The organism is Streptomyces sp. NPDC059373, assembly GCF_042751495.1.
Lineage (GTDB): Bacteria > Actinomycetota > Actinomycetes > Streptomycetales > Streptomycetaceae > Actinacidiphila.
This window is the reverse complement of record NZ_JBHYXC010000014.1, coordinates 128,222-176,927: the sequence shown is the minus strand read 5'-3', so window position 1 is coordinate 176,927 and position 48,706 is coordinate 128,222. Positions and strand designations below refer to the sequence as shown.

Sequence of the window (48,706 nt, the reverse complement as noted above, 5' to 3'; positions counted from 1 at the left end):
CACTCCGGGCGGGCCCCGCGGCGTCTACCGCACAGTGCCTACTGGCCCAGCCTCGCCAGGGCGACCTCCGCCGCCTCCCGCAGCCGCGCGTCGCCGCACGCCGCCCGGAGCACGGGCTCGCCGCGCCGGTCGCCGAGGTCGCCGAGGCCCTCCACGCAGGCCAGGGCGATCCGCCAGTACGGCGACTCGGGCTCGGCCAGCAGCCGGCGCAGCGTCTCCATCAACGTGGGCACGGCCTCCGCCGCCCGCAGGGAGACGAGCAGCCGGATCGGCGGAGCCGCGTACGCCACCCGCAGCGGATTGGTGGCCAGGGCGGCGGCGGCGCGGGCGGTGCGGGGGTCACCGAGTCGGGCGAGGGCGCGGGCGGCGATCTCGGCGAGGCCGGGGTCGCGGTAGTTGAGGAGCATGACCAGGGTCTCGAAGGCGCGGGGGTCGCCGGCCTCGGCCAGGGCCACGGCCGCGTCGAGCCGGGCGGCGAGGGACTGCCCGGGCTCGGTGAGGGTGGCCGCGAGTTCTTCGCGTAAGGCGATGTCCACCGGCACACCCTACGCCGCACCAGTCCCATATGGCGCTCATCTGTCAGCGAGCCAAATCACATGGGCGGAGGACTGGCGCCGAAGTTACTCGTCAGTTAGCCTCGAATCAACGCACGTGGTGGCCTGGTGACGCAGCCGCCGTGTGCAGCACTACAGCACGAAGTCGGTTCGGCACCATCGCGGCGCGGCCCCGGGACAGGGCCCGCCATCCCCTTCACGTGTGGGCACGCATACCCGCGTACACGCCCCGCGGCTCCACCCAACTCCACCTCGCACGCCCGCGCGTGTGACCCTCAGCATCTGGAGTCTCGCGATGGACCGTCCCCTTCCTCTTCCCCTTTCCTCCTCCGCCACCGTCGCCGTGGTCGGTCTCGGCACCATGGGCGCCGGAATCGCCGAGGTCATGGTCCGTGCCGGCCATGAGGTCATCGGCATCGACATCAGCGACGCCGCCGCCCGCCAGGCCGTCGAAACCCTGGAGGCGTCCACCGCCCGGGCCGCGCAGCGCGAGCGGATCACCGAGCAAGAGCGCACCGCCGCCCTCGCCCGCTTCCGTACGTTCCACGATCTGCAGGCCGCGGCCGAGGCCGACCTGGTCATCGAGGTCGTCACCGAGCACTTCGACGTCAAGCGTGAGGTCTTCACCGCGCTCGACGGGATCGTGAAGCCCGGGGCCATCATCGCCACCGGCACCAACGCCCTGTCCGTCACCCAGCTCGCCTCGCACACCTCACGCCCCGACCGGGTGCTGGGCCTGCACTTCTTCGCCCCGGCGCCCGCCATGAAGCTGGTCGAGGTCGTCTCGACCGTCCTGACCTGCCCCGACGCCACCAACGCCGTCATCGAGCTGGTCCGCGCACTCGGCAAGGAGCCGGTGCCGGTCGGCGACCGCCCCGGCTTCATCGCCGACGGGCTGCTCTTCGGCTACCTCAACCAGGCCGCGGCGATGTACGAGGCCCGCTACGCGACCCGCGAGGACATCGACGCCGCCATGCGGCTCGGCTGCGGCCTGCCGATGGGCCCGCTCGCCCTGCTCGACCTGATCGGCGTCGACACCGCCCAGACCGTCCTGGAGGCGATGTACGAGGCCTCCCGCGACCGCCTGCACGCCCCCGCCCCAGTGCTCAAGCAGCTCGCCGCGGCCGGACTGCTCGGCCGCAAGTCGGGCCGCGGCTTCTACACGTACGACGCCCCCGGCAGCGCCACCGTCGTCCCCGACGCCGAGACCCCGCAGGCCACCGGCACCGACACCCCCGGGCGCCCCGTCACCCGCGTCGGCGTCGCCGGCTCCGGCACGATGGCCACCGGCATCGCCGAGGTCTTCGCCAAGGCGGGCTACGAGGTCGTGCTCGCCGCCCGCACCCAGGACAAGGCCGACAAGGCCGCGGCCCAGCTCGCCAAGTCCCTCGACCGGTCCGTGGCCAAGGGCCGGCTCACCCAGGAGCAGCGCGACGCCGCCGTCTCCCGGGTCACGGCGGCCGGCTCGCTCGACGGCCTCGCGGACGTCGACCTCGCCGTCGAGGCGGTCGCCGAGGACCTGGCGGTCAAGCAGCAGCTCTTCACGACCCTCGACAAGGTCTGCAAGCCGGGCGCGGTGCTGGCCACCACCACCTCCTCGCTGCCCGTCATCGCCATCGCGAAGTCCACGTCCCGCCCGCAGGACGTGATCGGCATGCACTTCTTCAACCCGGCGCCGGCCATGAAGCTCGTCGAGGTGGTCCGTACGGTCCTCACCGCCGACGACGTCCACGCGACCGTCCGCGAGGTGTGCGGCAAGGTCCGCAAGCACGCGGTGGACTGCGGCGACCGGGCCGGCTTCATCGTCAACGCGCTGCTCTTCCCGTACCTGAACAACGCCGTGAAGATGGTCCAGGAGCATTACGCCACCGTCGAGGACATCGACGCCGCGATGAAGCTCGGCGGCGGCTACCCGATGGGCCCCTTCGAGCTGCTGGACGTCGTCGGCCTCGACGTCTCGCTGGCCATCGAGCAGGTGCTGCACAAGGAGTTCCGCGACCCGGGGCTGGCCCCCGCGCCGCTGCTGGAGCACCTGGTGTCGGCCGGCTGCCTCGGCCGCAAGACCGGGCGCGGCTTCCGCGAATACGCTCGGCGCTGACCCGTACGCGGGCGGGGCGGCCTCACGGCCGCCCCGGAATTCCCACTCGAACGGGGAAACACGAATGCAGTACGGTCCCCATGTGACTCCTCCCCAGGCACAGCCCGGGGCTTCTCACTCGGCCACTGACGTAGCCTCGTGGCGGACAAGCCCTGCCCGGTGCCTTGCGGCACGCCGCACAGCCTAGCAAGGAACAAAGGATGGCCCAGCCCATCAAGCCCGCCCGCACGTCCTCCGCCACCGCCCAGCGGCATCGCGTCCGCCAGGACCTGGCGGCCGCCGCGATGCACCTGTTCGCGAGCCAGGGCTACGAGGCCACGACGGTCGACGAGATCGCGGCGGCGGCCGGGGTCGCCCGGCGTACCTTCTTCCGGCACTTCCGGTCCAAGGAAGAGGCGATCTTCCCCGACCACGACGACACGCTCGTACGGGTCGGCGAGGTGCTGGAGTCGGCGGAGCCGCACGAGCACCCCCTGGACACGGTGTGCCGTGGCATCACGGAGGTCCTGCGGATGTACGCGGAGTCCCCCGAGGTCTCCGTGGAGCGGTACCGGCTGACCCGGGAGATCCCCATCCTCCGCGAGCGCGAGATCGCCTCCGTCGCCCGTTACGAGCGGCTCTTCACCCGCTATCTGCTGGGGCATTTCGACGAGTCCGCCCACCGCGACGGCGACGACGACCCCCTCCTGGCCGAGGTCGCCGCCTCCGCCGTCGTCGCCGCCCACAACCACGTCCTCCGCCGCTGGCTCCGCGCCGGCGGCAAAGGCGACGTCGAAGCCCAGCTCGACCACGCCTTCGTCGTCATCAAGGACACCTTCGGCACCGGCATAGGCGGCGGCCGCGCCCTGCCTGCGGCGCCGCCCGCCACGGTCTCCACGACCGGCGAGGTCGTCATCGCGGTCGCCCGCACGGACGCGTCTCCCGCGGAGGTCATGCGCACCATCGAAAAGGCCCTGAAGGGCGCGTAGCGGCCCCACCGGGGGTTGGGGGTAGGCCGTCCGCCTGAGGCGGGGCAGGCTGGCCCAACGCGCCCCCGGCCGGCAACGGCGCTCACCCCGACGGCGCCGGCCCGTGGAACCGGGGGGTCGTCGCCGGGTGCGGCTCCGTGGCCGGATTGTGCCAGCCCTCCCCCAGCCTTCGGCCGGGAGGTGCCCCCACCTCGCTTCGCTCGCCTTGCGGAACGTACTCCCACAACCCGAGGTCGACCGCAGCGCACGGCGGGTCCGGGGCGCAGCCCAGGGGCACCCAGGGGCACCGCGTTGCTCAGGTGTGACGTACGCGTGCCATCTGCGCAAAATATTTGGCACGCAGTGTCTTGCCGGGTGGCACCGCGTGCCATACCGTGAGTTCTGTCCGGGCGGACGGCGAGTAGAGACACAACGCTCGCCGTCTGTCCCCAAAGGCCCGGACGCCTGCGTCACAGGCATTCACCCGCGCCACCGCGCGCTCTGGCTCGTCCCGTGCGACCGTCACGGAAAGCAGCACCGCCGAACCGACGGCACCACCAGCACCGAGAACACCCCGACGTTCCCTCAAGCGTCCAAACGTCACTACGTCGCGCTTCGCCGGAGGCCCCACCGTGAAGGACATCCTTGACGCGATTCTCGCGTCCGACAGCACCGCCGCAGATTTCGCGGCCCTGCCGCTCCCCGAGTCGTACCGCGCCATCACCGTCCACAAGGACGAGGCGACGATGTTCGAAGGCCTGACCACCCGCGAGAAGGACCCGCGCAAGTCACTGCACCTCGACGACGTCCCCGTCCCCGAGCTCGGTCCGGGCGAGGCACTCGTCGCGGTGATGGCCAGCTCGGTCAACTACAACAGCGTCTGGACGTCGATCTTCGAGCCGCTGCCGACCTTCGGTTTCCTGGAGCGGTACGGCAAGCTCAGCGAGCTCACGAAGCGGCACGACCTGCCGTACCACATCATCGGTTCCGACCTCTCGGGCGTCGTGCTGCGCACCGGCCCCGGCGTGAACGCCTGGCACCCCGGGGACGAGGTCGTGGCGCACTGCCTGTCCGTCGAGCTGGAGTCCTCCGACGGGCACAACGACACGATGCTCGACCCGGAGCAGCGGATCTGGGGCTTCGAGACCAACTTCGGCGGCCTGGCCGAGGTCGCGCTGGTCAAGTCGAACCAGCTGATGCCCAAGCCGAAGCACCTCAGCTGGGAGGAGGCGGCGGCCCCCGGCCTGGTCAACTCGACCGCGTACCGCCAGCTGGTCTCGCGCAACGGCGCCGGAATGAAGCAGGGCGACAACGTCCTGATCTGGGGCGCCAGCGGCGGCCTGGGCTCGTACGCGACGCAGTTCGCGCTGGCCGGCGGGGCGAACCCGATCTGCGTCGTCTCGTCTCCCCAGAAGGCGGACATCTGCCGGGCGATGGGCGCCGAGGCAATCATCGACCGCAATGCCGAGGACTACAAGTTCTGGAAGGACGAGCACACCCAGGACCCGAAGGAGTGGAAGCGCCTGGGCAAGCGGATCCGCGACCTGACCGGCGGCGAGGACGTGGACATCGTCTTCGAGCACCCCGGCCGCGAGACCTTCGGCGCCAGCGTCTACGTCACCCGCAAGGGCGGCACCATCGTCACCTGTGCCTCGACCTCCGGCTACAACCACGAGTACGACAACCGCTACCTGTGGATGAGCCTGAAGAGGATCGTCGGCTCGCACTTCGCGAACTACCGCGAGGCGTGGGAGGCCAACCGTCTGGTCGCCAAGGGCAAGATCCACCCGACCCTCTCCAGGACGTACACGCTGGAGGAGACCGGCCAGGCCGCGTACGACGTGCACCGCAACCTGCACCAGGGCAAGGTCGGCGTGCTGACGCTCGCCCCGCAGGAGGGCCTCGGCGTGCGCGACGAGGAGATGCGCGCGAAGCACATCGACGCCATCAACCGCTTCCGGAACATCTGAGGTCGGACACCAGACATGACTGAGCGTCAGAAGGATCGTCCGTGGCTGATGCGGACGTACGCGGGGCACTCCTCCGCGGATGAGTCCAACGCCCTGTACCGGCGCAACCTCGCCAAGGGGCAGACCGGCCTGTCGGTCGCGTTCGACCTCCCGACGCAGACCGGATACGACCCCGACCACATCCTCGCCCGTGGCGAGGTCGGCCGGGTCGGGGTCCCGGTCTCCCATCTGGGCGACATGCGGCGGCTCTTCCAGGACATCCCCCTGGAGGAGATGAACACCTCGATGACCATCAACGCGACGGCCATGTGGCTGCTGGCGATGTACCAGGTGGTGGCCGAGGAGCAGGGTGCCGACATCGCCAGGCTGCAGGGCACTACCCAGAACGACATCGTCAAGGAGTACCTGTCGCGCGGGACGCACGTCTTCCCGCCCGTGCCCTCGCTCCGCCTGACGACCGACATGATCGCGTACACGGTCAGCCACATCCCCAAGTGGAACCCGATCAACATCTGCAGCTACCACCTGCAGGAGGCCGGGGCCACACCGGTCCAGGAGATCGCCTACGCGATGTCCACCGCGATCGCCGTCCTGGACGCGGTCCGTGACTCCGGTCAGGTGCCCCAGGAGCGGATGGGGGACGTGGTCGCCCGGATCTCCTTCTTCGTCAACGCGGGTGTCCGGTTCGTCGAGGAGATGTGCAAGATGCGGGCCTTCACCCGCATCTGGGAGACCGTCACCCGCGACCGCTACGGGATCGAGAACCCGAAGCAGCGCCGCTTCCGCTACGGCGTCCAGGTCAACTCCCTCGGCCTGACCGAGGCCCAGCCGGAGAACAACGTCCAGCGCATCGTCCTCGAGATGCTGGCCGTCACCCTCTCCAAGGACGCCCGCGCCCGGGCCGTACAGCTCCCCGCCTGGAACGAGGCGCTGGGTCTGCCGCGCCCCTGGGACCAGCAGTGGAGCCTGCGGATCCAGCAGGTGCTGGCCCATGAGAGCGACCTGCTGGAGTACGCGGACATCTTCGACGGCTCGCACGTCATCGAGGCGAAGGTGAACGAGCTGGTCGAGCAGTCGCTCGCCGAGATCCGGCACATCGAGGAGATGGGCGGCGCGATGGCGGCCGTCGAGTCCGGGTACCTCAAGTCGCAGCTGGTCTCCTCGCACGCCGAACGCCGGGCCCGGATCGAGTCCGGCGAGGAGAAGATCGTCGGCGTCAACTGCTACGAGGGCACCGAGCCGAGTCCGCTCACCGCGGATCTGGACGGGGCCATCATGACCGTCGACCCGGCCAACGAGGCGCGGGTGGTGGCCGCGCTGCACGAGTGGCGGGCGAACCGCGACGAGTCCCGGGCCCGGAAGGCCGTCGAGGCCCTGAAGTCGGCGGCGGCCGGCACCGAGAACCTCATGGCGGCCACGGTGGAGTGCGCCCGCGCGGGCGTGACCACCGGCGAGTGGTCCTTCGCCCTGCGCGACGTCTTCGGCGAGTTCCGTGCCCCCACCGGCGTGAGCAGCGCCCCCGTCGCGGTCACCGCCGAGGCCGGCACCCCGCTGGCCGAGGTCCGCCGCAAGGTCGCCGCCACCGCCGCCGACCTGGGCGTCGGCAAGCTGCGGCTGCTGGTCGGCAAGCCCGGCCTGGACGGGCATTCCAACGGCGCCGAGCAGATCGCCGTACGGGCCCGCGACGCGGGCTTCGAGGTGGTCTACCAGGGCATCCGGCTGACCCCCGAGCAGATCGTCTCGGCCGCCGTCGCCGAGGATGTCCACTGCGTCGGGTTGTCCATCCTGTCCGGCTCGCACGCCGAACTGGTCCCGGACGTCCTCCACCGGCTGCGCCGGGCCGGCGTCGACGACGTACCGGTCATCGCAGGTGGCATCATCCCACCGGCTGACGCTGCCAAGCTGATCGAGTCCGGGGTCGCCGCGGTCTTCACGCCGAAGGACTTCGGCATCACGGAGATCATCGGCCGGATCGTCGACGAGATCCGCCGGGCCAACAAGCTGGACAGTACAAGCACGTTTGAATCAGCGGAGGCATAGAAGAGATGCAGTTCGGACGCACATACGAAGAGTTCGAGGTCGGCGCGGTCTACAAGCACTGGCCCGGAAAGACGGTCACCGAGTACGACGACCATCTCTTCTGCCTTCTGACCATGAACCACCACCCGCTCCACATGGACGCGAACTACGCCGAGCAGACCACCGACTTCGGCAGGAACGTGGTCGTGGGCAACTACGTCTACTCCCTCCTGCTGGGCATGTCCGTCCCGGACGTGTCGGGCAAGGCGATCGCCAACCTGGAGGTCGAGTCGCTGAAGCACGTCGCACCGACCTTCCACGGCGACACCATCTACGGCGAGACCAGCGTGCTCGACAAATGGCCGTCAAAGTCCAAGGACGACCGCGGCATCGTCTACGTCGAGACCAAGGGCTACAAGCAGGACGGCACCCTCGTGTGCGTGTTCCGCCGCAAGGTCATGGTCCCCACCGCCACGTACATCAAGGAGCGCGGCGGCGAGCAGCCCGGCCGCCCCGAACTCAACGCCTGAGGAGACTTCAGACCAATGAGCCGTCTTGCGCAGACCGACGGGCTGACGGATATCCAGCAGGAGATCATCTCCACCGTCCGTACCTTTGTCGACAAGGAGATCCTGCCGGTCGCGACCGAGCTGGAGCACAAGGACGAGTATCCGACCGAAATCGTTGAAGGTTTGAAGGAACTCGGCATCTTCGGCCTGATGATTCCGGAGGAGTACGGCGGCCTCGGTGAGTCCCTTCTCACATACGCCCTCACGGTCGAGGAGATCGCCCGTGGCTGGATGAGCGTGTCGGGCATCATCAACACCCACTTCATCGTCGCCTACATGCTCAAGCAGCACGGCACGCAGGAGCAGAAGGACTACTTCCTGCCCCGTATGGCGGCCGGCGAGGTGCGCGGCGCGTTCTCCATGTCGGAGCCGGGGCTGGGTTCCGACGTGTCGGCGATCCGTACGAAGGGTGTGCGCGACGGCGACGACTACGTCATCAACGGCCAGAAGATGTGGCTGACCAACGGCGGCACGTCCAACCTGGTCGCGGTGCTGTGCCGCACCGACGAGGGGCTGTCCCCCGAGGAGGCGGCCGCCAAGCCGCACAAGTCGATGACGACCTTCCTCATCGAGAAGGAGCCGGGCTTCGGCCCCAATCCGACGGTCCCGGGTCTCACCGTGCCCGGCAAGATCGACAAGATGGGCTACAAGGGCGTCGACACCACGGAGCTGATCCTCGAGGACGTCAGGATTCCGTCAAACCGCGTCCTCGGCGGCCAGAGCGGCCGTGGCTTTTACCAAATGATGGACGGCGTCGAGGTTGGCCGAGTCAATGTGGCCGCCCGCGGCTGCGGCGTGGCGCGGCGCGCCTTCGAACTGGGCATCTCGTACGCCCAGCAGCGGCAGACCTTCGGCAAGCCGATCATCGAGCACCAGGCCATCTCCTTCAAGCTCGCCGAGATGGCCACCAAGGTCGAGGCGGCCCACCAGATGATGGTCAACGCGGCCCGCAAAAAGGACTCCGGCCAGCGCAACGACCTGGAAGCGGGCATGGCGAAGTACCTCGCGTCGGAGTACTGCAAGGAAGTGGTGGAGGACGCGTTCCGCATCCACGGCGGCTACGGCTTCTCGAAGGAGTACGAGATCGAGCGGCTCTACCGGGAGGCTCCGATGCTCCTGATCGGCGAGGGAACAGCCGAGATCCAGAAAATGATCATCGGACGACGACTCCTTGAGGAGTACCGTATCCAGGGCTGAAAGTCCTAAAAATGCCGATTTGCCCGAGATGATGGTCACACCCAGTCATCACTTCTCGGCCATCGACTCGGCGGCTGGCTTGCCCAGTTGCAGGTTTGAACCGATACCATTCCTGTAAAGCCGCCGTCCCCAGAACCATCTTGCGGCACCCTCCGCTACGAAGGTCTTCCATGCCCCACAGCCATTCCTCTGCACAACGCGGCCGGGTCCGCCTCGCGCGCGGAGCGTCGCCGTGGCTCCTCCCGACCGTGGCCACCGCAGCGGTCAGCCTCTCCCGCGCCCGCCGTTCCGGGCGCTGGGCGGCCGTGGCCGTACCCACCACCGCACTCGCTGCGGGCATGCTGTGGTTCTTCCGCGACCCCGAGCGAGAGATCGCCCAGGGCCGCGTCATCTCTCCGGCCGACGGCGTGGTGCAGAGCATCATGCCGTGGAAGGACGGGCGTACCCGCGTCGCGATCTTCATGAGCCCGCTGAACGTCCATGTGAACCGTGCCCCGCTCGCGGGCGAGGTCACCTCCGTGGAGCACATCCCCGGTGGGTTCGTTCCGGCGTTCAACAAGGAGAGCGAGAACAACGAGCGCGTTGTCTGGCACTTCGACACCGAGCTCGGCGACATCGAGATGGTGCAGATCGCGGGCGCGGTCGCGCGGCGCATCGTCCCGTACGTGCCTGCCGGCACCAAGGTCGAGCAGGGCGAGCGGATCGGCCTGATCCGCTTCGGCTCCCGGGTCGACATCTACCTCCCGGAGGGCGTCGAGCCCGCCGTCGAGGTCGGCCAGACCACTGTGGCTGGGGTGACTCGCATTGACCGTGATTGATCCTGACGCCGTTCAGGCACCGTGGGCCGCCGAGATCGATGACGACGGCATCGACGATGTCGATGACATGCCGCTCTCCACGCGGCTGTCGATAGCGGACACCCTTACTCTCGGTAACGCGATCTGTGGCTTCATGGCGGTGTACTTCACCACCACGGGTGTCCTGGTCCCGCACCTCATGGGCAACGCCGACGGCGGCATGGCGCGGCACAGCGCCGCGACGGCTGTTCTGCTGATGCTCATGGCGTCCGTCTTCGACCTCTTCGACGGGCTCGTGGCGCGTAAGCTCCGCAGCTCCGCGATGGGCGCCGAGCTGGACAACCTCTCCGACCTGATCAGCTTCGGCCTGGCCCCCGCGTACTTCGTGGTCGTCTGGGGCCTGATCACCGACGACGCCCACGGGCGCGTGTCGGCGGTCGCCGCGGTCGTGGTGCTGCTGGCGGTCGTCCTCCGGCTCGCACGCTTCTCGTGCACGACGGTCCGGGACGGCTTCTTCCAGGGCATGCCCAGCCCCTTCGGGGCGATGACGGTGATCTCGGTGGTGCTGCTGGGGCTGCCGTTCATCCCCACGCTGCTGGCGATCGTCGGCGTGGCCTGGCTCATGGTCAGCCGCGTCGAGTACCCCAAGCCGCGCGGCCGCCTGGCCATCGTCACGCTGGCCTGGATCGTCCTCAGCATGGGCTGCCTCGTCTGCTGGGCCTTCGCCGTCCCCGGCGGCGACCTGCTCCTGCAGACCGGCGCCACGCTCCAGATCGTCGCCGCGGTCTTCATCCCCCTCTTCGCGACGACCCGCCGCGTCAACACGATGCGGGCGAACCGGCGCGAGGCGCGGGCGGAGCAGCTGCCGTAGTTCTTGCCGGAAATGGGGTGGGCCCGAGCCGACCGGCTCGGGCCCACCCCATTTCCATGCCCAACCCGGCCACGGACCGTCAGCCGCTGACGCACCCCCGGACACCCACCGTCTTAGTGCGCGCCGTCGCCGGGTGCGGACCGGTTGGGCCAGCCCCAGTCCCTCCCCCAAAGCGGACGGCCTACCCCCAACCTGGGGTTTCTACAGGAAGTCGTGGGCGATCTGCGCCGCGAGGCGCTCGAGCAGGGGCCCCGCCTCGGCCATGCAGCGCGCGGGGTCGGGTTCGAGGTCGGTGAGGGCGTAGGCGCGGCGGATGCCGGCGGAGCCGAGGGCACCGGGGGTGAGGGCGAGGCGGCCGCAGACGGCGATGACCTCCAGGCCGCGGGCGCGGGCGGCGGTGGCGACGCCGGCGGGGGCCTTGCCGTGGAGGGTCTGCTCGTCGAGGGAGCCCTCGCCCGTGATGACCAGGTCGGCACGGTCGAGGGCGTCGGCGAAGCCGAGCATGTCGAGCAGCACTTCCACGCCCGGCCGGAAACCGGCCCGGAGCCCGACGAGCGCGCCGAAGCCGACCCCGCCGGCCGCACCCGCGCCCGGGGCCTCGGCGGCCGACTCGGCGCCCAGCACCTCCGCGTACCGCCCGAGGGCGGCGTCCAGGGCTGCGACGTCCTCCGGGGAGGCGCCCTTCTGGGGACCGTAGACCGCGGCGGCGCCCTTGGGGCCGAGCAGCGGATTGTCGACGTCGCTGGCGAGCACCACCTCGGTGTCGGCGAGCCGGGGGTCGAGCGTGGTCAGGTCGGCCGTGGCCAGTGCGGCGAGAGCGCCGCCGCCGGGGCCGACCGGCTCGCCGTCCGCGTCCAGCAGCCGCGCGCCGAGCGCGACGAGCATGCCGGCGCCGCCGTCGTTGGTGGCGCTGCCGCCGACCCCGAGCACGATGGACCGCGCGCCCGCGTCCAGCGCGGCCCGCAGCAGCTCACCGGTGCCGTACGTGGTCGCCGTGAGCGGCGCGAAGGTCCCGGCCGGCAGGTGGCGCAGCCCGGAGGCCTCGGCCATCTCCACCACAGCCGTCCCGTCGCGGAGCGCGTACGAGGCCGTGACAGGTTCGCCGAGCGGCCCGGTCACGGTGACCTCGCGTCGTTCGAAGCCGGCCGCGACCGCCGCGTCGACGGTGCCGTCACCGCCGTCGGCGACCGGCACGGACTCGACCGTCACGCCGGGTACGACAGCGCGCAGGCCCGCGGCGACCCGCTCGGCCACCTGCACAGCCGTGAGCGAGCCCTTGAACTTGTCCGCGGCGATCAGCACCCGCTGCGTCTGGGTCACCATTGAACTCCTTGTATGCAAGGTCGCGCCGTTCGGACCCTATCCCGCGTGCCGCGATCTGCCCATTCCCCTGCCGTCGGGGCCCGGTGATCGGCACAATGGCCACGTGCCGGAGTTCGTGGAGTTAACGCTGGATGACGGGGCCGCGATCCGACTGGAAGTGGCGCCCGTGGGAGAACCGCGAGCGGATCTGCCCGACGGGTTCGGGGAGGTCGAGCCGGTGGCCCGGGGGCGGGCGTCGGAGCTGGCGGTGGAGACACTGCGGGTCGCGCTCCGCCCGCTGGGGACGGTGCTTCAGGAGATCCACGACGCGGTGGCCACGACCGCCGACCCGCCGCACGAACTGAGCGTCTCGTTCGGGGTCCAGATCGGCCAGGACCTCAAGCTCGGCGTCGTGGGCGCCAACGGCAACGCCAGCATGACCGTTTCCGCGACCTGGCAGATCCCGCCGCACAGCGGCTGACCCATGGGATGGTTCCGCAGTGCTCCCGGCGACGGCCCGGCGGACGTACGCGCGGCGTTCGTGTCCGTACTGCGCTCGCACGACCGGCGTGCGGCCGGCGGTGGAGTGCTGCTGTCCCGCAGCCGGCTCCTCACCTGCGCGCATGTGGTCAACGACGCCCTCGGCAGGGAGCTGCTCAGCACCGACCACCCGGCGGGGGCCGAGATAGCCGTCTCCTTCCCCGAGCAGGCCGTCCCGGTGCGCCGGCTCGCCCGACCGGTGCTGTGGATGCCGCCGCGCAGGGCCGACGGGAAGGCGGGTCCCGTGCCGAGGGGCGCGCTGGAGTGGGCCGGTGACCTGGCCGTCCTGGAGCTGAGCGAGCCGTCCCCGCCGGGCGCGGCGGCCCGGCCCTGGACGGACATGTACGAGGGCCAGACCGTGCGGGCCTGGCATGGCGGCGGGCAGCGGGCCACCTTCGTGGACGTGCTGGTCAAAGCCTGTGACAGCCGGATCGCCTACGTCGACGGCGCCCTGACGGGGGCGGCCATCGGGCCGGGGTACAGCGGTGGCCCGCTGTGGTCGGCGGACCAGGAGGCGACGGTGGGCCTGGTGGCCGCGCACATCCGGCCGTCGGCGGGGCCGTTCTCGGCACAGCAGGTGGTGCGGCGCAGCTGGTGCATCCCCTGGCAGGCGGTGCGGGCCGAGCTGGAGCGCGCCGGCGTCAAGGGCCTCCGGGAGGCGGCCGGGGAGCCGGGGAACGGAGAGCACGGACCCGGCGTCGCGGATCCTCGGGCCCACCAGTTCACCGAACCGCTCGCCGCGCTGCTCGGCGACCCGGCGGTACGCACCGATCACGCCCGCCGGCTCGCCGAGCAGTGCGGCCTGGGCTGCCCCACCGACGGAAGCTGGCCCTCGATCGACGAACTCGCCACCGTTCTGGCCGTCCACCCCCGGGGCCTGGCGACCCTGGCCGAGTCGCTCGCCCCGCAGCTGACCTCCCCGTCCGGCAGGGCCGTACTGGACGAGCTGGTGCTGCTCGGCGCGGCGTCGGGCACCGCGCGGCTGCTTTCGTACGGCGAGTACCGGCGGCTGGTCGACCGGCTGGCCCCGCTGGTCCGGGCCGACCCGGGGCTGCTGCCCAGAGCCGCCGCCGACGCGCTGAAGTACCACCATCTGCCGCCGCCCCTGCAGTCCGGCCGGGTCACGGTGGAGACCCTCGACGAAGCGGTGTGCGCGCTGGAGCAGCTCAACGACAGCGCGCCGGTGCCGCTCGGCACGCCCCGGGTGCCCGCGCTGCTGCGGCTGGTCGAGTACGTGGCCGTCTGCGTCCCCGGCACCGACCGGGAGGGGTTGCACGCCTGGAGCGGCCGGGTCGCCAAGCGGCTCGGCATCCACGATTCGGCCCTGTACGAGCGCCGGGCCGACGCGGTCGCCTGGGCCGGGGCGCGCCGGTCCTCGGCGGCCCGGGCGGTGGTCTCGCTGAGCCGGTGGGGCGCCGACGCGGAGGACCGCTACGCGTGCGCCCTGTGGCGCGGCCGCCCGGACGGGAGCGCGGCCCGGGTCGCCGCCGGGGAGGACCGGCCCCGTACGCCCGCGGAGGTCGCCCAGGTCGTGCGGGACACCGTGCACGGGCTCAACCCTGAGCAGGACGACGGCGTCCCTCTGGTCGAGGTCGTCGTGGACCGCGACGGGCTGCAGATACCCGTGGACGAATGGAACGGCATGTTCCCGGACGAGATGATGCCGCGCCGGCTCGGCGAGGACTTCCATGTCGTCCTGCGCTGCCCGGAGTTGCGCCGCCGCTCGCGCAGTGGTGAGCAGGATCTGGCGCGCCGGTGGAACGCGCGGGGCACGGGCGAGGCGCTCGTGGTGGACGAGCGGATCACGAAAGAGAAGCTGAGACAGCTGCTGATGAAGCATCTGCGCTGTTCGCGGGTGGTGCTGCACGGCGGCCGCGAGCAGCGGGCGGAGATGCTGACGTACTCGCTGGCCATGGGAGTGCCGGTGGTGCTGTGGGACCGGGAGGCGATCGGGCACCAGGACGCGGGCAGGCTCGCGGCGGTGGATCCGGAAGGCCCTCTGGACGAACTGCCCGAGCGTGTGCGTTGCTTCCGGTTGGACGCTTATGCCGACCCGGCGGACCTGCCCACCAGGCCTGCCTTGGTGTGGGAGGACGCGGACCGCCGGTTGCCGAGCGAGCTGTGGCTCGCCGATCCATCGGAACGGACGGAGGAGCGATGACGCAGGCGCCCGACACCGACTGGCGGTTGTTCCGCGGCGACGGCAGCACACGCGTGGTGGAGTTCCCGGAGGCCCCGCCCTGGCGGCGTTTCACCCCGGCGGGTGAGGGTGCCGCCCGGCCCAGCCCCTATCTCATCGGGCCGGTCGAGGCGGACGTGGTGACCGCCGCCCTGCGCGTGCGCCGGCCGCTGCTGGTCACCGGGCATCCGGGCACCGGCAAGTCGTCGCTGGCCCGGGCCATCGCGCGGGAACTGTCGCTCGGCCGGGTGCTGAAGTGGCCGGTCAACAGCCGCTCGACGCTCAGGGAGGGGCTGTACCACTACGACGCCATCAACCGGCTGCGCGAGACGAACCTCCGCCGCGACCAGGACGGCCGGGGCGAGGCCGCCGCCGACCCGGGCATCGGATCGTATGTGCGGCTCGGTCCGCTGGGCACGGCACTGGTCCCGGGCGGGCAGCCGCGGGTGCTGCTGGTGGACGAGCTGGACAAGGGCGACGTCGATCTGCCGAACGACCTGCTGACGGTCTTCGAGGACGGCGAGTTCGAGATTCCCGAGCTGGCCCGGCTGCCTGAGGAGCAGTCACAGGTGGAGGTGCTGACCGCGGATCCGGACGGTGCGCGGGTGCCGGTGGTGCGGGGTCGGCTGCGCTGCCGCGAGTTCCCGGTGGTGGTCATCACCAGCAACGGCGAACGGGACTTCCCGCCGGCCTTTCTGCGCAGGTGCGTCCGGCTCGACCTGCCCGACCCGGACGAGGAACGGCTCCGCAGCATCATCGCCGCCCACCTGGGCGAGGAGGCGCTGGCCGGGGTCGACGACCTGGTGGAGGCCTTCCTGGGCCGCCGCGCCCCGGGCGAGCTGGCCACCGACCAGCTGCTCAACGCGGTGTTCCTGCGGATCGGCGGGGTGGACCTGGACGCCGAGGGTCTCCTGGAGGCCGTACTGCACCGGCTCGGCGGGACGGTGTAACGGCAGTGCCGGGGCGGCTGCTTCGGGTCCTGGAGGACAGCGGCGCCGAGCTGTCCGCCGGGGAGTTGCTGGACGCCCTCTGGCTGGCCCGTGACCTGCCGTCCGGCGCCGCCGCGCCGGTCGCCCGCGCGCTCGGCGGCGTCGCGCCCGCCGCCCCCGCGGACACGCCGCCCGAACCACCAGCTCCGCGGGAGCCGCCCGAACCGCCCCGGCCCGCGCCACCCGCCGGGCGCCCGTTGGCCCCGACGCCGCGCCGGTCCCGCACCGTACGCCGTCCCGGTGCGCTGCACGCCAGCGCCGACCCGCCTGCCGCGCGCAGGCGGACCCAGCCGAACGGCGAGGGCCCGCCTGAGAGGTCCGCGCGGCCGGTCCGGGTGCCCGAAGAGAAGGCGCTGGGGACGGACGAACTACGGCTGGGACGCTCGCTGCGTCCGCTGAAACAGCGTTACCAGACCGGCCGCAGCTGGGAACTGGACGATGACGCGACCGCCGAGGCGATGGCAGACACCGGCCTGCCCGAGGTGATCATGCGTCCGACCCGGGAGCGCTGGCTGGATCTGGCGCTGGTGGTGGACGACGGTCTGTCCATGCTGCTGTGGCGACGGCTGGCGACCGAACTGCGGGCGCTGGCCGAACGCCTCGGCGCGTTCCGCAATCTGCGGATGTACGGCCTGGACAGCCGCGCGGGCCGAGGGCCGCTGCTGCGCGTCCGGCCCTACGACCCGGCCTCGCCGGTGCTGTCCACGGCCGCGGTCTGCGACCCGTCCGGCCACACCCTGGTCCTGGTGGTGAGCGACGGGGTCGGCACGGCCTGGCGCGACGGCCGGATGCGCGGGGTGCTGGAACGCTGGGCGCGCCACGGACCCACCGCTGTGGTGCACGCGCTTCCCGCCCGCATGTGGCGCAGCTCCGGGATCCGCGCGGAGACCTGGCAGGTGACCACCCGTCGCCGGGGCGCGGCGAACGAGAGCTGGCACGTCGCCGATCCGGTGCTGCCGCCCGGGGTGGCGGACTTCAGCGGGGTGCCGGTGCCGGTCCTGGAACCCCATCCGGTCACGATCGCGCGGTGGGCGAACCTGGTCGCCTCGCCCGGCGGCAGCGCCGTGTTGCCGCTGGCCGCGTGGGACAGCCCCACGGAGCCACGTCCGGTCGGTGGCCTCGCGGATCCGGTGCTGCGGTTCCGGGACACGGCATCCCCGCAGGCCTATCGGCTGGCGGCGCATCTGGCGGCTGTGGCGCCGGTCTCGGTCCCGGTGATGCGGCTGGTGCAGGCGGCGGTGCCGTGGCATGCCGACACGGCCCATCTGGCGGAGGTCTTCCTGGGCGGGCTGCTGCGGCGGTCGGACGCCGACTCCCGTTCGCTGCCGCCGGAGCACCAGCGGTTCGACTTCGCCGAACGGGACCGGGAGATCCTCCTCGACGTGGCGCCGCCGAGCGAACTGGCCCGTACCAGCCACGCGGTGACCCAGAAGCTGTCGGTGCTCGCCGGCCGCTCCCCCGACTTCCCGGCCTGGCTGGCCCATCAGCGCGGCACGGATGTCCTGCCCGACCGCTCGCGGCCTTTCGGCTGGCTCGGCACCCGGCTGATGGCCCATCTGGGCGCGCCGCCCGCCGAGCCCCCCGCCGGGCGGTCCCCGGCGCCCGATCCGGCCGCCTGGGAGGAGCCGGATCTGACGGCACCGCCGTCCACCTGGCGTTCGCTGCGCGCGGACGACCCGCGCTACATCGGCCCGTACAAGCTGATCGAGCGCAGCGACGTACGAGGGACGGCCACCGCCTATCTGTCCCTCGACGGTGAGGGCAACGAGGCGGTGGTGGAGGTGGCCGGGCCGCGCGGCCGGGACCGGGCCAGGGAGTTCGTGGAGAACGAGGTCACCGCGCTGAGCCGGATGGCCGGGCGCTATGCCCCGAGCCTGATCGCCTCGGGTCCGGGCGACCGGCTGCCGTGGCTGGCGATGGAGCTGGTGACCACCGACGCCCAGATCCCGGCGCCGACGCTGCGGGCGCTCGGGCAGAAGCACGGCTCGCTGGCGGCGTCGGACTGGTTTCTGCGGATCGCCTGGCATCTGTCCCGGGGCCTGACCATCCTCGGGGCGAACGGCATCGTGCACGGCGCGCTGACCCCGGAGACGGTGCTGGTCACCGAGCACACCGTACGGATCACCCACTGGATGACGGCGCGGATCGACGGAAGCTCCCCCCGGGGCTCGGAGTCCACACCCTTCGCCTCGGACGCGGCCTACCGGGCTCCGGAAATCCGCTACCCCGACGATCTGGGCCCCGAGACGGACGTCTACTCGCTGGGCGCGATCCTCATCGCGGCGAGCACCGGGCAGATCTCGCACCGCCTGTTCCGCCAGTCCCTGCTGCCGTCGCTGGCGGTCAGTGCCTATCCGCCGGTGATACGGGCCATGCTGGCCGGCTGCGTCGACGACGCCCCCGCGGCCCGCCCGGCCGCCGCCGAGGTCACCGCGGCCATCGAGTCCTGCCTGCCCGGACCGCCCCCCGAGGACCCCGAGCAGGACCCGGCCACCGCCCGCACCGACGCCCCGGCCGGCCGTCTGATCACCCTGCGCCGCGACGCGCGCCGCCGGGCGCCGCAGGGCGAGTACGAACGGCTGGTGCGTGCCATCCGTACGCCGGTCAACGGCAACCGCAGGATCAGCGTGGCCAGCCACACCAAGGGGCTGGGTTCCAGCACGATCAGCGCCGTCCTGGGCGCCGTCCTGGCCGAGCAGCGCGGCGACCGGGTGCTCGCCATCGACGTGGACAGCCATCCCGGCAGCCGGGTCGCGCTCAGCCGGCGCTTCTACCAGAACGCCCCCTTTCAGCTGCGGGACACGACGTGGCGGCTGCCGACGGTGACCGACTACGACTCCCTGCGCGGCTTCCTGGTGGAGGACGCCTCAGGGCTGACGGTGGTGACCAACGGCGCGATGGCCCGGTCGGGGAACGCCTGGCGCGACCGTTACGACAGCGTCCGCAGCTACCAGGAGATTCTCGGCTGGGTGGCCCCGCACTTCCCGGTGCTCCTCACCGACGAGGCCGACGAGTCCGGCAGCCTCTCCCGCCCCCAATTCGGCCACACCGACTCCCTGGTGATCGTCACGGCCGAGGACACCATGAGCCTGGGCCGCACGAAAGACCTTCTGGAGGGCCTGGAGGTCACGCATCCACAGCTCGTCCGGGAAGCCGTCCTCGTGGTCAACAAGGGCCGCAGCACCCCCGGCGAGGCCACCGTCCAGAGCGTGAACCGGCTCTCGGAACGCTGCCGCGGGGTGATCGTCATGCCGTACGACGGCCATCTCGCCTCCACCGGCGTTCTGCTCCTTGACTGGCTCGCGGACGAGACGTACGAGATGGGCCTGCGGCTCGCCGCGCTGGTCGCCGAGGGCTTCGCGACCCCGGCCGCCGGTTCCGGTAGACCGGAGGCATGACACAGGGCCTGCACGACAAGATCCTCGGCGGCTGGCTGGGCCGGATCGCCGGCAACATGCTCGGCAAGCCCGTCGAGCGCGGCGACCACTGGACCCGCGACCGTATCGACCGCTATCTGCGGCGCGCGGACGCGCTCCCGCTGACCGACTACATCCCGGCGCTGGATCCGCTGCCCGGCGAATTCGAACTGCGCCCGGAGTGGCCGCAGTGCACGCGGGGCAACATCCACGGCAGCGCCCGTGACGACGACGTGGACTACGCGATCCTCGGCCTCGACCTGCTGGAGACGCACGGCTTCGGTTTCACCACCGAGCAGGTCGGCGAGCTGTGGCTGCTGCGGCTTCCCTACCTGCAGACCTTCACCGCCGAGCGCGCCGCGTACCGCAATCTCGCCAACGGGGTGAAGCCGCCGCTCACCGCCACCCTCGACAACCCCTACCAGGAGTGGATCGGTGCGCTGATCCGCGCCGACATCCACGGCTGGACCTCCCCCGGCGACCCCGCCCGGGCCGCCGCCCTCGCCCGCCGCGACGCGGTCCTGTCCCACTCCGGCAACGGTGTCTACGGCGCCATGTGGGCGGCGGCGCTGGTCGCGGCCGCCTTCACCGCGCCGCACGCCCGGGCCGCCCTCGACACGGCCGTGGAGCACATCCCGCCGGGCAGCCGGCTCGCCCGTACCGTCCGCCACACCGCCGCGCTGCACGAGGCGGGCGTCGGCTGGGCCGACGCCCTCGCCGAGCTCGACAAGGACCACGGACGGCTCCACTGGATCCACACGGTCCCCAACGCCGCGCTGATCACGGCAGGGCTGTTGTACGGGGCAGGGGACTTCTCCGCCACCATCGCCCTGACCGTGCGCGGCGGGCTGGACACCGACTCCTCGGGGGCGACGGCCGGCTCCGTGGCCGGGGTGCTGTGCGGGGCCGCCGCGATCCCGCCGCAGTGGACGGAGCCACTCGAGAATCGGGTCCGCAGCGCGGTGTTCGGTTTCGACGGTGTGAAGATCACCGAACTGGCCTCCCGCACGCTGGGCCTGGTCTCGTAGGCTCGGTGCTTGTGCGATACATCATCATCGGTGCCGGAGCCGTGGGCGGTTCCATCGGCGGACGGCTGTACGAGAGCGGGCACGAGGTCGTCCTCGTCGCGCGCGGCGCGCATCACGACGCCCTGCGCGACCGGGGGCTGACCCTCCGCACGCCGGACGAGGTGCTGAGCCTGCGCGTGCCGGTCGTCGACCGCCCCGAGGCCCTGGAGCTGCGGGAGGACGACGTCCTGGTCCTCGCCGTGAAGACCCAGGACACCACCGCCGCCCTCGACGCCTGGGCGCCGTCGGCGGGCCATCTGCCGCTGGTCTGCGCGCAGAACGGCGTCGAGAACGAGCGCCTCGCCCTGCGCCGCTTCCGCCACGTCTACGGCATGTGCGTGTGGCTGCCCTCCACCTACCTCGAACCCGGCGAGATCACCGCCCCCGCCGGTCCCCTCACCGGCATGCTGCACCTCGGCCGCGCCCCGCACGGCACCGACGACACCGCCCTGCGCATCGCCGCCGACCTGGAGAAGTCCCACTTCCTCGCCCCCGTCGTCCCCGACGTCATGCGCTGGAAGTACGCCAAGCTCCTCGCCAACCTCGGCAACGCCATCCGCGCCCTCACCGGCCCGCCCGCCGGTGACGCGGACCTCGCCCTGCGCCAACGCGCGTTCGCCGAGGGCGTGGCGGTCCTCGACGCCGCCGGCATTCCGTACGCGAGCGAGGCCGAGCAGGCCGAAGAGCGCGGCGACCGCGTCGACATCCGACCGGTCGCAGGCAGCCCCTACCTCGGCGGCTCCACGTGGCAGAGCCTCGCCCGTGGCACCGGCTCCACCGAGGTGGACTACCTCAACGGCGAGATCGTGCTGCTCGGCCGCGAGCACGGCGTACCGACGCCGGTCAACGAGACCCTGCAGCGACTGACGAACGCGGCGGCGCGCGGGCACAGTTCGCCCGGCAGTGTGACGATCACCGAACTGGCGGCGGCCGTCGCGGCGTCGGCCGTAGGTTGAGGCAGGTGACCACCGTGACATTCAGCGAGTACATCGCGAGCCTGCCCAAGATCCTCTCCGGCGCCAACGTGCTCTTCCGCGACGCGGACGGCCGGATCCTCATCGCCGAGACGACCTACCGCGAGGACGGCAAGTGGACCCTGCCGGGCGGCACCGTCGAGTCCGACGCGGGTGAGACTCCCCGTCAGGGGGCGCGCCGCGAGGCCCTGGAGGAGATCGGGCTCGACATCGCGCCCGGGCAACTGCTCGCCGTCGACTGGGTACGGGGGCCGGGCAGGCCTCCCCTGGTGTCGTACCTGTACGACGGCGGGGTGCTCGACGAGGTCCAGCAGGCCGCGATCCAGCTCCAGGCCGAGGAGTTGTCCGCCTGGCTCATGGTCACCCCGCCGGAAGCCGAGTCCTACCTCTCCCCCGGGCTCCACCGCCGCATCATCGCCGCGCTGGCCGCGCTCGAAAACGGCACCGGCACCGCCGAGTTGGAGGACGGCCACCCCGCCGGACGGGCCTAGGCCTGTGCGGCGATCCCCGGTCTCAGCGCCGCGCGGTCAGTTCGCCGGAGGGCCGTTCGTCGCTGTACCCGCAGACCCAGGCCAGGGCGTCGTGGACGCCCATCATGTAGTCGCGCGGGACCATCCTCGGACTCTGGTCCGCGAGCTGCACCAGCGTGGCGTCGACCTCCGCGCTGAGCAGTTGCAGGTCCGGTGTGCCACCGGAGTCGGCGCCGGTGACCGGTGCGGCGGCGGCGCGACCCAGCGCCCACACGTAGCCGCTCAGGGCGCCACGGGAGAACTGGGTCTGCCTCTGCGGTGCCGCCGCCGCGGCCTCCAGCGTCCTGAACTCTCGCTCGACATCGGCGCGCGCTCGGCTGCCGACCAAGTCGGTTGCTTTCTGATACGCAGTAGGATCCGTCATATTCTTACGCCTAGCCGCGAAGCGGCAGAAAACGCCTCAACCGGCCCGCGATTTCCGGCCGGTCACACCGCAGCGGTCAGAACTTCGCCGAACGGCTCCACCCGCGCCCCGCCCGTAGCGCCGCCAGCGCGCTGAAGACCAGGGCGAATGCGCCGAGCAGAGCACAGGCCCGCAGGGTCTCGCCGGTCGAACCGTGCAGGGCGGCCCGGAGTGCCGAGATGCCCCAGTAGCCGGGCGAGGCCGGTGCGATGGCGCGGACCCAGTGCGGCATGGCGGCCAGCGGGACGAGCGCGCCGCCCAGGCCGCTGAGAAGCATGCCGCCGATGTCGTAGCCGGCGGAGAGCTCGCCGAAGCTGCGGGCGAGGACGCCGAGGGCGGCGCCCATGCCGAGGAGGGCGGCGGTCCAGGCCAGCAGGGCAAGGGCGAGGAGCGGCGGGTCGGCGACGGGCATGCCGAGGACGAGGACGCCGAAGGCGAGGATGACGGCCTGTTGGGCGAGCATCGCGGCCATGACGGGCAGGGCCTTGCCCAGGAGGAGTTCGGCGGGCCGGGCGGGGGTGGCGCGGAGGCGTTCCCAGGTGTGCCAGAGGCGTTCGGTGAGCAGGGAGGCGCCCACGGTGCCCATCGCGAGGAGCGAGAAGGTGACGAGGGTGCCCATGACGGCCTGGGCGGTGCCGGCTTGACCGCCCTGCGCGGCGACGTACAGCGGGCGCAGCATCGCGACGAAGGCCAGCGGCAGGATAATCCGGCTGAGCAGCGGGCCGGGTTCGCGCAGCAGGAGCAGGGTGTTGTGGCGGACCAGGGCGGTCGTACGAAGAGCAGCGTCATGCGGCATCGGGGACGGCCTCCTGCGTGGGCTCGGTGGTGAGGGCGAGTGCGCGGTAGAGGTCGTCGAGGTCGGGCCGCCGCAGGTCCACGGCGGCCGGGGCGCAGCCCGCGGCGAGCAGTACGGCGAGGTCGGCGGGGGCGTCGTGGCTGGTGACGCGCAGTTCGCCACCGACCTCGCGGGCGCGGCGGGCGATGCCCGGCGGGACGTACGCGCGCTGCGCCGGGTCCGCGAAGCGCAGCCGCAGCTCACCCGGCAGGCCCTCGGTGAGCGCGTCCTGGGTGCCGCGCGCGACGATCCGGCCGGCCCGGGCGACGGCCAGCGTGGCGCCGAGGTCGGCCAGTTCGGGCAGGTAGTGCGTGGTGTAGAGGACGGCGGTCCCGGCGGCGGCCCTGGTGCGTACGGCGTCGAGCAGGGCCGTACGGGTCTCGGGGTCGGCGCCTGCCGTCGGCTCGTCCAGCAGGAGCAGCGGGGGGTCGGCGACGAGCGCGACGGCCGCCTGTGCGCGCCGCCGCTGGCCGCCGGAGAGCAGGCCGGTGGGCCGGTCGAGCACCTCGCCCAGCATCAGTTCGTCCGCCACCCCGCTGATGGCCCGGCGCAGGGCGGCCCGCCGCAGCCCGGCCAGCGTGCCGAAGAGCCGTAGATTCTCGCGGACGGTGGCGCTGGGGTAGAGGGCCGGCTCCTGCGGGGCGACACCGAAGGCGCCGCCGACGGTCACCCGGCCCGCGTCGGGGCGTACGAGGCCGGTGACGACCTCGACGAAGGTCGTCTTGCCTGCTCCGTTGTGCCCGATGAGCCCGGTGATCTCCCCCGGCTCGACGGTGAGGTCGAAGCCGTGGAGTGCGTGGATCGCGCCGTAGCGCTTGGCGACTCCTTCGGCGATGAGCATGCCCATCCGGATCACCCCCCCGTAAATGATCTACGCTGTATAGATCTACAGTGTAAAGCTATGAGCGGGCGACGGGAAGAGATTCTGGACGCGGCGGTGGCCATCGCCGACGAGAGCGGACTGAACGCGGTGTCGATGCGCGCCGTCGCCGCGCGCGTCGGCGTCACGCCAATGGCGCTCTATCCGCACATCGGCAGCAAGGACGCCCTGCTCGACGGCATGATCGGGTGGCTGCTCACACCCCTCCCGCAGGACGCCGCCTGGGCGAGCGCCCCCGACTGGCGCGAGCGCCTTCGGATCCTCGCCAACGCCGCCCGCTCGATGACCCAGCGCCACCCCTGGGCCGCCGTGCTGCTCTTCTCCCGCCCTGGCATCACCCCGGCCGCCGTCCGGACCATCGACGGGATCTACGCCGCCCTGCTCCAAGCCGGCGTCCCCCCGCGCGAAGTCCCGCGCCTGGAACGGATGGTGAGCACCTTCATCATCGGCTTCGCCGCCTCGGAGGCCGGGGGCCGCTTCAGCCCCGGCACCCTCGCCCCCCGCGCCCGCCGCGGCCAGTTGCCCGACGGCGACCTCCCCGCCCACGCGGAGCTGGCGCCCTGGCTGGACGGCCCGGCCGACTGGGATGCCGAATTCGCTGCGGACCTGGAGGACCTGCAGCGCATGATCGAAGCGGTGGCCGCCCTCGGGTAGGTGTCAGCCGCGCCAACGCCGCCCGCCGGGCGGAGCCCGGCGCAGCGACTCGAAACCCGCGAGGCCCCCAGGGGCCGAGAGGCGCGAGAGGCGCGAGAGGCGCGGACCGCCCGCGGGTAGCCTCGGGGCATGTTCACGACGCGCCCGACCCTGCAGGGGACCTTCGGCATGGTCTCGTCCACGCACTGGCTGGCCTCGCAGTCGGCGATGGCCGTGCTGGAGGGCGGCGGCAATGCGTATGACGCCGCTGTCGCCGCCGGATTCGTCCTCCATGTCGTGGAGCCGCACCTCAACGGCCCGGCGGGCGAGGTGCCGATCATCCTGGCCCCGGCGGGTGGCGAGGTGCGGGTGCTGTGCGGGCAGGGTCCGGCGCCGGGCGGGGCGAGCGTGGAGCACTACCGCTCGCTGGGGCTGGACCTCGTACCGGGCACGGGGCCGCTGGCCGCCGCCGTGCCGGGGGCGTTCGACGCGTGGATGGTGCTGTTGCGCGACCACGGCACGAAGTCCCTCGCGGAGGTGCTCTCGTACGCCATCGGGTACGCCGAGCACGGGCACCCGGCGGTGGAGGGGATCGGCGCGACGGTCGACTCCGTACGGGAGCTGTTCGAGACGGAGTGGACGACCTCGGCCGCCGTGTATCTGCCGTCGCCACGGCCCGGGGAGCTGTTCCGGAACACGGGGCTGGCGGCCACCTGGCGCCGACTGCTGCGGGAGACGGAGGGCGGTGACCGGGAGGCCGGGATCGAGGCGGCCCGGCGGGTCTGGCGCGAGGGCTTCATCGGCGAGGCCATCGCCGCCTTCGCCGCACGTCCGGCGTTTGACACCTCCGGTGAGCGGCACGCCGCCACGCTCACCGGAGATGATCTGACTGCCTACGAAGCACGGTACGAGGCCCCGGTCGCGCACGACTGGAATGGCTGGACCGTCTGCAAGGCAGGTCCCTGGAGCCAGGGCCCGGTGCTGCTGCAGCAGCTCGCCCTGCTGCCGGACGAGCTGGAGTACGGCACCCCGGACTACGTCCACACCCTCGTCGAGGGCGCCAAGCTCGCCATGGCCGACCGCGAGGCCTGGTACGGCGACGCCCACGACGACATCCCGGTCATCGAGCTGCTCTCCCCCGCGTACAACGCCGCCCGGCGCGCCCTCATCGAGCCCGGCAAGGCCTCGTACGAGCTACGCCCCGGCAGTCCCGGGGGCCGGACGCCGCGGCTGCCGCGCTACGCCCTTCACGACCCCGGCGCCGACGACGACTTCGACGCCATGGGCGTCAGCGGCGCCGGCGAGCCGACCGTCGCCTCCAGCGGGCTCACCCGGGGCGACACCTGTCACCTCGACGTGGTCGACCGCTGGGGCAACATGGTCGCCGCGACGCCCAGCGGCGGCTGGCTGCAGTCCAACCCCGTCATCCCCGGCCTCGGCTTCCCGCTCGGCACCCGCCTCCAGATGGCCTGGCTCGAACCCGGCCTCCCCAACTCCCTCACCCCCGGCCGCCGCCCCCGCACCACCCTCACGCCGTCGCTCGCCCTGCGCGACGGCGTCCCCGTCCTCGCCTTCGGCACGCCGGGCGGCGACCAGCAGGACCAGTGGTCGCTGCACTTCTTCCTCGCCGCCGCGCTCCGCGCCCCGGTACGTGGCGGCCTCGACCTCCAGGGCGCCATCGACGCCCCCAACTGGCACACCGACTCCTTCCCCAGCTCCTTTCACCCCCGCACCATGCGCCCCGGCAGTGTCACCGTCGAGTCCCGCATCGGCGGCGCCGTCATCGAAGGCCTCCGCCGGCGCGGCCACGACCTCACCGTCGGCCCTGCCTGGTCCGAGGGCCGGCTCTGCGCGGTCGCCCGCGACCCGGAGACCGGCCTGCTGTCGGGGGCCGCCAACCCGCGCGGTATGCAGGGCTACGCCGTCGGACGCTAGGACGGCCGCAGAGACCTCACGGTCCGTGCTCGCCGCGCCCCCGGGCGCGGTAGCATCGGCCCATCTGGCTGCGGGTTGAGTCTTCAAATATTGTCTTTTCGCGTAGGTAGTGAGGGAGAGGCCATGGATGCGCGACTGGTGGTTCTTCCGGTCATCCGGGAACAGACGGAGCAGGGGGTGCTCCGCCTGTCGGGCGAGTTCGACCTCGGGGGCTGCGACGTGTTCACGTCGGTTGCCGAGGCTCTGTTGACCGCCGGTAAGCGCTGGCTCGTCCTCGACTGCGCAGATCTGACCTTCTGCGACTCCTCCGGGATCAACGCACTCCTGCGCGTATGGCAGCGAACGCGGACAGTGGGCGGTGGGCTGGCGCTGGCGGCGGTGGGCGAACCCGTCCAGCGCGCGTTCGACGTGACGGGCCTCGACCAGGTGTTGCCCATGACCGCAGACGTCGACGAGGCATTCGACCTGATCGCCTCGGCTCCCGCCGACGAGGAACCCGCGTAGCGGCCGTTTGTCGTTCGCCATGGCGCAAGGCGCCAAGGGCCCACAGGCGAGTCATGTCACGCCACTTGGGAGTCAACCGGTAAGCCCTGCCTACACTCGCACGGTGTTCACCGAAACCGAAACCGACGCCGCCGGCTCCGTCCCCGGCATGGCGCACCGCCTCGCCCAAGTCCCAGGCGTCGTAGGCGTGATGCTCGGGGGCAGCCGGGCGCGCGGCACGCACCGCCCCGACTCCGACTGGGACCTCGGCGTCTACTACCGGGGCGAGCCCGACCTCGCGGCGCTCAGGGCGCTCGCCGCCGAGGCGACCGGCGGGCCCGTCGAGGTCGCGGGGCCGGGCGGCTGGGGGCCGTGGGTCAACGGCGGGGCGTGGCTGACGGTCAAGGGCGAGCAGGTCGACTGGATCCTGCGCGATCTGGACCGCGTCGAGCGCGTCTGGGCGGACTGCCGCGCCGGGCGCTACGAGGTGGGCATCCAGCCCGGCCACCCGCTCGGCTTCTGGTCACCGGCGTACGCGGGCGAGGTGGCCCTCGGGCGCGTACTGGCCGACCCCGGCGGGCGAGTTGACCGCCCTGCGGGAGCGGACGCGTGAGTATCCGGAGGCGCTGCGCACGGCCCTGACCGACGCGTCCTGGGAGGCCGACTTCTCGGTGGTCAACGCGCGCAAGTCCGCCGGGGCCGGCGACATCCTGCACGCGGCCCTGCTCCTTGCCCGCGCCATCGGCGTGCTCACGCAGTCCCTGCACGCCCACCACCGCACCTGGTGCCTCAACGAAAAGGGCGCCCTGGCGGCCGCTGCCGCCCTCCCCGACACCCCGGCGGACTTCCGTGCCCGCGCCGAGGCGGCCCTCTCCGGCCTCGGCGAGCCCGCGCAGGCCGTCGAGACGGCGGCCGGTCTGGTGGCGGACGTACGGGCCGTGCTCACGCCCGAGTAGCGGACGGCGCCCAATCCGGGGACCGGCCGAGCACCGCGACGACGCGGTCGAGCAGCCCCGCCGCGTCCCCCGCCGGCACCTCCGGCCGGAATGCCGCGCCGTCGGCCGACCGTGCCGCTCCCCCGGGCACCGCCTCGGCTATCGGCAGCGCCGCCTCCAGCACGTCGACGTCGAACTCGGCCTCGAGCCCGATCGACCGGGCCACATCCCACCCGTGCACCACGCTGTCCACGAAGTGGAAACCGATCGCCGGCGCCGCGGGGAAGGTCGCCCCGTCGCGGATCTCCGGCAGCCAGAAACGCCGCTCCAGGACGCCCTCCTGCGCGAACGCGGCCACCACGTCGTCCGCCGACGCGTCGAAGACGCCGGCCGGATCCTCCCCCACCGGGCGGTCGGCCCATATCCCCGGATCGGTCGACTCACCCCGCGCGGACGCCGCGAAGCCGTGGTTCTGGCCGGTCATGTGGGCCAGCAGCCTGTCGAGGTCCCACCCGGCGCAGGGCGTTGGCAGGCCGAGCCCGCCGGCGTCGACTTTCCTGACGATGCCCTGAGCAGTGCGTAACGCACGCCGATGCAATTCCCGGATATCCGTCATGGTCCCGACGTTAAGCGAAGGCACTGACAACCCCGCCGGGATTACCCTCGCCGCATGGGCAACAACAGGCCGCTCGTGGCGATCCTCAGTGGTGCCGGGATTTCGACCGACTCCGGGATCCCCGACTACCGGGGACCGAACGGGCTGTGGCGGCGCGACCCGGAGGCCGAGAAGCTGGTCACGTACGACCACTACATGACGGACCCGGAGATCCGCCGCCGGGCCTGGGTGATGCGGCGCGACAGCGAGACGCTGCGGGCCGAGCCGAACGCCGCGCACCATGCCGTGGTGCGGCTGGAGCGCGCCGGTGTGCCGGTGCGGGTGATCACGCAGAATGTGGACGGCCTGCACCAGCTGGCGGGGCTGCCCAAGCGCAAGGTGCTGGAACTGCACGGCACGGCCCGGGAGGCGGTGTGCACGCGGTGCCACCGCCGCTCCGGGATGCAGGAGGCACTGGACCGGGTGCGGGCGGGCGAGGAGGATCCGCCCTGCCGGGACTGCGGGGGCATCCTGAAGTCGGCCACGGTGATGTTCGGGCAGCGGCTCGACCCGGTGGTGCTGGGGGACGCGATGGCCATCGCCAAGGGCTGCCAGCTCTTCGTAGCCGTCGGTACCAGCCTGCGGGTGCAGCCCGCGGCCTCCCTCGCCGGGATCGCCGCCGAGCACGGCGCGCGGCTCATGATCGTCAACGCCGAACCGACGCCGTACGACGACCTGGCCGACGATGTCGTACGCGAGCCGATCGGCAGCGCCCTGCCCGCCCTCCTGGACGGAATCGCCCAGGAGGCCGCAGCAGGCAGGTAAGCACCGGAAGCGCGGCGGCGGGCACCCGGCCATACCCGGCACCGCACCGGCTACCAGCGGTCGTGCACCTGCGCACGGATACGCCGGTCGTACAAATCCCGCACGGCGTCCAGCGTGGCCGGCGGCAGGGCCGGGAGCGCGGCGGCGGCGGCGTTGGCGCGGGCCTGGGCGACGGAGCGGGCGCCGGGGATGACGGAGGTGACGCCGGGCTGCTGGATGATCCAGCGGAGGGCGGTCTGGGCGGAGGTGGCGCCGTCGGGGGTGAGGGCGGTGAATTCGGCGGCGGCTTCGAGGCCTGTCTCGTAGTCGACGCCGGAGAAGGTCTCGCCCTGGTCGAAGGCCTCGCCGTGGCGGTTGTAGTTGCGGTGGTCGTCCTTGGCGAAGACGGTGTCCTTGGTGTATTTGCCGGTCAGCAGCCCGGAGGCGAGCGGGACCCGGGCGATGATGCCGACGCCGGCCTTCTGCGCCGCCGGGAGGACGGCTTCCAGGGGCTTGAGGCGGAAGGGGTTGAGGATGATCTGGACGCTCGCCGTGCCGGGGCGGGCGATGGCGGCGAGGGCCTCGTCGCAGGTCTCGACGCTCACCGCGTAGGCGGCGATGCGCTGCTCGTCGACGAGGGTGTCCAGGGCGTCGAAGACGGCGTCGGAGGAGTAGACGGGGGTCGGGGGGCAGTGCAGCTGGACCAGGTCCAGGGTGTCCACGCCGAGGTTGGCCCGGGAACGGTCGTTCCAGGCGCGGAAGTTCTCCAGGACGTAGTTCTCCGGGACCTGGTCCACCCGGCGGCCCATCTTGGTGGCGACGAAGACCCCGGCGTCCGGCCGTTCCCGGAGGTAGCGGCCGATCAGCTGCTCGCTGCGCCCGTCCCCGTAGACGTCCGCGGTGTCGAAGAAGGTGACGCCCTCCTCGACCGCCGCGTCGAGGACGGCGAGGGCGTCCTCCTCCCGTACGTCACCCCAGTCGGCGCCCAGCTGCCAGGTGCCGAGTCCGACGACGGAGACCTGGCGGCCCGTCCTGCCCAATACACGCTGTTCCATGCACCGATCGTACGTTCAGTGGGTGTGGTGGTGGTGAGCGCGCAGTGCCTCGATCAGCCAGACGTAGTCGGGGGTGTGCGAATGCGGCGGCTTCTCGCCGTTGATGACGGCCAGCAGCCGGCGGTAGCGCTCGGCGTCGTTGGCCGTGTCCGATTCGAGGCGCCGCAGGACCTCCGCCCGACGGGCCGGGTCACCGGGGCCCAGCAGCCGGTCGAGGACCTCGTCGGCCTCGGGCGAGTCCGGGGCCACGCCCCGCTGCCGCGCGTCGCCGGCCACCATGGTGACCTTCTTGGCGAACCAGGTGTACGCGCCGGGCTCCGCGGCCGGACCGCCCGCGGCCCGGTCCTGGGCGTTGAACTCGACGACGCCGCGCATCCGCTGCCGGAAGCCGGGGTCCTGGACCAGCTCGGCGAGCTCGACCCAGGCGTCGACCTGGGCGGGCGTGGGGTCGTCGGGGAGGTCGACCTTGATGTGCTGCATGTGCTCCTTGATCTGGGGATCGGTGTCCAGATCGGCGAAGACCTCGTTGGCGAAGTCCTCGATGATGGTGCGGCGCTCCTGTGCGGAGAGCCGTGCGAGTTTGTTCAAGAGAGTCATCTCCTCTGTGCCGGACTGCCGCGCGGCGACGGTGCTGAGCACCGCCCGCCGCAGCCGCAGCGTGCGGATCTGCGCGTCCAGCGCCTCCACGTGGACGGCGGCGACGGCCGCGACCGTGGTCTCCCGCTCCAGCACCCGGTGCACGTCGTCCAGGCCGAGGCCGAGCTCCCGCAGGGTGCGGATCAGTTCGAGCCGGGCCACGGCGGCGGCGTCGTAGAGCCGGTATCCGCCGCTGCTGCGGCCGTGCGGCGGCAGGGCGCCGATGTCGGACCAGTAGCGGATGGTGCGCACCGGCATGCCGCTGCGTCGGGAGAGCTGCCCGATGGTGAGCAGCTCGGGGCCCAGGTCAGGGCTTGTGTCGCTCATGCAGCCGAGTCTGGACCCTCCAGCGGCTGGAGACTCAAGTCACCCGCGAACGCTGTTTCACGCCGCTCTGATCCGTCGGCTCCGCCCGGGTGAGGTACTGCGGTACGGGGGCGTCGTCGGCGCCGGTGTCGCGTACGAGGCCGTAGCGGTACACGCCCTGGGCCGGGCCGGTCTGCACGTCCGCGTTGGCCGATGCCCAGGAGGACAGTATGACGTTGAGGTTGTAGTCGGCGTCGCCGTCCTCGTTCTGGTGGAGGGTGACCTCGCCGTCGACGTAGTAGTACTCGTTCTGCCACATCTGCTGCGCGCCGTACGGCAGGGTGTCGAAGCCGGTCGAGGGGCTGCCCAGCCCCGAGGTGCCGTCCGCGATCACGTCGTCCATGCGCTTGCCGCCGCCGGACGCGACGTGGAAGAGCTTGCCCTTCAGGCCGGTCCAGGTCGGCATGACCAGGCTGCCCACGCGGCCCTCGGTGGTGACGATCTGCCACCGGACCAGGACATAGCCCTTGCCCTTGAGGGTGACGCTGTCGCCGTTGAAGTTCATGACCGCGTGGTTGCCCCCGGTGCTGGTCAGAGTGGTCTCCGGCCGCTCCGGGAGCGCCCCGGGCCGGGCGTCCTTGGCCGGTGCGGTGTCGGCGGCGTCCACGACGCTTCCGTACAGCGAGCTCCGCGAGGGCGACGGGGAGGGGGAGGCGGACGGCTTGGGCGACTCCGTGGCCGTGCCCAGCGTCGGGGCGACGGAGGGGGCGGCGGCCGTGTGCGAGGCAGCCGGCGCGGAGGCGCGGGGCAGGGCTCCGCCCGAGCCGTGCGAGGCCTGGTACACCACGACCGCGCCGCCCGCCGCCAGCGTGACGCCCGCCGTCACCGCCACCGCCGGCTTCAGCAGCAGCTGCAACGCGGTCTGGGCCAGCCCGGCCCCGGAGTGCGCGGCTGCCGCGGTGGCCGCCGTCGCGGTCGTCGCGCCCGGCAGCAGCTGCCACGCGATCGCGAACCCCACCGGCAGCGGCACCAGCGCCAACCCCACCAGCAACCGTTCCGCCGGCACCAGATCCGGCCGGGCACCCCCGCACTCCGGGCACGCCCGCGTATGCCGCGCCAGCCGCTTTCGCCACAGCGGCGACGGCCGCCCGTCCCACTCCAGCGCGAGCGAGGCCAGCTCATAGCAGCGCGGGGCCGTGCTGAGGGCCCGTACGACCGAACGCGCCGCCTCCAGCTGCGCCTTCAACCGCTGGACCCGTACGGCGGCGTGCTGCGACGTCAGCTCCAGCGCCGTCGCCAGCTCGCGCCGGGTCAGCTCCCCCGCGATCTCCAGCCACCACAGCGACAGCAACTGCCGGTCGTCCTCGTCCAGCCACCGCGTCGCCTCCGCGACCTCCTGCCGCTGCCCCTCGAGGTGCAGCCGCAGAATGGTGAGGTCAACGAAGTCCGCCCCCGGGTCCGCCCGGTCCCGCTCATCGTCCGGCATCGCGACAGGGCTCCGGTGCTGGGCCCGCGACCGGTCGCGTACCTGCCGCATCGCGATCGCCACCAGCCACGAACGGAAGCTGTCCGGATCCCGCAGCCCGTCCAGCCCGTTCACCGCCCGCAGCATCGTCTCCTGCACGACGTCATCCACGTCGAGGTGGCCGTCGAGTGCCCGGCCCACGATGTTGTAGACGAGCGGCAGGTACCGCGCTATCAGCTCATCCAGCGCCCGCTGATCGCCGGCCTGCGCTGCCGCGACCAGCTCGGTCCACTGCCGTATCTCCACCACACGCACTCCGCACCACGGTCCGGCTTCGGGGTCCCCGTACGGGAGACGTACGGCGCCGGCGCGGATAACACTTATTCTCCGCAACCTCTTTGCCCTGCCCGCGCCGGGGCACCCCTGGGCTGATGTCACCGGTTAAGCCCCCTGAATCCCCGAACGCCCTTCGGGCGTGTCCTCAAACGCCGGACGGGCTGATTTCGCCCACCGGGCCAACTACCGCCGGCGGGCGAGCGAACGCAGTACGGCGCGGGCGGCGTGGTGGCCGGACATGCCGTGGACGCCGGGGCCGGGTGGGGTGGCGGAGGAGCAGAGGAAGACGTCGGGGCGGGAGGTGGTGTAGGGGATGAGGCGGAGCTTGGGGCGGAAGGCGGTTTGGAGGCCGGTGAAGGCGCCGCAGGCGGTGTCGCCGCCGACGTAGTTGGCGTTGCGGGCGGCGACCTCCGGGGGGCCGCTGATCGCGCGGGCGAGGACGAGGTCCCGGAAGCCGGGGGCGAAGCGCTCGATCTGCCGCTCGACGGCATCCGTGGCGTCGCCGTGCCAGCCGTTGGGGACGTGGCCGTACGCCCAGAAGATGTGCTTGCCCTCGGGGGCGCGGGAGGGGTCGGCGACGGTGGGCTGGGTGGTGATCAGGAAGGGCGTCTGCGGCGGCCGGCCGCTGATCGCGCGCCCGATGGCGTCGCCGATCTCCCCGAAGGTCGGGCCGATGTGGACCGTACCGGCCCGGCGGGCGTCGGGGGCGGTCCACGGGACGGGGCCGTCGAGGGCGTAGTCGATCTTGAAGACGGAGGGCCCGTAGCGGTAGCCCCGGTACGCGTCGCCGAGCCCGGCGATGCGCGCCAACGCGGTCGGCGAGGTGTCGAAGACGTACGCACGGGCGGGCGGCAGCTCGTCGAGCTTGCGCACGGTCACACCGGTGTGGACGACGCCGCCGAGTTCCTTCAGGTACGAGGCCAGGGCGTCCGAGATGGCCTGCGAGCCGCCGCGCGCGACCGGCCAGCCGCGCTCGTGGCCGGCGACGGCGAACATCAGCGCCATGGCACCGGTGAGCGGCGACGTGAGCGGCGCGATGGCGTGCCCCGCGAGGCCGGCCAGCAGGCCGCGCGCCTTTGGGCCCCGGAAGATGCGGGCGAGCAGGGACACGGGTGGCAGCCCGGTGAGGCCGAAGCTGACGAAACGCAGGGGGTCACGCGGGAAGCCGAGCCATTGCGGGCGGAGGAAGTCGGCCGCGAGGGTGTCCCAGCGGCCGACGTAGGGGGCGAGGAGCCGCCGGTACGCGCCCGCGTCACGCGGCCCCAGGGAGGCCGCCGTCTCGCCGACCGTACGGGCCAGGACCGCGGCCGTGCCGTCGTCGAAGGGGTGGGCCATGGGCAGTTCGGCGTGGAGCCATTCCAGGCCGTGGTCGGCGAGCGGCATCGCGTTGAAGGCGGGCGAGCCGACGCCGAAGGGGTGTGCGGCCGAGCAGGGGTCGTGGCGGAAGCCGGGGAGGGTCAGCTCTTCGGTCCGGGCGCCGCCGCCGATGCCGTCGGCGGCCTCGTAGACCTCCACGGAGAGCCCGGCGCGGGCGAGTTCGGCCGCCGCCGTGAGGCCGTTCGGGCCGGACCCGACGACGATCGCGTCCAGTACGTGTGCCCTGGTCATCGCTCGCCCTCCGCCAGCAGTTCCACGATCCGGCGGGCCGTCTGCCCGTCCCGCGCGACGGCGAACGGGAAGGCGTTGCCGCCGCCGATCCGGAACGGCTCCCCCGCCGCCGTGAGGCCGGCCCCGCCTGCCTCCGTCACCAGCAGCACCCCGGCCGCGTGGTCCCAGGGCGCCTCCCAGGTGAACGCCACCGCGTCGAGTCCGCCGCGCGCGACCTCGAGGTAGTCCAGCCCGGCGCAGGTGCACTGCCGCGCGTGGACGTCGTCCGTCCCGAGCCCCTCGAACCGCCGCCGTTCCTGCTCGTCCAGGTAGGAGAACTGCGAGGTCGCCACCCGCAGCACCTCCCCCTCCCCCGGCTTGGCCGCCTCGGCCGTGCGCAGCGGCTGCCCGTCCAGCCACGCGCCCCGGCCGGCCCGCGCGGTCGCCATCAGGCCCAGCTGCGGTACGTACGTCCACGACGCGAGCACCTCGCCGCCCTGCGCGAGCGCGACCAGGGTCGCGAACTCCGGTTTCCCGGCTACGAAGTTGGCCGTTCCGTCCACCGGGTCGACGATCCACACCCGCGCGTCGCCCGCGATCCGCCGCAGCACCCCGGGATCCGCGTGCGCCGCTTCCTCCCCGACCACCACAGAGCCCGGCAGCAGCGCCGGCAGCGCCTCCGTGAGCCGCGCCTCGGCCTCCCGGTCCGCGACGGTCACCAGGTCCCCCGGCCCGGTCTTGGTGCTGATGTCCGCGGCCGCCAGCTGCCGCCACCGCGGCACGACCTCCGCCGCGGCGACCGCTCGTACCGCTTCTTCCACGGCTCTGCAGAGTGCGTCATCGATCACTCGTACATAAGACCACGATCGCGCCGCGACCCCCACGGGATCGCGGCGCGATCGTCGCGCTCAGGCGGCCGCCGGAGGCCGTGCACGGGTCAGCGCGACGTACAGCACCAGCGACGATGCCAGTCCGACCGCCCATCCGTAGTCCGCGAGCGGTTTGAGGAACGGGATCAGGCCGTCCGCCGGGAAGGGCCCCTGCTTGACGCCCTTGACGACGTTGGAGTACGAGCCGCCGATGGCCAGCACGCCGCCCACCAGCAGGGAGACCACCGCCCGCCAGTTCCAGCCGCCGTCGTACCAGTAGCGGCCGCCGGCCTGGTAGAGGTCGGCGAGGTCGAGCTTGGTGCGCCGCACGACCCAGTAGTCGGCGATGAGGATGCCCGCCACGGTGCCCAGCAGACCGCCGACCGTGCCGAGCCAGGTGAAGATGTACGCCTGCGGGGTGGCCAGTAGCTTCCAGGGGAAGATGATCACGCCGACGACGGCGGTGATCAGCGCGCCGGTACGGAAGCTGATGATGCGCGGCGCGATGTTGGACAGGTCGAAGGCCGGCGACACGGTGTTCGCCGCGATGTTGACGGACAGCGTGGCCACCAGCACCGTGACCAGCGCGAACAGCAGACCCGCCCAGTTGTCGAGTTTGGCGGCCAGCTCCACCGGATCCCAGATGGCGGTGCCGTAGACCGCCTGGGAGCCGGAGGTGACCAGGACCGACAGCAGCGCGAAGACCGTCATCGTGGTCGGCAGGCCCAGGGACTGGCCCCAGAACTGGGCGCGCTGGGTGGAGGCGTAACGGGTGAAGTCGGGGATGTTGAGCGACAGGGTCGACCAGAAGCCGATCATGCCCATCAGGGAGGGGAAGAACACCTTCCAGAAGCCGCTGCCCCAGCCCAGCGCCGACGGCTGGTCCAGCAGCGGGCCGAAGCCGCCCGCCTTGCCGCTCATCCAGATCAGCAGGGCGATGGCGCCGACGATGACGAACGGGGCCGCCCAGTTCTCGAAGCGGCGCACCGTCTCCATGCCGCGCACGATGATGGCGATCTGCAGGACCCAGAAGATGGCGAAGGACAGCCACTGCGTCCACGGATAGGCGCCGACGTGCCCGGCCCCGGACCACCAGTGACCGAGCAGCCGCCCGGCGAGGTAGAAGATGCCGGAGCCGCCGATCCAGGTCTGGATGCCGAACCAGGCGCAGGCCACGGCGGCGCGCACCAGCGCCGGGAGGTTGGCGCCCCGGATCCCGAAGGCCGCGCGGGCGAAGACGGGGAAGGGGATGCCGTACTTCGGTCCGGCGTGGCCGGTCAGCAGCATCGGCACCAGCACGATGACGTTGGCCAGGGCGATCGTCAGGACCGCCTGCTTCCAGTCCATGCCGACGGCGACAAGGCTGGAGGCCAGCGTCCAGGAGGCGATGTTGTGGGCCATGCCGACCCACAGCGCGGCGAAGTTGTAGGTGGTCCAGGTGCGCCTGGCGAGCGGGACGGGGAGCAGGTCCTCGTTGGCGTACCGGCCGGACGGGGCCGCGCTGTCGGGGAGTTCGACGCGGCCGTCGGGGTGGGTTATCTGGCTGGAGGGTGGCGCGGTGGCTGTCACTGGGCTGCAGCCCTTCGTTCGAGGCGGGGACATGGATCGAACGGTGCCGTGCGGGTGGGGCGGGTACGGTCTCCGCCCGGGCCGGGATCAGGTCGGCCCGGGCGGGGTCTGGGGGGTCAGCCGTTGACGGCCGGGATGACGGTGCTGCCGTAGACGTCGATGGTCGACTCCTTGGCGTCCTGCATGTTGTAGAGCGCGAACTGGTCGACGCCCACATCGCGCAGCGCCTTCAGCTTCTCGATGTGCTGCTCGGCGGTGCCGATCAGGCAGAAGTGGTCCACGATCTCGTCCGGCACGAAGGCCGTGTCCGGGTTCCCGGTGCGGCCGTGGTGCGAGTAGTCGTAGCCCTCCCGGGCCGTGATGTAGTGGGTCAGCGCCTCGGGCACGGAGGCCGAGTGCTCCCCGTACCTGCTCACCAGGTCCGCGACATGGTTGCCCACCATCCCGCCGAACCAGCGGCACTGCTCGCGGGCGTGGGCCAGCGCCTCGGGCGAGTCGTCCTCGGTGACGTAGGCGGGCGCCGCCACGCAGATCGTGAGGTCGTCGGGGTTGCGGCCGGCCCCGGCCGCCGCGTCCCTGACCGCCTTGACCATGAGCTCCGTCAGATAGACGTCGGCGAGTTGCAGGATGAAGCCGTCGGCCTTCTCACCGGTCAGGGCCAGCGCCTTGGGCCCGTACGCGGCCATCCACACCGGCAGCCTGCCGTCCTTGACCCACGGGATACGGATCGTCGTACCGCCGAGGTCGGCCTCGCGGCCCTCGGCCAGGTCGCGGATGACGTGCATGGCCTCCTCGATGCGGGCCAGGGTGTTGGGCTTACGGCCCGCCACGCGCATCGCGGAGTCGCCCCGGCCGATGCCGCAGACGGTGCGGTTGCCGAACATGTCGTTGAGCGTCGCGAAGGTGGAGGCGGTGACCTCCCAGGTGCGGGTGCCGGGGTTGGTGACCATCGGGCCGACGATCAGCCGCTCGGTGTTGGCCAGGATCTGGCTGTAGATGACGAACGGCTCCTGCCACAGCACGGCCGAGTCGAAGGTCCAGCCGTGCGTGAACCCCTGGGCCTCCGCACGCTTCATCAACTCGACGACACTCCACGCCGGCGGGTCCGTCTGGAGTACGAGTCCGAAGTCCATTGCCGCTGCTCCTAGATGAGGTACTGGCAGGTGCCGCGTGGGGTGTACTGGCCGTGTCCGGCCCGGCCCGCGTACTCCCGGTCCAGGACGACCGGCTCGCCGCGCGACAGCACGGTCTCGACCCGGCCGGTGAGGCGCTTGCCCTCGTACGCCGAGTAGTCGACGTTCATGTGATGGGTCTCGGCGGAGACGACCTGCTCGGCATGCGGGTCGTAGATGACGATGTCCGCGTCGGCGCCCGGCGCGATCGTGCCCTTGCGCGGGTAGAGGCCGAACATCCGGGCGGGCGCTGCGCAGGCGATCTCGATCCAGCGGCGGCGGGAGATGCGGCCCTCGACAACTGCCTGATGGAGCAGGTCCATACGGTTCTCGACGCCGGGCAGGCCGTTGGGGATCTTCGAGAAGTCGCCCTTGCCCAGGTCCTTCTGGCCGTTGAAGCAGAACGGGCAGTGGTCGGTGGAGACGACCTGGAGGTCGTTGGTGCGCAGGCCACGCCAGAGGAACTCCTGGTGCTCCTTGGGGCGCAGGGGCGTGGAGCAGACGTACTTGGCGCCCTCGAAGTCGGGCTCGGCGAGATTGTCGGTGGAGAGGAAGAGGTACTGCGGGCAGGTCTCGCCGAAGACGTTGAGCCCCTTGTCGCGGGCGGCGGCCAGCTCTTCCACCGCCTGCTGGGCGGACACGTGGACGACGTAGAGGGGCGAGCCGGCGACCTGCGCGAGGGCGATGGCACGGTGGGTGGCCTCGGCCTCGAGCAGGGCGTGCCGGACCTCGCCGTGGTAGCGGGGGTCGGTCCGGCCGGCGGCGAGGGCCTGTTCGACCAGGACGTCGATGGCGATGCCGTTCTCGGCGTGCATCATGATCAGGCCGCCGTTGGCGGCGCCGCGCTGCATGGCGCGCAGGATCTTGCCGTCGTCGCTGTAGAAGACGCCCGGGTAGGCCATGAAGAGCTTGAAGGACGTGACGCCTTCCTCGACGAGGACGTCCATCTCCTTGAGCGTGTCCTCGTTCACGTCGGCGAGGATCATGTGGAAGGCGTAGTCGATGGCGCACTGCGCGTCCGCCTTGGCGTGCCAGGTGTCGAGGCCGCTGCGCAGGCTCTCGCCGACCGACTGCACCGCGAAGTCCACGATCGTCGTGGTGCCGCCCCAGGCCGCCGCGCGGGTGCCCGTCTCGAAGGTGTCGGAGGCGAAGGTGCCGCCGAAGGGCAGCTCCATGTGGGTGTGCGCGTCGACGCCGCCCGGGATGACGTACTTGCCGGTCGCGTCGATGACCCGGTCGGCGGAGGTGGTCCAGCTCTGGGCGAACTCGCTGTCGTGCGAGGCGAGAGCGGCGATCCTGCCTCCCTCGACGAGGACGTCGGCGTGGATCTCCTCCGCGGCGGTGATGACCAGTCCGCCCCGGACGACTGTGCGGCTCATGCTCCCACTCCTTCCCGAAAGCACGACCCCGGTTCTACGCACGTAGACCCCGGCCGTGGTGGAAAAACGTAAGGCTCGTCACCCACTGTGGCAATACCGCTGCGGTTAATCGGTGGAGACGATCGCGTTTCCCCGATGCCGCATTGTGATCGTTTAACCACGATACGCGGATGGGCACCAAATGCATCGCCGCCGCTCGCGAGACCCGGGTCCCATGGCCGTACGACCGTTCGCGCCGATCACGCGGCACTCAACCGCGGCTACTGGGACGACGAGGCAGCCGCCGTCCACGGACCCCTCGCCCGCGCCCACTGGGCGGCAACCGAGCCCCGCTGGGGACTGTGGGCGACCCCCTGGTCGCAGGTCTCCATGCTTCCCGACGACATCGTCGGGACACACGCGATCGAAGTGGACTGCGGCACCGGCTACGTCTCCTCATGGCTCGCCCGGGCCGGAGCCCACCCGGTCGGCCCTGTTCGCGCTCTGCATACCGCCCGACGGACAGGCGTCCCCCGCCCTGCTCCGCCCGCAGTTCGGCCTGCACCGGCTGGACTGGGGCACCTCCGTGGAGTTCAACCTCGGGATTCGAGGTCGACGATCTGATCGAGAGCCAGGCGCCGCGGCCCGCCCACCGCGACTTCCCCTACGTCTCCGCCTCCTGGGCCCACGACTGGCCCGGCGAGGAGATCTGGAAGGCCGGCTGTCCTACTGAGGTACCTGGTGGACTGAGTGACAACGGCAAAGGCACACTTCACCTGTCGCAGACCCACGATCAAGAGGATCAAGCATGCTCACGCTCAAGAAGGAAGACGGCCCGGCGGATCTGGGCGGAGTGACCCACATGTCCATCGGCGTGTCCTGGGACCCCACCGTGGGAAGCAGCGGCGGGGTGATAGGGAAGATCCGCCAGAAGACCGGCACCGACCTCGACCTGATCGCCATCGCGATGGCGGGGGCGGAGCCGGTGCGACTGGCCGGGCTCGACTCCCTGGACCCCATGGGCAACGGCGCGTTGGTCCACAGCGGGGACAACCAGACCGGCCGCGGGGACGGCGACGACGAGACGGTGACCGTCGTGTTCGACAAGGTGCCGTCCAACATCACCTCCATCGTGTTCATCGCCGCCGCGTACAAGAAGCGCAGCGCCTTCCAGAACGCACGGAACATCAGCTTCAAGGTCTACGACGCGACAGGCGGCAGCACCCAGCAGGTCGCCGACATCTGGCCGAGCCTGCTCACCAACGACAACGGCTGCGCCGTGGCCAAGGCGATACGGGACGGCGCGAGCTGGAAGCTCCAGGTGATCAACGAGACCGGGAAGATCAAGCAGGGGGATGAGCAGTCCCTCATGCGCTTCGCCATGAGCAAGTAGCCGAGGCCCGGGTCGGCCCGGGATCCCCGGCCGACCCGACCCGACCCGACCCGGCCTACCGACGGCGCCGTACTGGAGCGCGTACGCCACGTCGTGGAGAGCGGGGCCGGGGCGGGCGAAGTCCCGGCCCTGGTCGTCGAAGCCGAGCGGCTGGGGCGCGTACGGAAAACCCGCCGCCTCCAGCTGCCGGAGCAGCGCGTGGACCGCCGGGGTCCACGGCTGGGCGGGGCGGCGGACGGCGTCGCCGACGCGTACGACCTGTCGGTGCTCGTGACCCTGCACTGGCCCCTCGATAGGATCGGTGTACGGCATCGCGTGTCGGCCACCGTCCGGGTGGGGCATGGAGGTGCCCGTGAGATGCCCGTTGGAGGCATTCCACAATGTCCGTCAGCTTGAACCACACCATCGTCCACTCCCGCGACCGCCGGGCCGCCGCCGAATTCCTGGCCTCGGTCCTCGGCCTCGAGGTCGGCACCGCCTGGGGACCGTTCCTTCCGGTCGCCACCGACAACGGCGTGACCCTGGACTTCACGACCGCCGGTCCCGACGAGACCATCACCCCGCAGCACTACGCGTTCCTGGTCTCCGAGAAGGAGTTCGACGCGGGCTTCGAGAAGATCCAGCAGGCCGGGATCCCCTACTGGGCCGACCCCGCCCAGCGGCAACCGGGCCGGATCAACCACAACGACGGCGGCCGCGGCGTCTACTTCCTGGACCCCTCCGGCCACTACCTGGAGCTCATCACCCGGCCCTACGGCAGCGGCAGTTAGGGCCGCGAGGCCGCCGGCGCCAGTTCCAGCAACGGGCCTTCCAGCCTCCCGGCGGCCTCCGCATCGCTCTCGCGCAACTCGCCCAGCAGGGCCCGGGTCGTCGCGCCCAGGGCGCGTGACAGCTCAGCCGCATCCAGGCTGCGTACGAGCGCTTCCCGCACCGGCGCGGTGACTTCCGGCGGCAGCCGGTCCGCGCCCTTGGCATAGGCGGCGGGGTGGCCCAGCCGCAGACAGGCCAGGGCCAGGATGTGGTCGCGGAGGGCGCTGACCCAGTACTCGGCCTGCCACAGTGCTCCACGCTCGACGCTCACGCGGGCGTGGAGCACGTGGTGCCACGCCAGACCGATCAGATGCCCCGGGTCGGCCGATCCGGCCCGGCGCTCCACCGCGTCGCCGAACACGACCCGGAAATCCCCGTCGCCCAGCGGCCCGAAGCGCGTCGCCGGGGTGAAGCCCAGGTCGACCTCCAGCAACTCCCCCAGCAGAAAGGCGCGGTACGTAGCCGGGCCCGCCTCGAGGTCGAAGTGGTGGACGGCGCCCAGCACCCGGTAGACGTACGCGCTCCAGTCGCACACCACCTCGCGCACCGGCACACCGTCCGCCACCCCGAGGAACAGGTCCACATCCGACCACCGGTCCTCAGCATCCCGCGCGGCGGACCCGGTGACGGCGACCCCGGTGATCCGGTCGTCCTCCCGGGCCCGCTCGATCAACTGCTCCCGAACGCGCCGACGCCGGTCCACGGTGAACATGTGCCGACGCTACCGGGTGAGGCGGGCCAGTACGGGGTTCCGCCGTTCGCGCTACCGGTCCACGGTGGGCGGCGGAGGGCGGGGGCAGGCTAGGCCGCTCCCGCTCCCAGCTGGTCGCGGGCCTGCTTGAGGGCAACTTCGAGGATCGCGGCGCCCTCCTCGGCCTCGGCGACGGTCAGGGTCAGCGGGGGTGCGATGCGCAGGGAGTCGCCGGCGCGGCCGCCCTTGCCGATGAGGAGGCCGCCTTCGCGGGCGGCTTCGAGGACGAGGTTGGCGGCGGAGGGCTCGGAGAGTTCGAGGCCGAGCATGAGGCCGCGGCCGCGGACCTCGCGGACGACGGGGTTGGCGGCGGAGATGGCTTCCAGGCGGGACTTGAGGAGGCCGCCGACGCGGCGGGCGTTGGCCTGGAGGTCGTGGTCGAGGAGGTACTGGAGGTTGGCGAGGGCTCCGGCGGTGGTGATGGGGCTGCCGCCGAAGGTGGAGATGGAGTTGGCGGTGAGGGAGTTCATGACGTCGGCGCGGGCGACGACGCCGCCCATCGACATGCCGTTGCCGATGCCCTTGGCGAAGGTGAGGATGTCGGGCGGCCCGGCCTGGCCGTGGGCCTGCCAGCCCCAGAAGTGCTCGCCGGTGCGGCCCCAGCCGGTCTGCACCTCGTCGGTGATCCAGAGGATGCCGTGCCGGTCGAGGACCTCCTTGAAGGCGGCGAGCAGGCCGTCGGGCCCGGAGGTGAAGCCGCCGACGCCCTGGATGGGTTCGGCGATGAGCGCGGCGACCTGGCCGTTGGCCTGGCCGAGGATGTCCTCGAGGTCGGCGACGCAGGCGGCGATGAACTCGCCGTCGCTCAGATGCGCGAAGGGCCCGCTGCTGCGGACGCCGCCATGGACGTACAGCGTCTGGAGCGGCGAGAGGCTGGTCGGCGACCAGGCGGTGTTGCCGGTGATGCCGATCGCGGTGAAGGAACGGCCGTGGTAGCTGTTGCGCAGCGCCAGGATCTGGTTGGACTTGCGGTACGTGGTGGCCAGGAGCAGGGCGGTGTCGTTGGCCTCGGTACCGGAGGTGGTGAAGAAGACGCGGGCGTCGGGGATGCCGGACAGGTGGGCGATGCGCTCGGCGAGGTCGACGGCCTGCCGGCTGAGGTAGAGCGTGGAGGAGTGCAGGATCTTCCCGGCCTGCTCGGTGATGGCGGCGGTGACCTCGGGCAGGGCGTGGGCGGTCATCGTGGTGAGGATGCCGCCGAAGAAGTCCAGGTACTGGCGGCCCTCGGCGTCCCAGACGTGGCGGCCCCGGCCGTGGGTGATCTCGATGGGCTCGCGGTAGTACGTGGCGAGCCAGTCGGGAAGGACGGCCCGGTGGCGGGCGTGCAGCTGCGCGTGCGTCTCGGTCGTCACAGTGCCCATGGTGGGTTCCTTCGCTGCGAGCCCGGCCCGGCTGGGCCGGGCGGCCGGGGTGCTGGTGGATTCCGTCGGGGGTTTCGATGGGAGAGCCCCGGCCGCCTCACGCCTCCGTGAGGGGTCCGTACGCGTCGGGTCGCCGGTCCCGGTAGAACGCCCACTGCTGGCGGACCTCGGTGATCTTGTCGAGGTCGAGGTCGCGGACGAGCAGCTCCTCCTTGCTGTCGGAGGCGACGTCGCCGACGAACTGGCCGCGCGGGTCGACGAAGTACGAGGTCCCGTAGAAGTCGTTGTCGCCGTACTCCTCCACGCCGACGCGGTTGATCGCGGCGATGAAGTACTCGTTGGCCACGGCGGCGGCGGGCTGCTCCAGCTGCCAGAGGTAGGAGGACAGGCCGCGGTGGGTCGCGGAGGGGTTGTAGACGAGTTGGGCGCCGGCCAGGCCGAGGGCGCGCCAGCCCTCGGGGAAATGCCGGTCGTAGCAGATGTACACGCCGACCTTGCCGACGGCGGTGTCGAAGACCGGCCAGCCGAGATTCCCGGGCTTGAAGTAGAACTTCTCCCAGAAGCCCTTGACCTGCGGGATGTGGTGCTTGCGGTACTTGCCGAGGAAGGTGCCGTCGGCGTCGATCACGGCGGCGGTGTTGTAGTAGAAGCCGTCCTGCTCGATCTCGTAGACCGGGACGACGATGACCATGCCGGTCTCGCGGGCGAGCGCCACCATCCGCTGGACGGTGGGGCCGTCCGGGACGGGCTCGGCCCACTTGTAGTGCTCCGCCTCCTGCACCTGGCAGAAGTAGGGCGCGTTGAAGACCTCCTGGAAGCCGATCACCTTGGCGCCCTGGGCGGCGGCGGCGCGGGCGTGCTCCTCGTGCTTGGCGATCATCGACTCGGTGTCGCCGGTCCAGGTGGCCTGGACGAGTGCTGCGCGTACGACATTGGGCATGGCCAGCTCCTTCTACTTCTACGCACGTAGATACCGGCTGTACGGAGACCGTAAGAGCCCCCCACCCACTGTGGCAATACCGCCCGCGTTACTCAACGGGACTCAGCGGGGGACGATCACGTTTCCTGGTCCGGCAGACCCGCCCGGCGCAGCGCGGCGGCGACGTCCGCGCGCCGGGAGGAGGAGTACAGCCCGGCGGCGTCGAGCACGGGGCCGACCAGGTCGTGGCGTTCGTGGACGATGTCGGCGGCGATTTCCGGGGTGCGGGCGCGGACCAGGGCGGCGAGGAGGGAGACGGCCTCGTGGCGGTGGCCGGCGTCGCACAGGGCGGCCGCGGTCCGGGCGATCTCCGGGGCCGGGCGGGCGGCGGCCTGGTTGAGGAGGGTGAGGCAGTGCTCGGGGCGGCCGGCCTCGGCCAGGGCGGCGGCGGCCGCGGCGAGGCGGGACGGGGTCTGGCCGCCGATCTCCCAGAGCAGGGTCTGTACGTCGGCGGAGAGCCCGGACTGCTCCAGGGCCGTCGCCAGCAGCGGGAGCTGTTCGGCGGGGGCGGCCGCGGCCTCGCTCATCAGGACGTACACCTCGCCGCTGCGGCCGCCGCGGCGCAGCTCGCCGAGCCGGGCGGCGGTGTCCTCGGCGGCGGCGCGGTGGGCCTCCAGCTCACGGGCCCGGGCGGCCCGGCGCTCCTCCTTGCGGCCCGACGGTGTCTCGGGCGCCCCGGCGAAGCGGGCGCCGCGCGCCACGGCCGGTTCGGCGGTCGGCGGTGCGACCGAGGGCACCATGGCGGCCTCGGCGGGCTCGGCCTCGGGGGCCCCGGCGAACCGGGCGCCGCCGTAGCGGGCCCCGCCGCGCGGGCGCTCCCGCTTCGTACGGCCGGCGGGCTTGCGCTCCTCCTCCGGCTCCTTGCCGGGCGCTTCCTCGGTGCGGGGGGCCGGGACGCGGACGGGCTGGGCATCGGGTTCAGGTTCGCGGAACCAGCCCTCGGGGGCCGGCGGGCGGGATACCAGGGCGTCGAGCCTGCCCTGCAGTTCCAGGCAGCGGGCGGTGGCGCGTTCCCGGTCGTCGCGGGCCCAGGCGAGGTCGTTGGGGTCGGCGATGCCGAGCTGGACGGCGCGGGCGGCGTCGCGCTCGCGCAGCAGCGTGTACTGCCGCTCCCGCTGCATCATGTCCAGCCGCGCCCGCAGCGCGTGCTCGCTGCCGGGCGCCGCGTCGAACTCGGCCACCGCGGCCGCATACAGCCGCTCCGCCCGCGCCAGCGCCTCGCCGGGGACCGGCCGGCCGCCGTGCTGGGCGGCGACGTCGTGGAGGACGGCCAGCAGCACGTCCCACGGAGGCACGTCGAGGCCGTCGAGATAGGCGCGTACGCCTTCCGGATCGCGGGCGGCGAAGACTCCGTACCAGCCCGGCGCATCCCCCAGGGCGGTGACCAGAGAGCGGAAGTAGAGGGTGAACTCCCTTACGGCGTCGCCGATCTCAGCACCCGCCCTGCGATCCACGGTCGCACCTCCCAGCCCGCCGCGAGGCGCGGCGGAAGCGTGTGGTCCGTTCGCATTCGACACCAGCTGTGTTACGAGGGCGCTACGGGGAGTTTTCGGACGGCGCACGGTGGCGACGGTAATGCCGCGCCACGCGGGCGCGGTTGCCGCAGGACGGCTTGCACCACTCCTGCCGGCCGTGCGCCTTCACGAAGTACCGCACGCAGCGCGGCGCCGCGCACGCGCGCAGGCGCTCGCGCTGAGGTCCCGTCAGGAAGTCGACGGCGGCGCGCGCGAGGGTGGCGGTGAGGTCGGCCACCGGGTCCGCGGCGCCTGCCGGGCCGGCGGGGTGCAGCAGCGCTTCGGGCTCGGCCCCGTCCGGCCATGCGAGGCTTACGGTCACCGGTTGCCGGGCGGCGGCGGCGTTCAGCCGGGCCACGGCCTCGTCGGCGGGCAGCAGACGGTTGGCGTCGGCCCGGCTGGGCGGGCCGGGGCTCACCGCGCGCGCGAACAGGGCCCGTACGGCTTCGCGGACGGCGACGACCTCGGCCCGCGCCCTGTCGTCGGCGTCGAACGGCGGGACGCCCAGCCATTCGGCCCGCTCCCGCACCCAGACCGTCAGCCCTTCGGCGTCGGCCAGATCGTCGGCGACCCCGCCATCGCCGTCGTGGTGGATGGTGCTCGCCAGCTCCAGGGCGGGATCGAGGTCCATGGCGTGCCCTTCCGATGCGTGGCGCCGAATGTCTAACGGCAGGGTTATATCCTATGCATTAGGTCTGGGCCGATGCCCCCGGCCGGAGGCGGCACCTCAATGCGGCCGGTGCCCGCTCGTCCCGTACCAGCGCTCGCACGCGGCCTCCAGTTCGGCACGGGCGGCCTGCAGCCGCTTGTCCTGGCGCTGGCGCTCGGTCAGTTGGACGAGCTGCGCGCGGGCCGAGTCCTTGGGGGCGGTGTCGGCCCGGACGCGGCGCAGTTCGGCCTCGGCTTCGGCGATGAGGCTCCTGCGCTGCTTGCGGAAGTCGTTCTCGTGGGTGACCGCGTCCTCGATTCGGCCCGCGAAGCGGCGGACGTCGGCCTCCGCGTACTGACCGCGTTTGTAGGCGACGCGCAGGCCGCCGCGGATCTGGATCGTGAACTCGCCGGGCGACTGCTCATAGCTGATGTGGAGCCCGGCGAGCTGGATGTCCCGGGCGCCGAAGCGCAGCTGGTGCTGATGCAGCTTCAGTTCGCCGAGGGATTCGAGCAGTTCGCCCCGGCCGGGATGGCGCAGCTCCCTCAGCCGCTGCTCGGCCGTGCGTATGCGGTCGCGGTGCAGGGACTCCTCGCCGCGTACGTGGCCCCTCGCGTCGGACAGTTCGCGGCGGGCCTCCCGTTCGAGTTCGCGAAGGCGGCGGCGGGCCGCGGCAAGGTCCTGGCGGTCGCGGGCGTACGCCCCGCCGAAGGCGTACGCCCAGCCGCCCGGGTAGCTGTAGAGGCGCTGGACGACGTAGCCGGCGCAGCCCGCCAGGACCAGCAGCACCCAGACCATGGCCGCCATGCGCTGCCCCTTACGGTGTACCGCTGGGCCGGACGACCTGCGCGGAGCCGCCGCCGCGGCGGACGGTTTCGGCGGCGGCGAGCCAACGGCCGTCGGGGAGCCGCTGGATGCCGGTGGCCGCGCCGATCTCGGCGGGGGCGGCGAAGACGTGGCCAAGGGCGGTGAGCTGCGCCGCGGCCGGGGTGGCGAGGAAGGCGCTCTCGACGGAGGTCGTCGTGGTGTTGCGCTGGCTGGCGCGTGGGGCGGCGATGGCGTCGACCAGCGGCAGCCCTCGGTCGACGTGTTCGGTCAGCACCTGGAGGACCGTGGTGATGATGGTCGAGCCGCCCGGGGAGCCGAGGGCGAAGTCGACGCGCCCGTCCTTGAGGACGATGGTCGGGGAGATCGACGAGCGCGGGCGCTTGCCGGGGCCGGGGAGGTTGGGGTCGTGGACCGTGGGGCTCGCCGGCGTGAAGGAGAAGTCGGTGAGCTCGTTGTTGAGCAGGAAGCCGCGGCCGGGGACGGTGATGGCGCTGCCGCCGGTCTGCTCGATCGTCAGCGTGTACGACACGACGTTGCCCCACTTGT

42 protein-coding genes and 1 pseudogene (1 of these 43 only partly in view) are annotated in these 48,706 nt (G+C 72.1%); 22 read left to right on the top strand and 21 right to left on the bottom strand.

Annotated elements, in window-relative coordinates; genetic code table 11:
• Positions 1-38: 38 nt before the first annotated feature.
• Positions 39-536, bottom strand: a complete 498-nt coding sequence (locus ACFXJ5_RS20920; RefSeq protein WP_384632854.1) for a HEAT repeat domain-containing protein — start codon at positions 534-536, stop codon at positions 39-41.
• 313 nt (positions 537-849) lie between these two features.
• Between ACFXJ5_RS20920 and ACFXJ5_RS20915 the strand changes: the two genes are divergently transcribed.
• From ACFXJ5_RS20915 to pssA, 8 genes are all read left to right on the top strand, one after another.
• Entirely contained in the window at positions 850-2,652 is a 1,803-nt protein-coding gene (locus tag ACFXJ5_RS20915; protein WP_384632851.1) for a 3-hydroxyacyl-CoA dehydrogenase family protein, read from the top strand.
• Positions 2,653-2,852: 200 nt separating this feature from the next.
• On the top strand, positions 2,853-3,620 hold the full coding sequence (locus tag ACFXJ5_RS20910; RefSeq protein WP_384632848.1) for a TetR/AcrR family transcriptional regulator: 768 nt from the start codon (positions 2,853-2,855) through the stop codon (positions 3,618-3,620).
• A gap of 611 nt (positions 3,621-4,231) precedes the next feature.
• A complete protein-coding gene (ccrA, locus tag ACFXJ5_RS20905) occupies positions 4,232-5,569 on the top strand; it encodes a crotonyl-CoA carboxylase/reductase (RefSeq protein WP_384632845.1) in 1,338 nt (445 codons plus the stop codon).
• 15 nt (positions 5,570-5,584) lie between these two features.
• Complete coding sequence (locus tag ACFXJ5_RS20900) at positions 5,585-7,609, top strand: protein meaA (protein WP_384632842.1); 2,025 nt, start codon at positions 5,585-5,587, stop codon at positions 7,607-7,609.
• A gap of 5 nt (positions 7,610-7,614) precedes the next feature.
• On the top strand, positions 7,615-8,118 hold the full coding sequence (locus ACFXJ5_RS20895; RefSeq protein WP_384632839.1) for a MaoC family dehydratase: 504 nt from the start codon (positions 7,615-7,617) through the stop codon (positions 8,116-8,118).
• Positions 8,119-8,133: 15 nt separating this feature from the next.
• Positions 8,134-9,354 carry an acyl-CoA dehydrogenase family protein gene (locus tag ACFXJ5_RS20890; protein WP_384632837.1) on the top strand — a complete coding sequence of 407 codons (1,221 nt, stop codon included), beginning with the start codon at positions 8,134-8,136 and terminating at the stop codon, positions 9,352-9,354.
• Positions 9,355-9,524: 170 nt separating this feature from the next.
• Positions 9,525-10,172, top strand: coding sequence for a phosphatidylserine decarboxylase (locus ACFXJ5_RS20885; RefSeq protein WP_384632834.1), 648 nt, complete (start codon positions 9,525-9,527; stop codon positions 10,170-10,172).
• Entirely contained in the window at positions 10,159-11,022 is an 864-nt protein-coding gene (gene pssA, locus ACFXJ5_RS20880) for a CDP-diacylglycerol--serine O-phosphatidyltransferase (protein WP_384632831.1), read from the top strand. Before ACFXJ5_RS20885 ends, pssA begins: the two co-directional genes overlap by 14 nt.
• A 201-nt stretch (positions 11,023-11,223) precedes the next feature.
• Here pssA and ACFXJ5_RS20875 read toward each other — a convergent pair whose 3' ends face one another.
• Positions 11,224-12,345, bottom strand: a complete 1,122-nt coding sequence (locus ACFXJ5_RS20875; protein ID WP_384632828.1) for a glycerate kinase — start codon at positions 12,343-12,345, stop codon at positions 11,224-11,226.
• Between the two features lie 103 nt (positions 12,346-12,448).
• Here ACFXJ5_RS20875 and ACFXJ5_RS20870 point away from each other — a divergent pair, with 103 nt between their 5' ends.
• The 7 genes from ACFXJ5_RS20870 to ACFXJ5_RS20840 are packed head-to-tail and all read left to right on the top strand — an operon-like array spanning position 12,449 to position 21,980.
• Positions 12,449-12,805, top strand: a complete 357-nt coding sequence (locus tag ACFXJ5_RS20870) for a CU044_2847 family protein (protein ID WP_384632826.1) — start codon at positions 12,449-12,451, stop codon at positions 12,803-12,805.
• A gap of 3 nt (positions 12,806-12,808) precedes the next feature.
• Entirely contained in the window at positions 12,809-15,025 is a 2,217-nt protein-coding gene (locus ACFXJ5_RS20865) for a VMAP-C domain-containing protein (RefSeq protein ID WP_384632823.1), read from the top strand.
• Positions 15,022-15,993, top strand: coding sequence for an AAA family ATPase (locus tag ACFXJ5_RS20860; protein ID WP_384632820.1), 972 nt, complete (start codon positions 15,022-15,024; stop codon positions 15,991-15,993). Before ACFXJ5_RS20865 ends, ACFXJ5_RS20860 begins: the two co-directional genes overlap by 4 nt.
• A gap of 5 nt (positions 15,994-15,998) precedes the next feature.
• Entirely contained in the window at positions 15,999-19,430 is a 3,432-nt protein-coding gene (locus tag ACFXJ5_RS20855; protein WP_384632817.1) for an SAV_2336 N-terminal domain-related protein, read from the top strand.
• Positions 19,427-20,476 (top strand): ADP-ribosylglycohydrolase family protein, encoded by a 1,050-nt coding sequence (locus ACFXJ5_RS20850; RefSeq protein WP_384632814.1) that lies wholly within the window; start codon positions 19,427-19,429, stop codon positions 20,474-20,476. Before ACFXJ5_RS20855 ends, ACFXJ5_RS20850 begins: the two co-directional genes overlap by 4 nt.
• A gap of 11 nt (positions 20,477-20,487) precedes the next feature.
• Entirely contained in the window at positions 20,488-21,471 is a 984-nt protein-coding gene (locus tag ACFXJ5_RS20845) for a ketopantoate reductase family protein (RefSeq protein WP_384632811.1), read from the top strand.
• 5 nt (positions 21,472-21,476) lie between these two features.
• Positions 21,477-21,980, top strand: a complete 504-nt coding sequence (locus ACFXJ5_RS20840) for an NUDIX domain-containing protein (RefSeq protein WP_384632808.1) — start codon at positions 21,477-21,479, stop codon at positions 21,978-21,980.
• 22 nt (positions 21,981-22,002) lie between these two features.
• Here the strand turns inward: ACFXJ5_RS20840 and ACFXJ5_RS20835 are convergent, their stop codons facing one another.
• From ACFXJ5_RS20835 to ACFXJ5_RS20825, 3 genes are all read right to left on the bottom strand, one after another.
• Complete coding sequence (locus tag ACFXJ5_RS20835; RefSeq protein WP_384632805.1) at positions 22,003-22,347, bottom strand: hypothetical protein; 345 nt, start codon at positions 22,345-22,347, stop codon at positions 22,003-22,005.
• Between the two features lie 112 nt (positions 22,348-22,459).
• Entirely contained in the window at positions 22,460-23,218 is a 759-nt protein-coding gene (locus tag ACFXJ5_RS20830; protein ID WP_384632802.1) for an ABC transporter permease, read from the bottom strand.
• Positions 23,208-24,104, bottom strand: a complete 897-nt coding sequence (locus ACFXJ5_RS20825) for an ABC transporter ATP-binding protein (RefSeq protein ID WP_384632799.1) — start codon at positions 24,102-24,104, stop codon at positions 23,208-23,210. Before ACFXJ5_RS20825 ends, ACFXJ5_RS20830 begins: the two co-directional genes overlap by 11 nt.
• A gap of 54 nt (positions 24,105-24,158) precedes the next feature.
• Between ACFXJ5_RS20825 and ACFXJ5_RS20820 the strand changes: the two genes are divergently transcribed.
• From ACFXJ5_RS20820 to ACFXJ5_RS20805, 4 genes and pseudogenes are all read left to right on the top strand, one after another.
• Complete coding sequence (locus tag ACFXJ5_RS20820) at positions 24,159-24,791, top strand: TetR/AcrR family transcriptional regulator (RefSeq protein WP_384632796.1); 633 nt, start codon at positions 24,159-24,161, stop codon at positions 24,789-24,791.
• 129 nt (positions 24,792-24,920) lie between these two features.
• Positions 24,921-26,705: a gamma-glutamyltransferase family protein gene (locus tag ACFXJ5_RS20815; RefSeq protein WP_384632793.1), complete on the top strand. Its 1,785-nt coding sequence runs from the start codon at positions 24,921-24,923 to the stop codon at positions 26,703-26,705.
• 123 nt (positions 26,706-26,828) lie between these two features.
• The gene (locus ACFXJ5_RS20810; RefSeq protein ID WP_384632790.1) at positions 26,829-27,209 is read left to right on the top strand and encodes an STAS domain-containing protein; all 381 of its coding nucleotides are present in this window, start codon (positions 26,829-26,831) and stop codon (positions 27,207-27,209) included.
• A 148-nt stretch (positions 27,210-27,357) separates the two neighbouring features.
• A pseudogene (locus ACFXJ5_RS20805) lies at positions 27,358-28,144 on the top strand (nucleotidyltransferase domain-containing protein).
• On the opposite strand, the gene ACFXJ5_RS20800 reads toward ACFXJ5_RS20805, so the two are convergent.
• Complete coding sequence (locus ACFXJ5_RS20800) at positions 28,131-28,739, bottom strand: TIGR03086 family metal-binding protein (RefSeq protein WP_384632787.1); 609 nt, start codon at positions 28,737-28,739, stop codon at positions 28,131-28,133. The pseudogene ACFXJ5_RS20805 and the gene ACFXJ5_RS20800 overlap by 14 nt on opposite strands.
• A 54-nt stretch (positions 28,740-28,793) precedes the next feature.
• Here ACFXJ5_RS20800 and ACFXJ5_RS20795 point away from each other — a divergent pair, with 54 nt between their 5' ends.
• Positions 28,794-29,543, top strand: coding sequence for an NAD-dependent deacetylase (locus ACFXJ5_RS20795; RefSeq protein ID WP_384632784.1), 750 nt, complete (start codon positions 28,794-28,796; stop codon positions 29,541-29,543).
• A gap of 50 nt (positions 29,544-29,593) precedes the next feature.
• Here ACFXJ5_RS20795 and ACFXJ5_RS20790 read toward each other — a convergent pair whose 3' ends face one another.
• The 8 genes from ACFXJ5_RS20790 to hydA form a co-directional block, all read right to left on the bottom strand.
• Positions 29,594-30,577: an aldo/keto reductase gene (locus tag ACFXJ5_RS20790; protein ID WP_384632781.1), complete on the bottom strand. Its 984-nt coding sequence runs from the start codon at positions 30,575-30,577 to the stop codon at positions 29,594-29,596.
• Positions 30,578-30,592: 15 nt separating this feature from the next.
• Positions 30,593-31,540 carry a MerR family transcriptional regulator gene (locus tag ACFXJ5_RS20785; protein ID WP_384632779.1) on the bottom strand — a complete coding sequence of 316 codons (948 nt, stop codon included), beginning with the start codon at positions 31,538-31,540 and terminating at the stop codon, positions 30,593-30,595.
• Positions 31,541-31,574: 34 nt separating this feature from the next.
• Positions 31,575-33,290 (bottom strand): RNA polymerase sigma factor, encoded by a 1,716-nt coding sequence (locus ACFXJ5_RS20780; protein ID WP_384632776.1) that lies wholly within the window; start codon positions 33,288-33,290, stop codon positions 31,575-31,577.
• Positions 33,291-33,503: 213 nt separating this feature from the next.
• Positions 33,504-34,928, bottom strand: a complete 1,425-nt coding sequence (locus tag ACFXJ5_RS20775) for a phytoene desaturase family protein (RefSeq protein ID WP_384632773.1) — start codon at positions 34,926-34,928, stop codon at positions 33,504-33,506.
• Positions 34,925-35,728, bottom strand: coding sequence for an inositol monophosphatase family protein (locus tag ACFXJ5_RS20770; protein ID WP_384632770.1), 804 nt, complete (start codon positions 35,726-35,728; stop codon positions 34,925-34,927). Before ACFXJ5_RS20770 ends, ACFXJ5_RS20775 begins: the two co-directional genes overlap by 4 nt.
• 87 nt (positions 35,729-35,815) lie before the next feature.
• Positions 35,816-37,378 (bottom strand): NCS1 family nucleobase:cation symporter-1, encoded by a 1,563-nt coding sequence (locus tag ACFXJ5_RS20765; RefSeq protein WP_384632767.1) that lies wholly within the window; start codon positions 37,376-37,378, stop codon positions 35,816-35,818.
• A gap of 83 nt (positions 37,379-37,461) precedes the next feature.
• The gene (locus ACFXJ5_RS20760; protein ID WP_384632764.1) at positions 37,462-38,478 is read right to left on the bottom strand and encodes a TIGR03842 family LLM class F420-dependent oxidoreductase; all 1,017 of its coding nucleotides are present in this window, start codon (positions 38,476-38,478) and stop codon (positions 37,462-37,464) included.
• A gap of 11 nt (positions 38,479-38,489) precedes the next feature.
• Positions 38,490-39,896 (bottom strand): dihydropyrimidinase, encoded by a 1,407-nt coding sequence (hydA, locus tag ACFXJ5_RS20755; RefSeq protein WP_384632761.1) that lies wholly within the window; start codon positions 39,894-39,896, stop codon positions 38,490-38,492.
• Positions 39,897-40,683: 787 nt separating this feature from the next.
• Here hydA and ACFXJ5_RS20750 point away from each other — a divergent pair.
• Together ACFXJ5_RS20750 and ACFXJ5_RS20745 are read left to right on the top strand one after the other, a co-directional pair.
• Entirely contained in the window at positions 40,684-41,268 is a 585-nt protein-coding gene (locus ACFXJ5_RS20750; RefSeq protein WP_384632758.1) for a TerD family protein, read from the top strand.
• Between the two features lie 380 nt (positions 41,269-41,648).
• The gene (locus ACFXJ5_RS20745; protein WP_384632755.1) at positions 41,649-42,038 is read left to right on the top strand and encodes a VOC family protein; all 390 of its coding nucleotides are present in this window, start codon (positions 41,649-41,651) and stop codon (positions 42,036-42,038) included.
• On the opposite strand, the gene ACFXJ5_RS20740 is transcribed toward ACFXJ5_RS20745, so the two are convergent.
• The 7 genes from ACFXJ5_RS20740 to ggt all read right to left on the bottom strand — a co-directional run.
• Positions 42,035-42,790 (bottom strand): nucleotidyltransferase domain-containing protein, encoded by a 756-nt coding sequence (locus tag ACFXJ5_RS20740; RefSeq protein WP_384632752.1) that lies wholly within the window; start codon positions 42,788-42,790, stop codon positions 42,035-42,037. The two genes, ACFXJ5_RS20745 and ACFXJ5_RS20740, sit on opposite strands and share 4 nt — an antisense overlap.
• 89 nt (positions 42,791-42,879) lie before the next feature.
• On the bottom strand, positions 42,880-44,190 hold the full coding sequence (locus ACFXJ5_RS20735) for an aspartate aminotransferase family protein (protein ID WP_384632749.1): 1,311 nt from the start codon (positions 44,188-44,190) through the stop codon (positions 42,880-42,882).
• Positions 44,191-44,287: 97 nt separating this feature from the next.
• Positions 44,288-45,130 (bottom strand): nitrilase-related carbon-nitrogen hydrolase, encoded by an 843-nt coding sequence (locus ACFXJ5_RS20730; RefSeq protein ID WP_384632747.1) that lies wholly within the window; start codon positions 45,128-45,130, stop codon positions 44,288-44,290.
• A gap of 116 nt (positions 45,131-45,246) precedes the next feature.
• Positions 45,247-46,623: a hypothetical protein gene (locus ACFXJ5_RS20725; RefSeq protein WP_384632744.1), complete on the bottom strand. Its 1,377-nt coding sequence runs from the start codon at positions 46,621-46,623 to the stop codon at positions 45,247-45,249.
• 82 nt (positions 46,624-46,705) lie between these two features.
• Positions 46,706-47,314: a CGNR zinc finger domain-containing protein gene (locus tag ACFXJ5_RS20720; RefSeq protein ID WP_384632742.1), complete on the bottom strand. Its 609-nt coding sequence runs from the start codon at positions 47,312-47,314 to the stop codon at positions 46,706-46,708.
• 96 nt (positions 47,315-47,410) lie between these two features.
• The gene (locus ACFXJ5_RS20715; protein WP_384632739.1) at positions 47,411-48,139 is read right to left on the bottom strand and encodes a hypothetical protein; all 729 of its coding nucleotides are present in this window, start codon (positions 48,137-48,139) and stop codon (positions 47,411-47,413) included.
• A gap of 10 nt (positions 48,140-48,149) precedes the next feature.
• Positions 48,150-48,706, bottom strand: the end of a protein-coding gene (gene ggt / locus ACFXJ5_RS20710) for a gamma-glutamyltransferase (RefSeq protein WP_384632736.1). Its footprint extends 1,237 nt past the window's final position; 557 of the gene's 1,794 nt are visible here — the last part of the coding sequence; the start codon falls outside the window, past its right edge; the stop codon is at positions 48,150-48,152.

Bases quoted from the DNA above. Each gene is read 5' to 3' on its own strand.
- ACFXJ5_RS20915 (WP_384632851.1), top strand. From the start codon at position 850: ATGGACCGTCCCCTTCCTCTTCCCCTTTCCTCCTCCGCCACCGTCGCC.
- ACFXJ5_RS20910 (WP_384632848.1), top strand. From the start codon at position 2,853: ATGGCCCAGCCCATCAAGCCCGCCCGCACGTCCTCCGCCACCGCCCAG.
- ACFXJ5_RS20900 (WP_384632842.1), top strand. From the start codon at position 5,585: ATGACTGAGCGTCAGAAGGATCGTCCGTGGCTGATGCGGACGTACGCG.
- ACFXJ5_RS20895 (WP_384632839.1), top strand. From the start codon at position 7,615: ATGCAGTTCGGACGCACATACGAAGAGTTCGAGGTCGGCGCGGTCTAC.
- ACFXJ5_RS20890 (WP_384632837.1), top strand. From the start codon at position 8,134: ATGAGCCGTCTTGCGCAGACCGACGGGCTGACGGATATCCAGCAGGAG.
- ACFXJ5_RS20885 (WP_384632834.1), top strand. From the start codon at position 9,525: ATGCCCCACAGCCATTCCTCTGCACAACGCGGCCGGGTCCGCCTCGCG.
- ACFXJ5_RS20875 (WP_384632828.1), bottom strand. From the start codon at position 12,345: ATGGTGACCCAGACGCAGCGGGTGCTGATCGCCGCGGACAAGTTCAAG.
- ACFXJ5_RS20865 (WP_384632823.1), top strand. From the start codon at position 12,809: ATGGGATGGTTCCGCAGTGCTCCCGGCGACGGCCCGGCGGACGTACGC.
- ACFXJ5_RS20860 (WP_384632820.1), top strand. From the start codon at position 15,022: ATGACGCAGGCGCCCGACACCGACTGGCGGTTGTTCCGCGGCGACGGC.
- ACFXJ5_RS20850 (WP_384632814.1), top strand. From the start codon at position 19,427: ATGACACAGGGCCTGCACGACAAGATCCTCGGCGGCTGGCTGGGCCGG.
- ACFXJ5_RS20830 (WP_384632802.1), bottom strand. From the start codon at position 23,218: ATGCCGCATGACGCTGCTCTTCGTACGACCGCCCTGGTCCGCCACAAC.
- ACFXJ5_RS20825 (WP_384632799.1), bottom strand. From the start codon at position 24,104: ATGGGCATGCTCATCGCCGAAGGAGTCGCCAAGCGCTACGGCGCGATC.
- ACFXJ5_RS20820 (WP_384632796.1), top strand. From the start codon at position 24,159: ATGAGCGGGCGACGGGAAGAGATTCTGGACGCGGCGGTGGCCATCGCC.
- ACFXJ5_RS20815 (WP_384632793.1), top strand. From the start codon at position 24,921: ATGTTCACGACGCGCCCGACCCTGCAGGGGACCTTCGGCATGGTCTCG.
- ACFXJ5_RS20810 (WP_384632790.1), top strand. From the start codon at position 26,829: ATGGATGCGCGACTGGTGGTTCTTCCGGTCATCCGGGAACAGACGGAG.
- ACFXJ5_RS20800 (WP_384632787.1), bottom strand. From the start codon at position 28,739: ATGACGGATATCCGGGAATTGCATCGGCGTGCGTTACGCACTGCTCAG.
- ACFXJ5_RS20795 (WP_384632784.1), top strand. From the start codon at position 28,794: ATGGGCAACAACAGGCCGCTCGTGGCGATCCTCAGTGGTGCCGGGATT.
- ACFXJ5_RS20790 (WP_384632781.1), bottom strand. From the start codon at position 30,577: ATGGAACAGCGTGTATTGGGCAGGACGGGCCGCCAGGTCTCCGTCGTC.
- ACFXJ5_RS20785 (WP_384632779.1), bottom strand. From the start codon at position 31,540: ATGAGCGACACAAGCCCTGACCTGGGCCCCGAGCTGCTCACCATCGGG.
- ACFXJ5_RS20775 (WP_384632773.1), bottom strand. From the start codon at position 34,928: ATGACCAGGGCACACGTACTGGACGCGATCGTCGTCGGGTCCGGCCCG.
- ACFXJ5_RS20765 (WP_384632767.1), bottom strand. From the start codon at position 37,378: ATGTCCCCGCCTCGAACGAAGGGCTGCAGCCCAGTGACAGCCACCGCG.
- ACFXJ5_RS20760 (WP_384632764.1), bottom strand. From the start codon at position 38,478: ATGGACTTCGGACTCGTACTCCAGACGGACCCGCCGGCGTGGAGTGTC.
- hydA (WP_384632761.1), bottom strand. From the start codon at position 39,896: ATGAGCCGCACAGTCGTCCGGGGCGGACTGGTCATCACCGCCGCGGAG.
- ACFXJ5_RS20750 (WP_384632758.1), top strand. From the start codon at position 40,684: ATGCTCACGCTCAAGAAGGAAGACGGCCCGGCGGATCTGGGCGGAGTG.
- ACFXJ5_RS20745 (WP_384632755.1), top strand. From the start codon at position 41,649: ATGTCCGTCAGCTTGAACCACACCATCGTCCACTCCCGCGACCGCCGG.
- ACFXJ5_RS20740 (WP_384632752.1), bottom strand. From the start codon at position 42,790: ATGTTCACCGTGGACCGGCGTCGGCGCGTTCGGGAGCAGTTGATCGAG.
- ACFXJ5_RS20735 (WP_384632749.1), bottom strand. From the start codon at position 44,190: ATGGGCACTGTGACGACCGAGACGCACGCGCAGCTGCACGCCCGCCAC.
- ACFXJ5_RS20730 (WP_384632747.1), bottom strand. From the start codon at position 45,130: ATGCCCAATGTCGTACGCGCAGCACTCGTCCAGGCCACCTGGACCGGC.
- ACFXJ5_RS20720 (WP_384632742.1), bottom strand. From the start codon at position 47,314: ATGGACCTCGATCCCGCCCTGGAGCTGGCGAGCACCATCCACCACGAC.
- ACFXJ5_RS20715 (WP_384632739.1), bottom strand. From the start codon at position 48,139: ATGGCGGCCATGGTCTGGGTGCTGCTGGTCCTGGCGGGCTGCGCCGGC.